This window comes from Bacillus glycinifermentans (assembly GCF_001042475.2).
Taxonomy (GTDB): Bacteria; Bacillota; Bacilli; order Bacillales; family Bacillaceae; genus Bacillus; species Bacillus glycinifermentans.
The window spans coordinates 1-50,370 of record NZ_LECW02000003.1 but is presented as its reverse complement, the minus strand read 5'-3'; the positions used below and the strand labels follow the sequence as shown (position 1 = coordinate 50,370).

General features: G+C 37.8%; 57 protein-coding genes and 4 pseudogenes. 9 read left to right on the top strand and 52 right to left on the bottom strand.

Going from position 1 to position 50,370, the window contains the following annotated elements; genetic code table 11:
- Positions 1-135: 135 nt before the first annotated feature.
- The 4 genes from AB447_RS02705 to AB447_RS26105 form a co-directional block, all read right to left on the bottom strand.
- Entirely contained in the window at positions 136-975 is an 840-nt protein-coding gene (locus AB447_RS02705; protein WP_048355586.1) for a thymidylate synthase, read from the bottom strand.
- 60 nt (positions 976-1,035) lie between these two features.
- Positions 1,036-1,794 carry a hypothetical protein gene (locus AB447_RS02700; RefSeq protein WP_057957423.1) on the bottom strand — a complete coding sequence of 253 codons (759 nt, stop codon included), beginning with the start codon at positions 1,792-1,794 and terminating at the stop codon, positions 1,036-1,038.
- Between the two features lie 81 nt (positions 1,795-1,875).
- Positions 1,876-2,709 carry a prohibitin family protein gene (locus tag AB447_RS02695; protein ID WP_048355587.1) on the bottom strand — a complete coding sequence of 278 codons (834 nt, stop codon included), beginning with the start codon at positions 2,707-2,709 and terminating at the stop codon, positions 1,876-1,878.
- Positions 2,702-2,842 carry a hypothetical protein gene (locus tag AB447_RS26105; protein ID WP_172796311.1) on the bottom strand — a complete coding sequence of 47 codons (141 nt, stop codon included), beginning with the start codon at positions 2,840-2,842 and terminating at the stop codon, positions 2,702-2,704. The genes AB447_RS02695 and AB447_RS26105 overlap by 8 nt, the downstream gene beginning before the upstream one ends.
- A gap of 175 nt (positions 2,843-3,017) precedes the next feature.
- Between AB447_RS26105 and AB447_RS02690 the strand changes: the two genes are divergently transcribed.
- The gene (locus AB447_RS02690) at positions 3,018-3,557 is read left to right on the top strand and encodes an AAA family ATPase (protein WP_096891826.1); all 540 of its coding nucleotides are present in this window, start codon (positions 3,018-3,020) and stop codon (positions 3,555-3,557) included.
- Between the two features lie 57 nt (positions 3,558-3,614).
- Here AB447_RS02690 and AB447_RS02685 read toward each other — a convergent pair whose 3' ends face one another.
- From AB447_RS02685 to resA, 5 genes are all read right to left on the bottom strand, one after another.
- A complete protein-coding gene (locus tag AB447_RS02685; protein WP_048355588.1) occupies positions 3,615-4,220 on the bottom strand; it encodes a TetR/AcrR family transcriptional regulator in 606 nt (201 codons plus the stop codon).
- Positions 4,221-4,545: 325 nt separating this feature from the next.
- Positions 4,546-4,845, bottom strand: a complete 300-nt coding sequence (locus AB447_RS02680) for a hypothetical protein (protein ID WP_048355589.1) — start codon at positions 4,843-4,845, stop codon at positions 4,546-4,548.
- A 112-nt stretch (positions 4,846-4,957) separates the two neighbouring features.
- Positions 4,958-5,866: a hypothetical protein gene (locus AB447_RS02675; protein ID WP_048355590.1), complete on the bottom strand. Its 909-nt coding sequence runs from the start codon at positions 5,864-5,866 to the stop codon at positions 4,958-4,960.
- 132 nt (positions 5,867-5,998) lie between these two features.
- Positions 5,999-6,799 carry a DUF2935 domain-containing protein gene (locus tag AB447_RS02670; protein ID WP_048355591.1) on the bottom strand — a complete coding sequence of 267 codons (801 nt, stop codon included), beginning with the start codon at positions 6,797-6,799 and terminating at the stop codon, positions 5,999-6,001.
- 117 nt (positions 6,800-6,916) lie between these two features.
- Positions 6,917-7,456, bottom strand: coding sequence for a thiol-disulfide oxidoreductase ResA (gene resA / locus AB447_RS02665; RefSeq protein ID WP_048355592.1), 540 nt, complete (start codon positions 7,454-7,456; stop codon positions 6,917-6,919).
- Between the two features lie 152 nt (positions 7,457-7,608).
- Between resA and AB447_RS02660 the strand changes: the two genes are divergently transcribed.
- Together AB447_RS02660 and AB447_RS02655 are read left to right on the top strand one after the other, a co-directional pair.
- Positions 7,609-7,806: a DUF4177 domain-containing protein gene (locus AB447_RS02660; RefSeq protein WP_048355593.1), complete on the top strand. Its 198-nt coding sequence runs from the start codon at positions 7,609-7,611 to the stop codon at positions 7,804-7,806.
- 91 nt (positions 7,807-7,897) lie between these two features.
- Positions 7,898-8,788, top strand: a complete 891-nt coding sequence (locus tag AB447_RS02655; protein WP_053075425.1) for an FUSC family protein — start codon at positions 7,898-7,900, stop codon at positions 8,786-8,788.
- Positions 8,789-8,926: 138 nt separating this feature from the next.
- Here the strand turns inward: AB447_RS02655 and speG are convergent, their stop codons facing one another.
- From speG to AB447_RS02625, 7 genes are all read right to left on the bottom strand, one after another.
- Positions 8,927-9,454 (bottom strand): spermidine N1-acetyltransferase, encoded by a 528-nt coding sequence (speG, locus tag AB447_RS02650; RefSeq protein ID WP_048355594.1) that lies wholly within the window; start codon positions 9,452-9,454, stop codon positions 8,927-8,929.
- Between the two features lie 33 nt (positions 9,455-9,487).
- A complete protein-coding gene (locus tag AB447_RS02645) occupies positions 9,488-9,802 on the bottom strand; it encodes a DMT family transporter (RefSeq protein WP_048355595.1) in 315 nt (104 codons plus the stop codon).
- Complete coding sequence (locus AB447_RS02640) at positions 9,802-10,137, bottom strand: DMT family transporter (protein ID WP_048355596.1); 336 nt, start codon at positions 10,135-10,137, stop codon at positions 9,802-9,804. Before AB447_RS02640 ends, AB447_RS02645 begins: the two co-directional genes overlap by 1 nt.
- Before the next feature lie 73 nt (positions 10,138-10,210).
- The gene (locus tag AB447_RS02635; RefSeq protein WP_048355597.1) at positions 10,211-10,801 is read right to left on the bottom strand and encodes a TetR/AcrR family transcriptional regulator; all 591 of its coding nucleotides are present in this window, start codon (positions 10,799-10,801) and stop codon (positions 10,211-10,213) included.
- A gap of 639 nt (positions 10,802-11,440) precedes the next feature.
- Positions 11,441-12,856: a flavin monoamine oxidase family protein gene (locus tag AB447_RS02630; protein WP_048355609.1), complete on the bottom strand. Its 1,416-nt coding sequence runs from the start codon at positions 12,854-12,856 to the stop codon at positions 11,441-11,443.
- A gap of 436 nt (positions 12,857-13,292) precedes the next feature.
- On the bottom strand, positions 13,293-13,592 hold the full coding sequence (locus tag AB447_RS26640; RefSeq protein ID WP_231592088.1) for an MFS transporter: 300 nt from the start codon (positions 13,590-13,592) through the stop codon (positions 13,293-13,295).
- 16 nt (positions 13,593-13,608) lie between these two features.
- Positions 13,609-14,451 carry an MFS transporter gene (locus tag AB447_RS02625; protein ID WP_231592087.1) on the bottom strand — a complete coding sequence of 281 codons (843 nt, stop codon included), beginning with the start codon at positions 14,449-14,451 and terminating at the stop codon, positions 13,609-13,611.
- A 433-nt stretch (positions 14,452-14,884) separates the two neighbouring features.
- On the opposite strand from AB447_RS02625, the gene AB447_RS24920 reads away from it, so the two are divergent.
- A complete protein-coding gene (locus tag AB447_RS24920) occupies positions 14,885-14,983 on the top strand; it encodes a YjcZ family sporulation protein (RefSeq protein WP_082142405.1) in 99 nt (32 codons plus the stop codon).
- 376 nt (positions 14,984-15,359) lie between these two features.
- Here AB447_RS24920 and AB447_RS26635 read toward each other — a convergent pair whose 3' ends face one another.
- The 14 genes and pseudogenes from AB447_RS26635 to AB447_RS02560 form a co-directional block, all read right to left on the bottom strand.
- Entirely contained in the window at positions 15,360-15,527 is a 168-nt protein-coding gene (locus tag AB447_RS26635) for a hypothetical protein (protein WP_231592086.1), read from the bottom strand.
- A gap of 175 nt (positions 15,528-15,702) precedes the next feature.
- A complete protein-coding gene (locus AB447_RS02620; protein WP_231592090.1) occupies positions 15,703-16,056 on the bottom strand; it encodes a DUF3221 domain-containing protein in 354 nt (117 codons plus the stop codon).
- A gap of 55 nt (positions 16,057-16,111) precedes the next feature.
- The gene (locus AB447_RS02615; RefSeq protein ID WP_048355610.1) at positions 16,112-16,630 is read right to left on the bottom strand and encodes an AAA family ATPase; all 519 of its coding nucleotides are present in this window, start codon (positions 16,628-16,630) and stop codon (positions 16,112-16,114) included.
- Positions 16,631-16,803: 173 nt separating this feature from the next.
- Positions 16,804-17,386 (bottom strand): annotated as a pseudogene (locus AB447_RS02610) (class I SAM-dependent methyltransferase).
- A gap of 54 nt (positions 17,387-17,440) precedes the next feature.
- Positions 17,441-17,875: a dUTP diphosphatase gene (locus AB447_RS02605; protein WP_048355599.1), complete on the bottom strand. Its 435-nt coding sequence runs from the start codon at positions 17,873-17,875 to the stop codon at positions 17,441-17,443.
- Positions 17,876-18,665: 790 nt separating this feature from the next.
- Positions 18,666-19,049 (bottom strand): UPF0715 family protein, encoded by a 384-nt coding sequence (locus AB447_RS02595; RefSeq protein ID WP_048355601.1) that lies wholly within the window; start codon positions 19,047-19,049, stop codon positions 18,666-18,668.
- 134 nt (positions 19,050-19,183) lie between these two features.
- Positions 19,184-19,462, bottom strand: coding sequence for a DNA-binding protein (locus tag AB447_RS02590; RefSeq protein ID WP_411801401.1), 279 nt, complete (start codon positions 19,460-19,462; stop codon positions 19,184-19,186).
- A 321-nt stretch (positions 19,463-19,783) separates the two neighbouring features.
- The gene (locus AB447_RS02585) at positions 19,784-20,308 is read right to left on the bottom strand and encodes a Rok-like winged helix domain-containing protein (protein ID WP_048355603.1); all 525 of its coding nucleotides are present in this window, start codon (positions 20,306-20,308) and stop codon (positions 19,784-19,786) included.
- Positions 20,309-20,563: 255 nt separating this feature from the next.
- Positions 20,564-21,787, bottom strand: coding sequence for a cation:proton antiporter (locus AB447_RS02580; protein ID WP_048355604.1), 1,224 nt, complete (start codon positions 21,785-21,787; stop codon positions 20,564-20,566).
- Positions 21,788-21,803: 16 nt separating this feature from the next.
- Positions 21,804-22,292: a cation:proton antiporter regulatory subunit gene (locus AB447_RS02575; protein WP_048355605.1), complete on the bottom strand. Its 489-nt coding sequence runs from the start codon at positions 22,290-22,292 to the stop codon at positions 21,804-21,806.
- Between the two features lie 715 nt (positions 22,293-23,007).
- Entirely contained in the window at positions 23,008-23,661 is a 654-nt protein-coding gene (locus tag AB447_RS26630) for a tetratricopeptide repeat protein (protein WP_232517679.1), read from the bottom strand.
- Between the two features lie 12 nt (positions 23,662-23,673).
- The gene (locus tag AB447_RS26625) at positions 23,674-24,138 is read right to left on the bottom strand and encodes a response regulator aspartate phosphatase (RefSeq protein WP_232517678.1); all 465 of its coding nucleotides are present in this window, start codon (positions 24,136-24,138) and stop codon (positions 23,674-23,676) included.
- A 173-nt stretch (positions 24,139-24,311) separates the two neighbouring features.
- Complete coding sequence (locus AB447_RS02565) at positions 24,312-25,571, bottom strand: MFS transporter (RefSeq protein ID WP_048355606.1); 1,260 nt, start codon at positions 25,569-25,571, stop codon at positions 24,312-24,314.
- A 487-nt stretch (positions 25,572-26,058) separates the two neighbouring features.
- A pseudogene (locus tag AB447_RS02560) lies at positions 26,059-26,735 on the bottom strand (hypothetical protein).
- Positions 26,736-27,581: 846 nt separating this feature from the next.
- On the opposite strand from AB447_RS02560, the gene AB447_RS02555 reads away from it, so the two are divergent.
- Positions 27,582-28,097: a hypothetical protein gene (locus AB447_RS02555; RefSeq protein ID WP_057957422.1), complete on the top strand. Its 516-nt coding sequence runs from the start codon at positions 27,582-27,584 to the stop codon at positions 28,095-28,097.
- Positions 28,098-29,690: 1,593 nt separating this feature from the next.
- Here AB447_RS02555 and AB447_RS27180 read toward each other — a convergent pair.
- The 3 genes from AB447_RS27180 to AB447_RS02540 all read right to left on the bottom strand — a co-directional run bounded on the left by AB447_RS27180 (position 29,691) and on the right by AB447_RS02540 (position 32,303).
- Complete coding sequence (locus AB447_RS27180) at positions 29,691-29,813, bottom strand: hypothetical protein (protein WP_270574645.1); 123 nt, start codon at positions 29,811-29,813, stop codon at positions 29,691-29,693.
- Positions 29,803-30,933, bottom strand: coding sequence for a response regulator aspartate phosphatase (locus AB447_RS02545; protein WP_172692044.1), 1,131 nt, complete (start codon positions 30,931-30,933; stop codon positions 29,803-29,805). The genes AB447_RS27180 and AB447_RS02545 overlap by 11 nt, the downstream gene beginning before the upstream one ends.
- Before the next feature lie 110 nt (positions 30,934-31,043).
- Positions 31,044-32,303, bottom strand: a complete 1,260-nt coding sequence (locus AB447_RS02540; RefSeq protein WP_048355779.1) for an MFS transporter — start codon at positions 32,301-32,303, stop codon at positions 31,044-31,046.
- Positions 32,304-32,429: 126 nt separating this feature from the next.
- Here AB447_RS02540 and AB447_RS02535 point away from each other — a divergent pair, with 126 nt between their 5' ends.
- Positions 32,430-32,876 (top strand): hypothetical protein, encoded by a 447-nt coding sequence (locus AB447_RS02535; RefSeq protein WP_241494758.1) that lies wholly within the window; start codon positions 32,430-32,432, stop codon positions 32,874-32,876.
- 496 nt (positions 32,877-33,372) lie between these two features.
- Here the strand turns inward: AB447_RS02535 and AB447_RS02530 are convergent, their stop codons facing one another.
- The 16 genes and pseudogenes from AB447_RS02530 to AB447_RS02470 form a co-directional block, all read right to left on the bottom strand.
- Positions 33,373-33,798: an HIT domain-containing protein gene (locus AB447_RS02530; protein ID WP_053075432.1), complete on the bottom strand. Its 426-nt coding sequence runs from the start codon at positions 33,796-33,798 to the stop codon at positions 33,373-33,375.
- 338 nt (positions 33,799-34,136) lie between these two features.
- The gene (locus AB447_RS02525; protein ID WP_053075433.1) at positions 34,137-34,805 is read right to left on the bottom strand and encodes a 7-cyano-7-deazaguanine synthase; all 669 of its coding nucleotides are present in this window, start codon (positions 34,803-34,805) and stop codon (positions 34,137-34,139) included.
- Between the two features lie 769 nt (positions 34,806-35,574).
- The gene (locus AB447_RS02520) at positions 35,575-36,012 is read right to left on the bottom strand and encodes a hypothetical protein (RefSeq protein ID WP_048355781.1); all 438 of its coding nucleotides are present in this window, start codon (positions 36,010-36,012) and stop codon (positions 35,575-35,577) included.
- Positions 36,013-36,226: 214 nt separating this feature from the next.
- Complete coding sequence (locus AB447_RS27175) at positions 36,227-36,355, bottom strand: hypothetical protein (protein WP_270574655.1); 129 nt, start codon at positions 36,353-36,355, stop codon at positions 36,227-36,229.
- Entirely contained in the window at positions 36,352-37,458 is a 1,107-nt protein-coding gene (locus AB447_RS02515) for a response regulator aspartate phosphatase (RefSeq protein WP_082634610.1), read from the bottom strand. The genes AB447_RS27175 and AB447_RS02515 overlap by 4 nt, the downstream gene beginning before the upstream one ends.
- 107 nt (positions 37,459-37,565) lie before the next feature.
- Entirely contained in the window at positions 37,566-38,828 is a 1,263-nt protein-coding gene (locus tag AB447_RS02510; RefSeq protein WP_048355782.1) for an MFS transporter, read from the bottom strand.
- Between the two features lie 508 nt (positions 38,829-39,336).
- A complete protein-coding gene (locus AB447_RS27430) occupies positions 39,337-39,585 on the bottom strand; it encodes a Rok-like winged helix domain-containing protein (RefSeq protein ID WP_420912132.1) in 249 nt (82 codons plus the stop codon).
- Complete coding sequence (locus AB447_RS27425) at positions 39,566-39,820, bottom strand: hypothetical protein (protein ID WP_048355044.1); 255 nt, start codon at positions 39,818-39,820, stop codon at positions 39,566-39,568. The genes AB447_RS27430 and AB447_RS27425 overlap by 20 nt, the downstream gene beginning before the upstream one ends.
- A gap of 132 nt (positions 39,821-39,952) precedes the next feature.
- Positions 39,953-40,390 (bottom strand): SMI1/KNR4 family protein, encoded by a 438-nt coding sequence (locus AB447_RS02500; RefSeq protein ID WP_048355045.1) that lies wholly within the window; start codon positions 40,388-40,390, stop codon positions 39,953-39,955.
- 56 nt (positions 40,391-40,446) lie between these two features.
- Complete coding sequence (locus AB447_RS02495; protein WP_048355046.1) at positions 40,447-40,881, bottom strand: SMI1/KNR4 family protein; 435 nt, start codon at positions 40,879-40,881, stop codon at positions 40,447-40,449.
- A gap of 5 nt (positions 40,882-40,886) precedes the next feature.
- A pseudogene (locus AB447_RS26615) lies at positions 40,887-41,070 on the bottom strand (LXG family T7SS effector ribonuclease toxin YxiD); the annotation flags it as partial.
- 30 nt (positions 41,071-41,100) lie between these two features.
- A pseudogene (locus tag AB447_RS27380) lies at positions 41,101-41,570 on the bottom strand (DUF4274 domain-containing protein).
- 210 nt (positions 41,571-41,780) lie between these two features.
- A complete protein-coding gene (locus AB447_RS02485; protein WP_048355047.1) occupies positions 41,781-42,308 on the bottom strand; it encodes a hypothetical protein in 528 nt (175 codons plus the stop codon).
- 9 nt (positions 42,309-42,317) lie between these two features.
- Positions 42,318-44,171 (bottom strand): T7SS effector LXG polymorphic toxin, encoded by a 1,854-nt coding sequence (locus tag AB447_RS26600; protein ID WP_082634609.1) that lies wholly within the window; start codon positions 44,169-44,171, stop codon positions 42,318-42,320.
- 528 nt (positions 44,172-44,699) lie between these two features.
- The gene (locus AB447_RS02475; RefSeq protein WP_048354294.1) at positions 44,700-44,921 is read right to left on the bottom strand and encodes a helix-turn-helix domain-containing protein; all 222 of its coding nucleotides are present in this window, start codon (positions 44,919-44,921) and stop codon (positions 44,700-44,702) included.
- 10 nt (positions 44,922-44,931) lie between these two features.
- The gene (locus tag AB447_RS02470; protein ID WP_048354293.1) at positions 44,932-45,408 is read right to left on the bottom strand and encodes a DUF2975 domain-containing protein; all 477 of its coding nucleotides are present in this window, start codon (positions 45,406-45,408) and stop codon (positions 44,932-44,934) included.
- A 292-nt stretch (positions 45,409-45,700) separates the two neighbouring features.
- On the opposite strand from AB447_RS02470, the gene AB447_RS02465 reads away from it, so the two are divergent.
- On the top strand, positions 45,701-45,970 hold the full coding sequence (locus tag AB447_RS02465; protein WP_048354292.1) for a hypothetical protein: 270 nt from the start codon (positions 45,701-45,703) through the stop codon (positions 45,968-45,970).
- Between the two features lie 807 nt (positions 45,971-46,777).
- Here AB447_RS02465 and AB447_RS25655 read toward each other — a convergent pair.
- A complete protein-coding gene (locus AB447_RS25655) occupies positions 46,778-47,245 on the bottom strand; it encodes a hypothetical protein (protein WP_156183667.1) in 468 nt (155 codons plus the stop codon).
- Entirely contained in the window at positions 47,164-48,063 is a 900-nt protein-coding gene (locus tag AB447_RS02450) for a DUF6602 domain-containing protein (RefSeq protein ID WP_048354290.1), read from the bottom strand. Before AB447_RS02450 ends, AB447_RS25655 begins: the two co-directional genes overlap by 82 nt.
- Before the next feature lie 337 nt (positions 48,064-48,400).
- Here AB447_RS02450 and AB447_RS24885 point away from each other — a divergent pair, with 337 nt between their 5' ends.
- A complete protein-coding gene (locus AB447_RS24885; RefSeq protein ID WP_082634608.1) occupies positions 48,401-50,005 on the top strand; it encodes a T7SS effector LXG polymorphic toxin in 1,605 nt (534 codons plus the stop codon).
- A gap of 18 nt (positions 50,006-50,023) precedes the next feature.
- Complete coding sequence (locus tag AB447_RS02440) at positions 50,024-50,245, top strand: hypothetical protein (RefSeq protein ID WP_048407340.1); 222 nt, start codon at positions 50,024-50,026, stop codon at positions 50,243-50,245.
- A 41-nt stretch (positions 50,246-50,286) separates the two neighbouring features.
- Here AB447_RS02440 and AB447_RS02435 read toward each other — a convergent pair.
- The coding region (locus AB447_RS02435) for a peptidoglycan-binding domain-containing protein (protein ID WP_172796312.1) at positions 50,287-50,370 on the bottom strand (84 nt) is incomplete at its 5' end.

The window sequence follows — 50,370 nt, the reverse complement described above, 5'->3', positions numbered from 1 at the left end:
GATCGATATCGTATGCCGGGAATACGTCTTTCACATAAGCAATGTTTGAATGATGGGCATAAAGTCAGGCGAGTTTTTTCTTCACGTTGAATCCTCCCGAAAGTAAAAAAAAAAGAGGCGGTTTCCCGCCTCTTTTTATACTGCAACTTCAAACGTCAGCTTGTCGCCGTGCTTATAATCGATCAATTTAAAATCGTTAATCGTAAAGTCGTAAAAATTTTGAACGTCCGGATTGATCCACAGCTTTGGAGCCTCGTACTGCTCGCGTTTGAGCTGAATATGTAAATTGTCGATATGACGGGTATAGATGTGGCAGTCCCCGATATTGAAAATATATTCGCCGAGTTCATATCCCAGCACTTGAGCTATCATCCGCTGCAATACATTATACTGGAACACGTTAAACGGATTTCCCAATGCCATATCATTGCTTCTCGCCCTTACTTCCAAGGATAGTTTTCCTTCCTTTACATACCATTGCGTTTCGTATACGCACGGCGTCAGCGCCATATCATCCAAATCGTCCGGGTTCCACAGCATCGTGATATGTCTTCGCGATGACGGGTTATGCTTTAATTGATGAAGCAAATAATCGACCTGATCTACTTTTTCGCCGTTTATCGTTCTGTTTTTCTTGCCTAATTGATGCCCGTAAGCCGCACCGATCGTGCCGTCTTCAAGCCTCCACTGATCCCAGATGTGCACGCCCATATCCTGAAGCGTCCGGACATCGTTTGATTTAAGCTGCCAGATCCACAGCAATTCTTTAATCGCCGTCTTCCAAGCCACTTTTTTCGTCGTCAAAATCGGAACTTCTGAATTGTCAAAACGCATCTTCTGACTAATGATGCTCAATGTATGGGCCGGAGTGCCGTCTGAATCCCACCTTGTCCGCACGTCATATTCTTCATCAGAAATGCCGGTTTCAATGATTTTTTGGATGATTGCGTTGTATTGTTGATCATAGTGGCTCATGTTATCCTCTCCTCACCAAAAATGATATGAATAAAATTCGTTTTTTTCAATAGAAAAATCTTACGTTCGTAAGCTGTAAATCTCCAAGGCTTCGCTCAGGACATGTTTGTTATACCCGGTCATGTGATGAATTTTTTCGACCCACCCTTCAACATCGCCGTATGCGGGCTCTGTGACCAACCCCCTGCTTGTGCTCAACCAGCTGTTCCAGCCGGAAAACTCCCAATGCGCCGTTTCACCTTGATACGGCACCCGGCATTCCAATAGCGGCTCACCGCTTAATACGGTTTGAGAATATTCAGCGGCTTCTAAAAAAAGCTTCTTGTCGACAGGCTCCGGGTGATAGATTTGGGTTGACGTTTTTCCGTTAGGCCTGTGGTAGACGATTTCTATTCGCTCTGAGAGGGGCCTCACTTGAACCTGGGCAGCCGGAAAAAAACCGCTCAATTTTTCAACGGTATAGTCTTCGGAGTCAACGTCCACTAAAATCGGCTGCAGCCATTGGTCACCCAAATCGCATAAAAAACGCCGACCTTTTTCATCAAGGGCGATCACCGCGGCATGCGCGCCGTCTGTTTTGAAATGATGCCCTATCGGATAAGCTTCTATCCCGTTTTTTTGAAATTCGTCAAGCAGCCAAATCGCCAGGTCAAAGCAATTGCCTGAAATCCCGTATTGGCGGTAATGCTCTTTCATTAAAGACACATCACGCTGCTTCTTTTCGCCGGCCCGCTGATCATACCACGCTTTCGTCAGCGTTTCCATCGGAAAACGGTCAAATTTTCTCCATGTCAAAAGGATGTCGTTCGAAGCAATCATTTTCCACTCTCCTTCCTTTTTCAATCAAATACGCGAAAAAACCCTTAGACAGGTAAGGGATTTTTCACGGATGTGTTTGAACTATTTATCGTTTTCATCTTGCGGAAGCTGGATGAAAGCATTCGAACCCGTAGCCTTCGGCATTTTTCCGTCCCACTTTTGTATCCATTGGTATTGAATCATTTCGTCTGACATTGATTTTTTGATAATTTCATTATACTCTGCGATCCCTTCCGCTTCGATCTTTTTCTTCTTCGCTTCAGCTTCGGCAATTTTGAGCTCAGTCTGCGTTCTTTCCAGTTCCTGCGATGATTTGACACGCGCATCGATCGCTTCTTGCGTCGCTTTATCAGGCTTTGGAACCCCGAGGGTTAAATCGTCGATGACAAAACCGAGCCTTTTCATATCATCTGCAAACGTTTTTTGAATTTCCGCTGCAGCTTCAGAAGACTTTTGGCCGTACGTATCGATGACTGAATATTTCGATATCGACTTTCTTGCAGCGTCCCACAGCCTTGTTTTTAGATAGCTGTCTTCAATCGATGATATATCCACGGCTCCAAATTTGTTGAACAGCTCTACCACTTTATCAGGCTGGACGACATAGTTATAGGCGATATCCATTGAAATGTTTTTTCCGTCGGAGGTTGCTACTTGAATGTCCTGGTTGTTTACGGTCTGCATCCGGACCGGATACTCCGTCACCTTGTCAAACAGTCCGACGAAATGCCAGCCTTGATCAAGCGTTTCCGATTTTACGCCCCCGTTTGGAGAGTACACGACTCCAACGTAGCCATTCGGAATCTTTTCGATAAACAGCGATGCCAAAAATCCCCCTGCAATTAAGGCGACCGCTGTGATGATTCCGCCAAGCCATGCTTTGCCTTTATTCTTTTTTGTTTGAATGTCATTCATCCCCGTCATCCTCCAGCGTTTTCTTGATCTTGCTCGCTCCGCTCCCGATTTTTTTAAAAAGCGGGCTTAGCATCAGCCATACTCCAAACCCTATGATCATCAGCAAAATGATAGAACCGATCATGACTTTCATTCTTTCCCCTCCTCGCCGGCCGTACAGTATGACTTTTCCTCTTGTCTATATTTACGTTCATATGAACTTAAAGTTTCATTTTTTAATAAGAAAGCCTCCTTTTGATTTAAAATAAAAAAGATAGAACATGAATATGCATATACAAACCCTTTCTAAATGATTTGGAGGAATTAAGTTGACCCTAAAAAAAGGGATTTATATTATTACCGGAATCATGGCTTCAGGAAAATCAACGATTTCCCAGATGTTGGCCGGACAATTCGATCAGGGTGTTCACGTTAAGGGCGATATATTCCGGAAGATGATTGTCCATGGTCGCATCGATATGTCGCCTGATGGCAGGGAAGGCGCGGAAGAACAGTTAAGACTTCGCTACAGGATGGCGGCAAAGGTTGCGGAAATGTACTATCAAGCGGGATTTTCAGTTGTTTTGCAGGATATTTATTTAGGAAAAGAAGTGAATACTTTTCTTCAAGAATTTGAAGTACACCCCCTTTACTTCATCACGCTGCATCCAAATATTGAAGCCATTATCGACAGAGAAAAAAAGCGCAATAAAACAGGCTACCGCATCTGGGAGGTTGAAGCCCTTTACAGCATTTTGGCAAAAGAAAATCCGAAAATAGGGCTTTGGATTGATTCATCTGATTTGACGCAGGAAGAAACGCTGAATGAAATTATAAAGCGGGCAGAACCTGAAGCGCGTCTTGTATAAAGGAAGACTGCAGACGTTGTCTGCAGTCTCTTTCGCCGGATGTAATAAAGGCATTTGTTATGTATTGAATATTTTATCCCGTAATTGAGAATGGATATTGGGATTGAGCAAAAAAATGATCGATTGAAGCTGTTCCTTTTTGTTGATCGAGGGATCTGCGTGATGCTGATGGTTATAGCCGCTAAAAATCGCGATCATGGTCGAAGCCAAAACCCTCGGGGGAATTTGGGTCTGAACGATTCCTTCCTCCTGCAGCTGCTCGATCAGCAAAACAAAAAATTCTCTCCACCGTTCATACAATAATGCGATTTTCTTCTCAATTTCCGGATATCTGTGGCTGTTGGCCATAAATTCCAAAAATAAAGCCGTCGTATGCTCTTTATTTGTTTTTTGAATCAAGTATTCGATTCCTGTCAACAAACCCCTCAAAGTCTTTTTCTGAAAACATTTCATGCTGATCAGAAAACGCTCTTCCATCTGTTCATTCATAATATGAAGAAATAATGACTCTTTGGATTTAAAGTATAGATAAAACGTAGCTTTTGAATAACCTGCTTCCTTCATGATTTCATCTACCGAGGTTGCCGAATAGCCATTTTGGGCAAACAGCCGGCAGCCGGCATCTATGATTTTTTGAACCGTATTCAGTGTGTTCTTTTTCATTAGCTGTCCTCTCTTCTTTGATTGAAAGTGAATGGGTATGTATGCAGAATATGTAGAAGCGTTAAGCACCGGATGGTATTTGTAAAAGCGCTCCATTCTTTCGCTCAAAATGGAGTCAACAGCCTAGGACGGACGCTCTGATATCAAGCATAGCAGTGTCAGGCGGGGACCGCCAAGTGACATAAGGCCGTAATCTCCAATGAATCGAATAAGGTCAAACGGTATGTAAATTTGTACCCAGAGGTACTTTCCTGATACAAATTTTCATAAAATTCCCAGCATCCATTCTAACATTTACTGCTAAAAACATCACATATATTCTAATTTATTTAATCGAACTTTTCAGTTTTTTATAGGAATGAATAAAATGCCCGGGATCTCCGTTTACCTCAAATGCGAAGACCCCCTGGTTTGTATGGAGATAAAGCAGGCCGGCGTCAGTGAAGGGCCTGTATGATATATCATGGATATGTTCCAAACGAAATTGACGGCTTGCGCTTTGGATTTTATCTTTGTATAAATGCAGACGGTGCTGTATTTTTAAATATTTTTGCTGATTGAATTCGATGATCTTTTCTGTTTTATGATAAGAAATCGCGGAAATGACGTGCTGCTCTTCCCTCACATTTATTACCTCCGTATTTTAGGACAGACGAAATCGATATCCCGGCCTTTGTCTACATGTTATCTTTTTTCATACGCAAAGGTAAAGCAGCGTGTTTTCCGGAATTCCGGTCTCACGGCTTCATCAACCGGAAATATTCATACGAATGGATGGCTAATCCCCTGTAAACGGAAAGGTTTGCATAGCGCGAGTCGACGATATCGAGCTCTTGGTTCATGTCGGTTTCCGTTTTTCCAAAAAAAGTTGTATAGGCCTCTGGAAGATCCTTCGTTTCTACAGCGACGGAAAAGGGTTTTCCTGTTTTGGCCGCATAATCGGCTTCCCCTTCTGAGATCGAAATGATTCCTGCTGCGGTATTTCGGTAGGCCATCATCGTCACGCCCCCGTCCATCATATCGATCACATGATAAGCCAATTTTTTTGCGGTTCCTTGATAAACATAATCGTATTCCGCTCCGTCCCACCAAAACGGGATTGCCGCGGACATCGGAATCTGCCCCGGCTCAGATGCAGCCTTAGTCTTAAGCTTAGCCAGAAGATCCAAATAGTCTTTGATCAGCGTTTTCCGGGCCTCTTTATCCTTCCATTCGCAGTTTAAATACGGTTCAATATCAAATTGAATACCGGAAAACCTTTTCTCGGCTGAGACCTTTTGATTGAAATCATAAATCTGTTGCATCTGGTTTAACGCTTCATTTTGACGCTGCCCCCACGATTTATCGCCGTTTAATGCGTAAACCTTGATTCCGTTTTGAGCAGCTGCAGCATTCAGCATTTCATATTTATACGGATCAGTTTTCAGGTAATCTCCTGTCATGACATACATCAAATTGATCCCTTTTTGCAAAGCAAAGCTGATCAGCTTGTTCCGGTTGTCCAGCGTATTCATTTCCTGCCGAACATTCCATACATACATGGCTTTGTCTTTCCCGGAAGGCGTTTCGGCTAAAGCTGAATCAGCACCCGCCAGAGCGATAAAGACAATCAGAAAAAGCGCCAGCCATTTTTGTTTTCTCAGCAAGGTAGGTATTCTCCTTTCCTCCTCATAATATTTTCCTTTTCTTATCGCAAATTGCTGTCCTATTTTGTTCATCGGAAACAAAATGGATTTCTTTAACAAAATGCGGTCATAAAAAACATACTGACGTACGCTTTAATTTTCCTGCAGACGCGGCTTTGCGGGATCACATGCAGGCTTTTGCGTATTTGTCGATTCGGCGATCTTCATTAAGTAGTAGCATTCTTCCCTCATCATATGGTCTGCCATAAGCGCTGAAAACGTACCGAGTACCTGATCGGATAACTCCAATTCCTCTATCTCGTGGAGAAAAGTGCGGAATAAATCGATTTCAAGCTTAATGTCCTCATTCATTTTTCTAAGAGCCGGAAACGATTCAACATTGGCTCTTAAATAACCGGTAAGCTCCACAGACTTCAAATAAAACTGTTCAAAATGCTTCTCAAATCCCCGGCTCTTTTTTTTCAAGCGTTTTTCCACTCCGTCGAGATCATCGCTGATCGCTCCCGCGTGTCCGGCAGCATCCATCAGCCACAGCATATGATGGTGCAGTTCGTGAAAAATAGGAGGGACTTCATTTCTTTTCAAATATTTCATGACAAGCAAATATTCTTCCAGCTCATTTACCATATGATTAATAAACGTTGGAGAAAGATGAATTTTAATATCGCCGGTTAAATGCCTTTTAATAATAGAAAGCTTGAACTTTCTAAAACTCAGCGCATACTCCTCCGCTTCCATCGTCAGCGAATACAAATCAGAGGAAGCGCTGACTTTCTTCAACAACACATCAAACGCTTGCTTAAACCGCTTTGCCTGCTCAATATCCCCCTTCTCTCTCTCAGCCAACGAATCAAGAATAAAACGGGCGTGATCCCCCAAAACCTGAAGCCAGAATTTGTGCTCAAAGACCGCTGTTTCCTGATATGTTTTCAACATCGCGCCTCCCTCTCATAACCATTCTTCATTATGGCTATTCGGCGAATGCTTGAATTATGATCAAGGCACAGGCCCCTGCTGCTGTGTATGACCGTAACACGCCCGCTGCAATCCTTAACCCCTTTTCAGCAATTCGTCTATCCACTGATCGAGCTTGCGGGATGACATTTCTCCTTCATAAGCGCGCATGATATCGCCTTCTGAATCAATGAAAAACGTTGTCGGCAGGTTAAAAATCTCCCAGGAACGGTAAACTTCAGCCCTTTTATCAAGAGCGACGGGAAAAGTTAAGCCGTAGCGGTCTACAAAACGTTTTACGACAGCGTCTGATTCTTGAACATTCACGGCAACGATTTCAAGATCTTCCCCTTTATAACGGGAATAGGCTTTTTGAATGACCGGCATTTCCCTTTTGCACGGCCCGCACCAGGAACCCCAAAAGTTCACGACAACCGCCTTGCCTTTCAGCTCTTTCAGGTCTATTTTTCCGCCGTTCACCTCAGCTAATGTAAAGTTCGGAGCCGGCTGGTGAAGCTCCGCGCTTCCCCTCCTGTCACCGCTAACAGCAAACTGCTGGTAAAGAGCGAACCACGCTGCTGAAATAAAAAGGACGAGAATCATGGTCTTAAACAAAAGCCGCTTCTTTGTTTTCATTGTATTTTCTCCTTTGACTCATACATCATCTCCCATAATAATTTGATGCAACAGGTGTCAATCCCTTCATTTTCTGCAAAAAGCTGTTTTGTCCGTTTGATGAAACTTTTCACGCCTGTAGTACGTATGTAACTGGCAAGGAGGTTTCAAAAATGAAAGAATACGAATTTGTAAGAGTCGAGCTGAGCTCGTTCAACAGAAAACCAAAGGTAGATTATCAGCAAATCATTCACGATTACGCCGGTAAAGGATGGCGTTTTGTTCAAATTTTCGCCCCAGGCACGTCCGGATACGGATCAGCAGCTTATTTTGAATTAATCTTTGAAAGGGATGCCCAGTCCAGTGACTAGGCGTTGACAATTCCAAAAAGAAACCCACATAAAAAGCGAAAAAAAGAACAAAAATATACCTATATTTCACAAAAAGGGAACACAGAACAACATGGATAGAAAAAAGAAGTGGGATTCTGAATTTAAAACAATGCTCATTTGGAAGATGGCGGCAGCCTCGGCATTATCATGGGAAATCGCAAAAGCGTTTGGATCGAATCATCCTTACTTGGCCCCGCTCTCCGTCATTTTATGTCTCCATGGAACAGTAGGCAAAACCGTCAAATTTTCACTCAAACGAATCGCCGGTACAGTCATCGGAGTCCTTTTGACCGCTTATATTGTCTCGTTCGTCCCGCACAACGGCTGGGTTTTGGGCGCTTTATTGGTGTTGGGGTTATGGATCTCGAAATGGCTGAAATTAGATCAAGTCGGGCTGCACCAAACGGCGATCACCATTTTATTCGTTTTTTCATTGGGGCAACAATCAAATCATTATGCATTCGACCGGATCATCGATACCGTTATCGGAGTGGCCGTAGCCATATTGATTCATATGATTTACCCGCCTAATTTGACAAAGTATGCCTCAGAATCAATGCGCCAATTTTCAATTAAAATCAATACCGCTTTTACGGACGTATCTTCCTGGATCAAAGAAGGATGTCAAAAAGTAAAAGGAGAAAAACTTCAAAAAGAAACCGATGCATTATTAAAAGAGTTCCACCAAACCAAAAAAGCTCTGCACCATGCATCAGACAGCTTAAAATTTAATCTTGCCGGCGAAAAAAACAGGCAAAACCTCAATACTTACAAACGGGAAATGAATGATCTTACGGAAGGATATACATATTTGTCAAACACAATCAAAACGTTTTTAGAATGGGGCGCCTCCGGCCTTATGTCTTCAGACGACCGGGCGGCGTGGGCAGAAGAGATCGATATCATCGGCCAGGCATTCAAAAACAGCAAAAGAAGATATTTCCGGCAGCTCAAGATTTGAACCCTGAACGCCTGGCAGGAATATCCCCTCAGCTTGCTCCGAACATCTATCCGATTGCTTTATATCAAGAAACGAAGAACTTTTTAGATGCTTTCAATCACAATTAAACTACAAGCCGGTCCAGCCGGACACTAGCTGTCACGATTTACGTTGTTTTATCGCTAAAAATTCCTTTTGGAAAATGCACATTCTGATCGCATTATGATAAAAGCCGTCTACGAAAAATTCATCCTGAAGCTCGCTTTCGATTGAGAAACCGCATTTTTTATAAAGATGAATGGCCTTTTTGTTTTCTTCATCGACGATTAAATAAAGTTTGTGCAAATTTAAAACGGAAAACGCGTAATTCATTGCCAAAAAGGTTGCATCAGCTGAATAGCCTTTGCCTTGATGTTCAGGATCAATAATGATTTGAAACTCTGCTCTCCTGTGAATATAATCAATCTCGACCAGTTCCACCAAACCGATCATTTCTGTATCTTTCTCCACGATAAAACGGCGTTCGCTTTGGTCATGAATATGCTTATCAAATAAATCCTGCAATTCGACAAACGTTTCATAAGGTTCTTCAAACCAGTAAGACATGATCTTCGCATCATTATTGAGGCGGTGCACAAACGGCAAGTCTTCTCTTTCCAACGCACGCAATTTTAACTGATTATCCATGTAAACATCCTCCAAAGGTTTTAAAATATATAATTAAGAAGTGAGCCGGAGGCCGATGACCCCGACGATGATCAGACAAAGAGAAATCAATTGTGATAAGCGAAACCGTTCCTTAAACCAAACAAAGCTGACCGCCGTCACGCCGATGCTGCCAATCCCGGTCCAGACTGCATACGCGACGCCTGAAGGAAGAACCTGCATCGCTTTTGAAAGGCAATAAAATGACAGAGCAAAGCCCAGCGTCATCACGATGATCGGCCATTTCTTTCTTGTACCATCAATATATTTCATTGCTACAGCCGCAATCACTTCCTCAACGCCGGCAATGCAAAGCAACAACCATGCCATCAATGTTCACCTCCTGACCCAGCGTTTTTTTCTTTCGTGAAAATCTTCATTCCGACAATGCCCGCAAGCAGCAAGGCTAAAAAGAATATTTGGCCTCCGGAAAAAGATTCTCCTAAAAAAATTCCCGTTAAATACGTGCCGGCCGTTCCAATTCCTACAAATACGGTGTAAGCGGAAGCCATCGGAATTTTTCTATAGGAACAAATCAAGAGTAGAAAACTGACCGCAATCAACAATAGAATGATCAGCCAATCTGAAAAACTATCAGCATGTTTAAGTGCAGAAGCCCAGACCACCTCAAGAAAACCTGCAATTATAACGATCAGCCAACTCATTTGTAACACCCCCTGTTTTGTGAATGAACGTCAGTCATTTTTAGGGCGAGAAAAAATGATCGGCAAAAAACCATCATTTTTTATGTTCATCTAAGCTTCTTTTTAAAAATGTAAAGATCTCATTCTTGAAAACTTCGATATCTTCATCTTTTTCAGCCCCGATGTAATACCGTTCCGCCGTATTCTCAACAAAGTTAATAATCGTTCTCGCCGTCCACCTTACGTTGATATCACATATAATCTCGCCTTTTTCGGCCGCTTTCCCGATAATTCCCTCTAGCCACTTATAGTACGGCTGATAAATCGCTTCCCATTTTTCCATTGAATGGTCGATGGCAAGACCTGAATAGCAAAGAACGATAATATCCTTATGAGCATTTGTAATATTGAATGTCTCATCAATCAGAATCTCCAAAACCGTCCAGAAATGCTCGGTGCCGTTAATTTTGCTTTTAATCTTATCCAGCGTATGCGTCAGAAGGTACTCTGCAATAGCCGGAATCAAGGCGTTTTTCGATGAGAAATATAAATAAAAGGTCCCCTGTGCGGTCCCCGCCCTTTTCACAATATCCGAAATGGAGGCCTTATCAAGCCCTTTTTCAGAAATGACTTCAATGGCCGCGTACAAAATTTTATCGTATTTCCCCGACGTTTGTTTTGGCAAGTTGAAGACCCCCCTAATAAATGAATGACTCTCAGTCATTTTAGTTGATTGGTTTTTTGGTGTCAACTGTGCAGCTCAATTTTTGTCCTTGAATACAACAGTCAAACGGATGGTTAATCTCAGATTTAACAGAAAACAATATGACGGAAAACCTTGATCCTCTTCACTCCCCTATCCCGCATTGAGTCGCGGCCTTGCCCACCACGTTCACGAAAATTCGAGCGTTTTTAAAAAAAGATTTGCAAGTGCAAGTGATTGATCGTTTCTGCCTGATCACTTTCTGTTTTTGCTTTCCCTTCGCCGGCTGCCCAAAGACGGGCAAATGCTGAACAAAACTGACGGAGATATGCTAACGAATTCCACATTCCCCTTTTAAATAAAAGGCTGCACGCGCCGTGAGGATCGTCTCTGGAAGCCCCCTCATCAGAACAATTCCGGCGGAGTAGTGTAACGCTTGGAACCGCGATCGTATACACCTCAACTATGTGATATTTAAGATTACGATTGAGCCCCGATAACATGATTCTTATCACAATAACCCGAATTTTAAAAAAGCCAGCCGCTGATTCAATACTGTTGCGGCTCTTCTCAATAAACGTCTTAATTTTCTGGAATCCATATTCCCAACGCGAGAAGACATTATTTAGTTAAATGATTTACTTCATTCGCCACTCGAATTCCGGATTCGATCGCTCCCTGCATCCATCCGTGAGCGAGTGAGGTGTGTTCCCCGGCGAAATGGATTCTCCCTTCTGGAACAGGAATATAAGGATACAGCTCTAATTCCTGTCCTGGTTCGAAAGCTGTGAATCCCCCGACGGAAAATGGGTTCAGACTCCAGCTGAATGAAGCGCCGGACACAAACTCAGACCACACAATATCTCCATAGATTTCCGATAAATTCATTAAAGTATACCAGAGGCGCGCTCCTTCTGACATACTGTCCCATGTCAGCGCTTCATCCGCCCATGTATAGCTCGCTAATACGACTGCATGTCCATTCGATCCGATGCCAAAGCTTGGGTAATACGAAAATCTAATCGGAAGATCAGTTATGGATTTGCCGCCGCGCTGCCCTGCTTTCTCCCAAAATCGACTCTTAAACTCAATCCCGGTTTTTGTTGCGGCTATATAGTTGAGTTCGCGAATGGCCCTCCGTTTAAAATAGGAAAAGGAATCGAATGGTTCAACTTTTACAAACCGCAAGGCTGAAAAAGGAATGGTGATGATCGCAAGGTCGCCTGAAAGCGCTGTATGTTCTCTCGACTGCTGATGAATGCAATGGATCGTTACTCTGTTTTGATCTTGAGAAATTTTCACCATTTTTTGATGGAAAAGAATATTTTCTTTTAACTGAGGAAGAAATGCCTGCGGCAGCAGGTCCATGCCGCCTGTTATCTCATAGAAGCGAGTCGGCGATGTGAAAAATATCGATTCCCGCAATACTTCAACAAGGGATATCCCCATGTACGCTTCCATATCCAAAAGTACGCCGATCATATCGATTGCACCGCTTGAGAAATAAGTATTCAGGAAAGAGCCTAACGAATGGTTCCTGTATTGTTTTTCGACAATACGCCAATTTCTCGCAGGATCTTGATTAATAAAATCGAGGATGGGCTGCAATACGGAAAGCATCAGCTCTTCAGCCGTTTTTCCCTGTTCATTTGGTGCAACCGGATATCTCAAAATGCCCGGATTTTCTTCAAATATGTGGAGACGCGTTTTGACGCCGTTGGCATAAATGCTGTCCATTGGAGTCCTGTTCAAAAATACATTTGTTGACAGCCTGAATTTTTTAATATATTCCAAAGTTAAAGAATGGATATCCGGAATGCGCATCGGCCCGACATTGAAATACAATCCGGCACTAAAGGGGGACCGCGAAGTGTAGACACGTCCTCCGATTCTATCATTCGCTTCCAGAATCGTCACGTTGTGTCCGGCATTCTTTAGCAAAGACGCTGCCACAAGCCCGGCCAACCCGGCACCAACGACAATAATGCGCTTCGGACGATGTGATGCCGGAAGACCGTTTCTAATAATCGCGATCATGTCTTTGTTCTTTAATCGAGCATTCACTTTGCGAGGCACCCTCTTTTTTGATTTATTGCATTATATTCACCAAAAAGGGTGCCTATCACGATCTAATGAATTTTTTTGCTGTTGAATTAACTTCCGAATCCCTTCAGGTTTTTCACTCCTGACAATCGTTTTCCAAACGGAAATTTTCTTTCAATATTATAGAGCTAATTTATAATTGGCAAGAGGTTCATAGAGCCATCTTTCAGCCAAACTAACTGGCCATGCCTTTTTTCATTTCCATTAAAACAAATGTGTCCTCAATTCTTCGAGTGAGACCATTTTTAGTGAAAAAATTACAAGCCTTACCGCTTTCACAAGTAACTGGCTCTTCTGGTCGCCTATAATGGAGTTGCTTTTTCGGATCCGTGGATCTTTTTAACTTTCCCTTCCCAAATTTGAACTGATCTTAAAATGAAACCAAAGGTGTTGGAAGAGCTATTATCAGGAATAGAACATTTTTATCTACAACTTCTGATACCACCCCTGCTAAAGCATATCCCAATGGCATTAAAGAGCTGTTCACAGCAAAAAATGCTCCCAGTGACCTAGCTCTGTCACTTCCTTCGGTCACTCTTTGCAGATAGCCCTCAAGATAAATATTCACGACTCCGCTAATAGCGCCAGTTAAAATAAGTAAAATTAAACCTATGTAGACATTTGTAACCCATCCTAAAGGAGAAAGTAACAGACCAAAAATTAACATCAACGTAGGAGCTACAACCTTAAGGTGTTCTTGCTTTGCCAAAAAAGAAAGAGTAATTGCTGCTACTAGTGTACCTATTCCCCAAATTGATTGAAAAACCGCCAATCCATTCATTATCTTTAATTAATATAGAAGTCCATATAGCAATATAAATCGGGAACCCACTAAACAAAAGCTGCTGTATACTTGTACCATACAATAGATTTCTCAAAGGTTTATTATTTATTAGGTTGGTGAATCCGGTGAATATTTGCCTTCTGCTAAATGCGACCTCGCTTTGACTGCCTCTTCTATCTTTAATCAAAAACTCCAAAAAAATTGATATAAAAGTCAGGCAACCGCATAAAATCCATACATATCCGAAAGGAAAAAAAGTGAATAACACACCGGTGATAATAGGAACTGTAACCTGAGCAGTTTGATTCAATATTTCTTGAAATGCTATCCCTTTTTCAATCACATCCCTTTCAAGAGTATCAGAAATAAGAGATCGTGAAGTTGGTTCGATAGCCGTCAAACAGATAGAAATTAATGCTCTAGCAATGATTAATAGTAATGTGGATGTGAAATTAAAAATGGCTAAAATACCAATAACGAAAAATAAAAGAGAAATGATGATATCAGAGAGGGCAATTATTCTTCCCCTATGGAACCTGTCTGCCAGCCAGCCGGTAAACGGTGAAAGTATTATTGATATTCCCAGCCCCAATCCGATTACTAAACTTCCACTTAAGACGCTATCTGTTTCATTTAGAGACCACCATATTAAAGAATAATAAAAAAGTGTAGAGCTTAATAACGACAAAAAAGTGCCAGACCACAGTTTAAAAAAATCGCCTTTGAATATCCATGAATGCTTCAAACTATTCCCTCGCTTTAAGAATAGAGACTATCTACAAGATAACCTCTAAAAGAAGCCGGCAGAGCTATTTCCGATCACTTTGGATTGGGAATCTTCCGGTATCATTGCAGGAAATAAAAGACAACCTCCAAACTGTCTAACATAAAAAGAAAGCCGATTTCCAGATCTGCGAAAAAAAATCGACTTTCTTTTTTGTTCTTAAAAATCTGTATGGATGTTAGCTGAAATCGAAGCCCTTCCCCTCACGCAGCAATCCTTCTGTTTCCATTGCGCGAGCAACACCAAGATGAAAGTGCGCGTACCGGGCTGTGCAGCCGGTCATCTCCTTCCCTCTATTGATGAACTCGACCATTTTTCAAAACCCTTATAAATGATCTATACAATTGCTCGCTGCGGGCATAGGATAAACTAGTACTTCAAGGAGGTGAACTACATGAGCGGAGGTTTCGGAGCAGGTTTTGCATTAATTGTTGTTCTGTTCATTCTCTTGATCATCGTCGGTGCTAGCTGGGTCGGCGGAGGATTTTATTAATCAAATGGGCACTTAACTTTATTTAACTTGAGAAGTGCAGAAATAACACCCTCCGGCTAACAGTTCTATGGGTGTTACCCTCCTCTGCACTCCTCCCAAAACGAACTGTCAGATCAATCCGTTGGAATTCATTTACCCTCCTCATGTTATTGTTTTAAAATAGAAGGGGCCCTTTGATAAAGGGCCTTTTTTGCCGGGTTCGATTATCTGCGGAATAGGGTGGATGCATCACAAGGCCATAACCTTCAAATCATATGGTCAGCGCCCTTCAGCAAATCATCATGCTCGCCGAATTTCTTCTTCCATATCTCCTGTGCATTCTAATAGCCTCTGTCCAAGCAAATTTTTCGATGCCCCTGCTCAGGAAGCATCCCGTTTAAAAGCACCCCCCTGTCCCGCGTTTCGGATGGACAGCTCCCATCTCATACCATTCTTTTAATGCTCCATCTGTGCGCTGATAAATCAATTCACTGGCAGAAGCGTATTTAATCGTTCCGGTCGCTTTATTGCAGATTTTATCTAAGCGATCAAAAAATTTCGGCAATCCCCGCTTGTATCAAAATCACATTGCAAGTGCCGCTTCTGATTTTCGATTTCACTTTCGATATCTTAAAATGAGCTTTGGCAATGTATCCGTAACCACCGTTCTAAAAAATGGGGGTTCCGCTCTTTTTTGTCCTTGATATGCAGCCTTCTTATTTCAATGTGATGCGCGGAGGTCACTCCTTGATTTTTTCAAATCTATGAATCGTTGCTTGAGGAGGGTTTGACTCTTTAAGCATGTGAAGCCATACTTTTACTTTCTGTCTCTGTTTAAGCTCTTCTTTGTTATTGATGTCACTGAGCCCTAACACAGTCACTTTGTTCCGGTATTTTTGGATGATCTCTCTTTCGGTGAGCCTGTAATTCTCTTTTTTTGGCCTGTGCTGACTCTCAACAAGGATTGCTCTATCCCCTTCCTTTAACATGACATAGCCGACAATGCTCTGCCCTTTTTCAGGAGCTTCAATTTCTTTATTCGTTTGACATCCGGACCCAGCTAGAATAGCAAAAACCGAAATAAGCACGAACACCCTTTGCAATATACCGTCTCCTTTCTAAGATTGAAAAGAGCGTAACACACGCGTTTTAATATTTGAATCCAGGATTTTCTTTTATATTCAGAAGGATAGCGGGGATATCTAAGTTTGTTGTATCGTATAGAAAACGCTCATCTATTCCCTTACTTTCGAATTCATCAGCTAATTCCAAACATCTTGTTCCCATCCGATGTTCTTTTATCCTTAAGGCGTCTCTTCGTAACAATTCACCTTTTTCAACCCGTAATACAACATAAAAAATTAAAGCATCCTTCACCTCGGCATAAACCTTTTGAGAAAAGGCTTCCACTTCTTCCGGAAAAGCGACATAATCAATCACGACCGTCTTATTTGCCTGAATAAAATTAATGCTTACATCAGCGATGTTTTCCCAAGTCAAGGCCAATGATTCTTCGCATTCCCAGGGCGGGCGGTAGCCACCGATAACCATATCGCTGATGACGTCTCCTTCAATATAAGCGCTATGATCAAACTGTTCGGAAAGCCTCTTTGCAATCGTCGATTTACCTGCCCCTGCCGGCCCGGATATGATATAAATTTTTTTCATCGTTCCACCTGCTTTTGATATGTATGTTTTCATTTCGGCAGAAGTGATCATGATCCTGTTTGATCAAAAAAACATTTGACGTGTTTGCCGCCGGCATGCAAAGGTAGCTGGACAAAAAATGGCCGATTTACCATGAGACTAACCGGTATTTGATGATCAAGCAGCCTTCTCTCTCATCTTTTTTGTCCTATAAATTGAATAACATGAGACAAGCCATTATGCAAATCCCCTTCATGACGGACCTCTTCCCCCATGAAAAAGTGAACAATGCGCCAATCTGCGTAAATTTGCAAAAACTCTTCTGGAGAATATAAAAGTTCCAAGGCTTGCGGCCCTCCGCTTTTATACGGAATTTGGTGAATGGAATAAACCTCCGCAACAAAAAATCCCCCCGGCTTCATCGCTTCTTTCACTCCCAGAAGCGTTTTTTGGCGCAACTCTTTTGGAAAGTGTTTCGTCCCACCGGTCTTTTGTCCATGACGCTTCATTTAAATCAACAAGCTCAGTTTTAACTGTTACATCCCGCGATGCGGCAAGCTTTTCAGTTTTTCGCAAACCGGATTCGGCATAATCCCATGCAGTGACATTCATTCCCTGCTCGGCCAAAAAAACGGCATTCCGCCCTTCACCTTCCGCAATGGCTAATGCGTCACCTGATAACTGAAGCTTTTTCTGAGATTCTGATAAAAATGCATTCGGTTCGGTTCCATAAATATAGTTCTCATCTTGAAAACGGGTATTCCAGAAGGAAGTCATGATCCGATTCTCCTTTCCCACATGAGATATCACCTGGCATCAAGCTTCGGCTATTTATTTTGTTCCGGTGGATCCATGTCCTCCGCGGTTTTCGTTGCCTAAATGATCGACCTCGACCAATTCAACTGCAGGCATCTTCTTCATAATTCTGAATTGGCAAATCCGATCTCCTTTTTTAATTTCAGTATCTCGGAGCGCATAAGCCGGGAAGAACCAGAAATCATTGTCCCCTTTGTATGACTCATCAATCACGCCCATTGAATTAGTCTGAATGATACCGAAATTTTTATATGTACTTGAACGGGGAACGACATGGGCTTCATACCCTTCAGGCAATTCCATCGCCACTCCGAGAGGAATCAGTTTAAACTCATCCTTTGGAATAGATACATCTTTCGCAGCTCGCAGATCAATCCAATCACCCTGTTCGATTTTTGAAATGCGCGTTTGTGTTTCGTCTGCATATTTGATTTTGATTTGCAATGGCATATGTGTTAACTCCTTTTTTATTTCAACTTTGATTATAAGTATAGCAGTTAAGGCTTCTCGTTTAAAACCAATGCTGCGCTTCATATTGAGCGGGATATGACGGGTGTGGCCGCCTCGCTCTTCAGTCTATTTTTAATCCTTTTACTGCCTGTTCCAAATACCAGATCTTTGATAAATCGAATAGAGAGTAAGATATGAAACACATTCACATTATCTTGTTCTCCATTATCGGACAGCATTGGGTAATCTTACAAATTCCCGAACGAATTAAGATTTGTGGAACTTTATTAAGGAGTTCATTAAAGCGTTAGACAAGAAAGTGTCAGTATATGATCTAGCCTTTCAACATGTTGATGCTAAGCGGTCCTCTCTTTCAACATAGAGTCTGATTGTCTGCAATGGTTAGATAAGACTCCTCTTCATATTGCCAATCAGTTTTATATTTACTTTTTCTTACTTTTTTGTTCGAAAATGAACAAAGGTCAATAACAAGCCCAATATAATGAATAATATAGGGTAAAACAATACAGATGATTGAAAATAGGCTGAAGCTTCACCATTGCCTTCCCCATCAATCACATTGTTAGGAAAAGCAATCGAAAACAACTGTAAGGAGAATAACATGAATAAGCCAAGCAAAAATGAAATAAATCCTGATATAAAGTACATCATAACCTCCAAAAATAAATATTGCGCGCTGTTGCTATCCTAATGTTTTATGTAATGTGCCGCCAACCTGGTTCATTATGATTGAAAAGCTTGCAGGATAGTGTTTCTTATGGAATCCCCATTACACTTTCTCTTTATTACTCTTGATCTGCAGGAAAACTGAATCCCAAAACCAAAAGATCGCAGCAAAAGTAATACTGTAAAAATAAATCGTAGCATTTCCAAAAACGCTGAATACATCGTCCGCGTTATTTGTGATAGCAAAGATGTACCAGACTAAAAAGGATACAAAGCTGTATATAAATAAATATTTGAAATTAAATTTCTTCGGATTACGATTTAAGAAAACTTGAACCGGTATAGCAAATATTGCATAGCAGACTATAAGAATGATAGTGACAGCAACCAATGGGATATAATGAAAGTATCCTAAATCAATCATATAAACACATGTTGCTGCCAGAGATGAAAGAATCAGCGTGTATAGATACCTTCTAACCCGCACGATTTTACCCCCTTTCACTCTTACTTCTTCTATTTGTGTTTTAGTGATTAAATAACGCACTGACTGATAGACAGTGCGTTTTAAAGTTATAGTCTTACGTCTAGGGTTTATAAAAGCGAATAAACGTTTTCACCTTAATTTTTATAAATATCGTTTGATGACATCCATTCTAAAAATTGCTTATACGGATAATATGTTGTTCCCTTTAATTCAACTTTAGGTGCATTAGGAAACTTGCTTAATAATTCCTTAGTCTCTTCCTTATTTAGTCCTAAATAAAAGTGCAGATCCTTTTCTTTTATTAATGATGTGTACCCAGGAGAGTTTGTTTTTGGACTTTTAAAGTTTTTTAATCCATCCCCTATGAAATAGCCCATTAAAGCTAAGCCGATGCCTAACCATAAAAGATCCATAAGTATGATCCATCCTTCGCCTATTTATCGTTATTTTTCTTCATTAATAAATTCTCACAAGTTGATTTACATCATTAACGGGGATTATAAACTATATTCAAGTAAAAAAAGGCCCTCCCCTTGAGATAGCAGAAAAGTCAAAGGGATGACTTTCCTACAATCCTCATTCATGCTATTTCGAAAAATGTGTATCAACAGACCGTCTTTTCAGCAACTTGAACATGTTCACCTTGTTGGATTGCAATTAGGTTCATCTGCTCCCCGACATTCGGCACATTGCTTCCCCTTTTGTTTTTGGAACAATCCTAACAAAAGCTTTATTTAAGAAGGGCTTTCGTCAACGGCATTTCCTTTTTCTTTTCTGAGAACATATTGACCCCGGTATGTCTTTTCGACTTCAGGGTGAAATTTTATTAATCCCTGCATAAATGTCGTCATATTAGGAATTGACATCCCCGTTTCTTTTTCAATTTCTTTTTGAAGCTCACGGCTTTTTATTTCACCTTTGTGGTGCTTTAAAATCTTTAAAGCTGCCTCACGATGTTTGTAAGCTTTCGTTCCAGGTTTGGGTTTTCTTCTGGGGATTGTAGATGAAGCAATTGGTGCTGATTTCTCCGGTTTATTTTTTTCAAAAGGTTGTGCATTTGCATTTGCATTTGCATTTGCATTTGCATTGGCTAACTCTAAAAGCGGTTTTTTGTGGATCATGTTAGGCTCGTTATTGTCTAGTTCACGCAGCTTAGAATAAATTTCATTCCGTTCCTCCCGGAGTTCGCGCATGACACTGATCTCAGCATCGTTGAGCTGCTCAAGTCTTAAACGGAGCGCCTCTCTTTCATTGAACACGTTCGCCATCTCCTAAAAACCATTATTTACTTATAGTGTATAGGACTTTTTTATGTTTAACAATCGTTTTTCATAATTATTCACAATTTCACAACTGTTGGATTTATTATTGATTGTACATCCCATTCAAGAATGTATAAGGCAAACCAGAAAGGAAAAACGGGCATATCTGCCGCACTTATGAGAAGTCATCCGCAATGAAGAAGAAATATAAGTGAAAATGCTGTAGACAATTAGCGAAGATCGGTATATAGATTAATCGGGTACTTTCATTTTTCTCTTTTCCGTTGGTTTGCTCCACTTAAAAATTTTGTTTAAAAGCTTATAAAAGTTCTTGCTTTCTTTTGCCATAAGTGGACCTGCAACTGCCAAAATGAGAACATAGAGCGCGGTAAAAGGCGTTAAAATAGGATTTAATCCTGCTGTAACCCCTAAGTTAGCTACGATGATAGAAAATTCTCCCCGGGCCATGATGGTTAATCCGATATTGGTAGAGGCTTTATGGGATAGCCCTGCTTTCCTTCCAGAGATCATTCCGGCTGCAAAGTTGCTTATAATCGTAAGTACAGCTGCACCTAATGCCAGCCAAATGGCATCAGCTAATGTTGATGGATCAATACTTAATCCAAAGCTGAAAAAGAAAATTGCCCCCAAAAAATCCCTAAACGGAACGACAAGATGTTCAATACGATCTCGATGCTCAGTCTCAGAAAAAACCAAGCCTAACAATAAGGCACCAATCGCTTCTGCTACGTGAAGTGTTTCTGAAAATCCCGCAACAAAAAATAAGATCGCAAATATCACAATGATAAAAACTTCATCTGATTTTATGTTTAACCATTTATTTAATAACGAAGCACCTTTTCGTGCGATAATAAAGAACAGTAACATATAACCAACGGAAATAAGAACAGAGGTGAGAATACCGAGGAAAGATGTAGAACCTGCAAGCAAGACGCCCGACACTGTTGTTAAAAATAAAGCGAGAAAGATATCGTCAAATAAAATAATCCCCAGGATAAGCTCTGTTTCGGGATTAGCTGTTCTTTTTAAATCGACAAGAACTTTGGCTACAATCGCACTGGAAGATACACTAAGCAGTCCGGCGATAATGAGCGTTTCCATCCAAGGCATACCTGTGATAAATCCATACAGCAGACCTAAGATAAAGTTAATGGCCACATAGATACTGCCGCCTACTACGATGTTTTGTCCTGATTTGACCAGCTTGCCGACAGAGAATTCGAGCCCTAAATAGAAAAGTAAAAAAAGTACACCTATTCGGCCTAGAAATTGAATAATTTCATTGCTTTCGATAAACGTTAAATCAATAATCCCAATCGTTGGAGCATGTGGGCCTACAATCATCCCAAGAACAATTAGAAAGGGGATGATCGAAAACTTTAGTCTGTTTGCAACAACAGCGCCAATCGCAACTATGACAAGTGCCGTACCAACTTCAAATACTAAGTGATCCATCTATAATCTCCACTCCTTAGGTTGATAACAGCTTTTTGATTAATTCTTTTATCTGCTGTCTTTCTCCTGAAACAACTAATGTGTCACCAGCTTCAATAACTGTATCCGATCCCGGATTGTGCGACTTTTTGATGTTCTTTTTCTTAATCGCAATGACAGTAACTCCAAAGTTATTTCTGATATCAATTTCACCAATGGTTTTATTTACAGCGGGTGCATTGGGTTCTACTTGATACCATTCAATGATTGTATCGTCAAAAGCAAAATCTACGGTTTCCAAAGCTTGGGGTTTATACGCCATACCGCCTAATATACTTGCAATTTTTCTGGCTTCAGAATCATTAAACGTAGCACTGACCAGAACCTCTTCATGATCGTCAGCATCAAAATGATAAATTTCTCTCCGGCCGTCATCATGGATTACAATGACCAACTTATCCTGATTTTTTGTAATGATCTCAAACTTATATCCGATTCCCGGAAGTTCGCTTTCTCGAATATTCATTTCATATTCCTCCTCTGAAACAATATTTGGCCGGCTCAGAAGGGTCAAATTTTGAAAGAATCGGTTACCCGTTCCCGATTGCCCCTTCTTATCCCAAAACATCTTTAATTTTAATATTTAACAAATTTCTAAATTTCCCAGCGAATATTTATGAGAAGATAAAAAAGATGAAATCGTTACGAATACCTTTTTAAATTTAAAAATTCCATATGTTGTTTAATAAACCTTCTTAATCCATGTAACTCAATACCATTATAGTATTGTTTTATAACATTTCAAATGCCAAATATTATGTAATTAGCCGACACTTGTTTAAATATCTTTTGACTCCCTCCGTTTAATCTGATTTTCTCACGAATGCGCGCTTATTCGCAGGATTTCATAAAATTATTTTGAATTAACGGGTAATTGTGGAGGGATTCAGGAACAGGTACTTGATAAAATTACAGAAGTTACATGCAAAAAGAACCTGATTGTAAATTCAATTTCCAGTAAAAAAAGACCACCCCTTGTGCAAGTTAAAGGGTTGGTCTTTCGTTTGTTACTTTAATTATATGCTCATTGAAAAATTATAAGCTTTATTGTAATAACAAGGATGTTTAAACATCAAGTTTCGACTCTAATCGCAACATTAAAACTGTCATTTTCCGTGTGAATATACGAAGAAGCAGCTACTCCTGTGAAACCCAATAATAAAACTGCACAAACCAATAATTTAGATTTCATTTAGAAAATCTCCCCTTCGAATTTTTTTTCGTGCTGTAATAGCTTTACGATAAAATTCATTTGCACCCAAAATTTCGCCTTGTTCAGTTAAAACATCACCTATACAGATTCCATACCACTCCATATCAGGATACAGCTTTTTCTCTTCGAAATACTTAAACGCTTCTCTTACAAGGTCTAGATCGTGATTGAAATAAATCCCTTTAACAATCTTCAATGTCTCCAAAGTTTCTACAATATTGTTTTTTCGAGCTAACTTTAATGATTTTTCATAGAACTTTTTCGATGACTTCAGATCATTTTGCCTTGCTTTTGTGTAAGCTAAAAGGTATAAAGCTCTGGCTGCAAATTCATCATTTCTCGGTTCGAGAATATCTAGGGATTTTAAATAAAATTCGGATGCTTTATCAGATTCTTCAAGGTTAGTATAACATACCCCAATGTTAAAAAGTGCCTTTCTAATCAAATAATTTTCGCCAAATTTCTCGGCATCCTTTAATGCTTGCTTTGCATGTTTCAAAGCTTCTTCTATATGCATATTGTCCAGCCAATTACCTGCTATAACGAATTGACAATGCACACGCCTGTTGCCGTATGTTGGCTCTTTTTTATATATGGCGTAAGCTCGCTTAGCATAGTTCATTGAAAAATAGGTTTACTTCATGTGATAGTATACTTCAGCCATTTTAAAATAAAACTCAGCCTTTTCTGTACTATCTCCTTCTATAGCTTCTATTTCCAGTTCAGCCTTTCTGTAACAATTCAATGAAAAAACAAGCTCTTTTTGTCTGAAGTAATACATCCCCATAAAGAAATAATAATAATATTCAAGCATCCCGTTTAGATCTCGAGTTCCCCTTGTTTCCTTTAACTTTTTATATTGCTTTTCAATCTTTGCACCAGTATTTGGGTACAGTTCTTCCAGCATAAGTTGGTGACGAAACTCTAACAGCGAAAAATAAACAAGAACATCCTGGTTTTCTTCCATCATTTTTATTTCTTGCTCGACTTCAGCTTTTGCTTCTTCAGCTGCAGTGTTCCTATTATTTTTTATACAGTTATACCAATAGTTCATCTTTGTTGCTACTAGATCATAAGGAATCACGCTTTCTGCAGACATTCCTTAACCCCCTCTTCTCTCATTAGACAAGAAAGTCGAAATACAATTTCTTTCCCAAATCAATCCCTTTAGATAAACTAAATCGACATGATTTTCCTACTAATGACACTATATATTAAAATTGACTGAAAATTAAGAATCCAAAACGTATATAGTTAATATCCCCAAAGCTTTTATAATTTTAAACTGTCTTCTTTAGCCTGCGACAAGTCTGATCGTTGAGTTTTGCAAAGTTTTGTGAAAATCAATATGCCGATCCCGGCTATGATTTCAACCAATCCTCCAAAAGCGATTACTTTTCCTGCGCCAAAAACAGTTGCGGCATACCCGGCTAATAAAGCACCTAGAGGAATCATCACATATGAAATCATACTTATAACAGCATATACCTGAGGTTGATCCTCATTGTCTACTGATATTTGAATAATCGTATGTTCAGGGACATTTATTGCACTAATCGTCGCTCCCAACACAAAAGCAGCAACAAACACTAATAACAAAAGAGAATTCATACCTGTTATGAAAAACGCCGTTCCCTCTACGATACCTGCCGTAACAAAAAGCAGCCCATAACGATTCACTCTGACCCTAGTTAAGATAAATCCCATCACAAACGCACCGCTGGTAGTCAAAACTCTCACTATAGAGTGAATAATTGCCCCTTGGTTTAAATCTTCCGCTATGTAGACTGCTGCCAGTGCTTCCCACGGTGCAGATCCTAAATTCAAAAATACGCAAAAAATGGCCAAAGGAAATAAAATATGATGACGCCGTAAAAGCATAAAGCCTCTCTTTAACTTGTTTATATATGGCTCATGTGATTTTGCTGCCTGGGCATTCACTCGATTCTTACTAACGGTATATTTAATGAACAGCACCAACATAGCTGATATTATATAGAGCGGCAATATAATAAGCATCGTATGAGCTGCACCAATCAATACAATCAATACACCGCAAAGTGTAACCGCTCCCAGCTTAACTGCCTGCCCCGCAGATTGTATTATCGCATTTGCCTTTTGAATGAGATCCTCTTTCACAATTTTCGGAATTAAAGAAACAGAAGCAGGATCATATGAAGCTCCTGTGGCAGAATGAACCAGCATAAGCAATATGATAAACCATAAAGGAGAAAAACCATTGAAGTAGCATATTGGAATAATGAACATCAATGACGCTCTGGTTAAGTCTGCAAAGAACATCCAGAACTTCAATGTGTTTGTTTTCATTAAAGGAGTAATGAGCGGCCCTAAAATTGCCTGGGGAAGAAAACTTACAGCTATTAAAAACGCGGTCCCTATAGCCCCTTTTCCATCCAAGATTAAAAACCATAGAATCGTATTGAACGCTAAACTGTCTGCGGTTATTTTCACCATTTTAGAACAAAAAAGAAAGGTGAAGTTTTTTTGCCATACGGTATTGCCACCATCCATTTTGCGTAAATCCCCCTTACAAAAATCCCTCTTTTTTACATCTGTTATTTTTTAAGCATATCCTATTTTTGGTTTTCGAGCAATGAAGGACAGGAATAGTTTAAGAAAAATTTATAAAAGCTGACTTTGTCATTTAGTCATGAATCGGGAGCTAAGTCGATGGAGAAAGGAATCTGCATCTGGTGCAGGAAAGGAGCAGGTTATATTCAATTAACAAGGCGTCATAAACTATAGACGATTTTCCAATCCAATTGGCGATTCAGTTAAGGTGTTGATAATGTTGCTGCTAATTATTCCATAGATTAGTGCTGGATTTTGGTGGCATTCAAATTGAAGCAGTAACACGAAGGGGTAATGGTGATTACAATGAAGATCGTAGAATGTACTACCACAGATGTATTAAAGTATTGCACTAACAGTTTAGGCGGTTCAATATTTTTTTGAACCGCCCCTTTTTTTGGGGAAAGCTTGGCGTTTTATGAAAAAATTAATGAATATTCATTATATCAATGAGCTTTACGATTTCTTTATTATTGCCCGGGTCAACATCAACTACCTTTGTATTTTTTATAATACCTTCTGTGTATTCTTTCATAAAGTTTTTATCTACGTCAGCAGAACTCTCCCAACGCAAAGGAACGTTATATACATGAATCGTGCCATCTCCATTACTACTATAAGTTACCGATCCATCCACTAATCGAGAACCTGCCAACTGGACAACATCTTCCGGATAGCTGGCACTGGTGTCATCATTAGGGTTGATTGGTTCTCCAGCCGAAATATGCCGGACATTCAATTCATCTATCTCTTGATTTGGTCCAAGCTGCAACCACACTCTAGCGTATTCAATTTTCTCAGAAGAATATCCAGACAATGCATGATCAGACGGATTAGCTGACTCCTTGTTGCTTGAAGACGTATCACTTGAATCGTCTTTTGCAGATTCTTCTGATCCCTTTGTGGACACGGATTCATCTTCTTCCACGTTTGTTTGTTTTTTTTTTGAGTCTTGTCAGCTGCTTCTTGAGATTCTAAAGCTGAGTCATTCTCTGAAGAGGCTGTTTTTGATGATTCGTTTGTCCCGCCTTTACACCCTGTGAGCGATAGAACGAGCAATAGTAGAGCAACATTACAATAAAAAATCTTCGTTCGTTTTTTCATTCAATCATTCCTTTCAATCTACCATAACATACTGGCATATAATGTCAAGAAAGCCACATGTGCATTTTTCAATATCCCCTCTACTAAGCGGGTACCGATCCCTCGAGCCTGGGCGTACTCTACAGCTCAGCATAGGTCCTGTGAATTAAGTTCCCATTATTCAATTACCTCTGTATAATATAAATAAATTCTGCCTCTGTAGCTCTAGAAAGGAAGAGCGCCGTAAAACAATTGTAGTAGCGGGTCGCAAGGCAAGGGTTTCAGAAGCACCGAAAAGCAAATGAGCTGAGACAGGTGAAATTCCGTAGGGAAGCGTGTTCTCCCCTAGCCTATGCTTACGAAAGGAGTGCGGGTTCGAATCCCGTCAGAGGCATTAAGTACGTTTTGATGATAAAACAGTTGTGTCTGGGTGTCCGTGGTACAAAGTTGACTTCATAAATTATAAAGATAGCGAACGTGTGGTTTCTCAAATTTGGCCTATGCACGATGTTTGTTTTCGCTGCCATGAATCTAAAAAAAGCTGGCGGGTTTTACTTGAAAGGTCCCAACCGCCAGCTTTCTCATCGAGAAAATAGAATAAAATCGACAAAAACAGGTTCATCAGTTATAAATTTAACATCTCAAATTCATTCTTTGACTTTTCAACAACATTTATATTTTTGCAGTATATCGAAACATAACTACTAAAATTTATTGCGGTGTACAACTTAGGTTTGTACTTAAGGGGATTGGATACGTCTTGTCCCCTTCTAAAAAATAATCCATCAGAATAATGTGTAATAGTTGGCAATTTATCAAAATTATATTAAAATCAAGTCTATAATCCTATAAAGGAGTCGATAGTAAATGTCAAAAATCGCACTATTCGAGGCTCTTCCGTTAAAAAAAACTATTTCTAAACGTATTCAAGAACTCTTGCAAGAACGTGACAGTGTTGCATATGTTGAGTATGATAAAGGCGAAGAATACATAAAACCTGCAAAAACTGTAGATCAAATCACATCTGAGTTGGAAGAGGCTAGAAAAGATTATCGAAATCTGGTAGTATTAATGTCCGAAGCCAACCTTAATGCTAAAGTTGTATGGGATGAAAAAGAATTGTCTATTACTGAAGCTCTTGAGCTAGCTCAGCAACTTAGAGGTGAAGCTAATAGACTTAAAAGCTACGGCCGTTCTAAAGAAACTGAACGTCTATCATCTTATTCTGATGTTATTAGCTATCGTAAAGCAATGTTTGATCCTGAGAAAATGCAATCTAAGGGATTAAAACTTGAAAGAATGGCGAATCGCTTATCAAATGCAATTGAAAAAGCAAATCATAACTATGAAATTGAGTTTGAGGCTGCAGACAAGTATCTATAAATGCTGGGCTTTTGCCTTAGCTATGAGGGTGAAACTGATTTCACCTTGATAGCTGATGTAAAATCATTAGCACGGAGCATCAGAGAAGTAGAGAGCCGCCTTGGTTTAGAGCGTATCTGAACTGTAATACCGATAAAATTACAACATTTATTTGTAGGATGGGAAACGGATAACGTTTAACAGCTTACGATTTACGTGATTTACAATTTCACGGACGTTAGACATTTACTTGATCATAATGAAAATATTTCACTCTGTTCTCTTGTTGCTTCACTTTTAGCTCATCTGCCACGTGTAGAAGGAGCTCCTCAAGACGTCTTATAAAGGCGTCTTTTGTTATTTCTATATAAGGTTATGGTTGAATTCGCAATCAGCCGGAATCAAAGAGACCTCTTAATTTTAATTCCCCATCCCCTGTCGCAACTGAAAAACATGGACTTGCTCTTTTTAGTGACTGGCATTTTGGAATGGAGATTGATAAACGAATCAACAAATTTTACAAAGAAATTTTCAATGAAGGAATGGAACATTAAACAAGTAAGGTCATTGAGTATGAAAAGTTGTATCACATTTCTACACTCCATATTGCAAACCTCGGCGATTCGTGCAAGTATTTTTTTTTAAATAATCCCGATCAGAATGATACAGCCTACAAGGATTATCATTGATATTACGCTTGTTCGGAAATCAGTATTCCAGTTTGTCCAAATTGAATACACTTGAAAAATAATAAGAAAAAAGACTGCTAACTTAAATGGTAATGTTAAAGATTTAATGATTATCACCTTTTCTTTATGTACATTGGTTTATGACGTTAGAGTCTAGGAAAACATTTAAAGTATTTTTTTGGAAGCTCTTTAGCTATTTTGTTTACGCTTCTTTCCACGCACCTACTGTAATTTTCGAAAGTAGAAAACCATAGTTCCAATCATTAACCCAATAGTAGTCATGTACACCAAATTTTTGTAGCTCTAGTTTAGATTCATCATGGCTGTTTTCAAGGAAGGACTGGCCGCTGTTAATCATGGCGAAGAAGCTGACCTTTTCATTCTCTCGTAGGAATGAACCTGCTGCAGCCGTTAAAACTGACTTAGATTCACTTCAAGATCAAGTACAAGCGGAAATGAAAGACTTTTTTTCACACCTGACAGAAAGAACTTGACTTTGAACCGAATCACGTAAATTTGTCGATGATCATCTTTTATCTTAAAATATTAAAAACTCTCACAAAAACAAACACCCCCTGTCACCTGATGACAAGGGGTCAATAACTTAATACTGAGACATATACTGCTCGCGCTCCCAAGGGTGAACTTGTGTGCGGAACATATACTTTGTGTATTCAAGATTATTGATTTATTGATATTTTTATGATTTTTTGTTTTCAAATTTCGTTGAATTCACGTTTTTTCAAACCGAAGTGGTCAAAAAAATATGTCGATTATTAAATGACAATAACGAAAACCCCCCCTGTTTTCGAGAGGCTAAAGAATAACAGAGCTTCATCAGAAACCTTTCCATCATTAATCCCATTAACAAAACAAGACAACCGCATCACAGTTGTCTTGTTGAAATTTATTAAGTTATAATCGTTTAAATTGCCATTCTGTCAGCCACATGATAAGTTGCTGTGCTATCTAATTGGGCAAAAGAAGCACCTGTCACACCAACAGCACCCAATAACAGAATAGTGCATAAAATAAATTTAATCTTCATTTATCATGTCCCTCCTTTGAATTTGCCTTCTCGCATCCACTACTCTACGGTAAAACTCAATTGAGTCATGCAGCATGTCTTTCCTTTCTAAAAATTCTGCGACAGTCACTCCATACTCTTCTATGTCTGCATACATACTTTTCTTCTCGAAGAACTCGAATGATTCTTTAACTGAGTCTAAATCAAATGATAAATATACTCCGTTAATCATTTTCAGTTTTGTGAGGAATTCATAATCCCCAAATTTTTCAGCCATTTCCTTGCCCTCAAAGTATAGATCTTCTGCGTCAATCCATTTTTCCTGTTTTGCTTTGACATGAGAAAGATTAAAAAGGGCTTTAGGTAAATAACTGTGCTTTTCATTTTTGTAAAGTTTTACTGCTTTTCGGAAATGATCATCTGCTTTGTCAAGTTCTTCAAGTTGATTATAACATATTCCAGTGTTCAAGTGCGAAGAACCGATTAAATACTCAATTTTCAGTTTTTTGGCATCTTCAAGAGCCTTTCCAGTATGATATAGAGCTTTTTCAGGATACATTTTATCTAGCCAGTTACCTGAAATCAAAAATTGACATTGGACTCGTCTCTGACCGTATGTAGGGTATTTTAAATAAAGTTTGTATGCACGATTAGCATAATACATTGAAAAGTATGTCTGTTTCATATAGTAATAAATTTCTGACAATTTAAAGAAAAATTCAGCCTTTTCCACCTCATCACAGTCAAAAGAGTTCAGTTGGGTTTCAGCATCCTTGTAGTACTTCATCGCAAGAATCAATTCTTTTTCTCTGAAATGATACATTCCTGCAAAAAAATTATAATAATACTCTAACATTCCTGTTAACTTTTCGTTTTCTCTAACTACCTTCAAATCCTCGTATTGTTTGTCAATGTCTCTCATGCCATCTGGACAAAGATAGTCAAGCATAAGCCCATGACGAAATTTTAATAGCTGGTAATAAACCACCGCATCTTGATTCTCTTCCATCACCTCAATTTCTTTTTCGACTTGCTCTTTCATTTCCTCGGCCTTTTTTATCCAGTTATTTTTCAACGCGATATACCAATGGTTCATTTTCGTTGCTACCCAATCATAAGGAATCACACTTTCATTCGACAAGTTTCAAACCCCTTCCCTTTTTATGAAAATCGTATTAACCCGTTTAATTATAGCATATTTTTGGAATATTTGGAATGAGAGATACATATGAGCATATGGTTATGTTTAATTCATATTTTTAAGCTCTCTTCTTTCACCTTTATCAGGTCTGCTCGTTTTGTTTTACTAAGTTTAGTGAGAGTTAGAATGGAAACTCCTGCGAGAATTTCAACTAATCCACCAAAAGCGATTACTTTTCCTGCACCAAAAACAGTTGCCGCATATCCACTAACTAATGCTCCTAATGGAATCATTACATGAGAGGTCATTCTTATTACGGCAAATACTTGCGGTTGATCTTCTTCTGCAACTGAAGTTTGAATAATCGTATGTTCAGGGACATTGATAGCACTGATTGTTGAACCTAAAACAAAAGCTGCAGTAAGAACCAATAGCAAGTATGAATTCATACCTGTGATGAAAAAAGCTGTTCCCTCTACTATTCCAGCTGTTACAAACAATAATCCATATCGATTTATTCTTACTTTGGTTAGAATAAATCCCATTAAAAAAGCACCTATTGCAGTTGTCACTCTTAAAAAAGAATGGATGACTGACCCGCCATTTAAATCTTCTGAAATATATACCGCTGAAAGTGCCTCCCAAGGAGCAGCACCCAAATTTAAAAAGATACAATAAATAGCCAATGGAAACAAAATTTGATGATTTCTTACAAGGACAAAACCTCTTTTTAGTTTTCTCATATATGTACCTTTTTGATTGGATTCTTTATCTTTGGTTTTATTGTCTTTTAATTTATATTTAATTAAAAAAACTAAGCTGGCTGAGATAATATATAGCGGGAAAGTAAGTAGCATTGTATTTGCTGCCCCGATAACAGCGATCAATATTCCGCAAAACATGACGGCTGCCAGCTTTACAACTTGTACTGACGATTCTATAGTGGCATTTGCTTTTTGGATAAGATCTCTTGTTACAATTTGTGGAATTAAAGAAACAGATGCGGGATCATAAGAAGCTCCTGTTGCCGAATGTATTAACATTAAAGAAATAATAAACCATAATGGTGAAAATCCATTGAAATAGAAAAATGGAATTAATAACATCAGTATGGATCTCGTTATATCTGCTGAGAACATCCAGAATTTCAATGTGTTTGTCTTCATTAAAGGAGAAATCAGCGGTGCAATTAAAACTTGAGGAAGAATAGTGACTGCTATTAATAGAGCTGTACCAATGGCCCCTTGTCCATCTAAAATAAGAAACCATAGAATAGAATTAAATGCAAAGCTATCTGCAATTACCTTCACCAATTTGGAACAATAAAGAAAGGTGAAATTTTTTTGCCATAAGGTTTGACCACTATCCATTTTTCTTAAATCCCCCTTACAAAAATCCCTCTTTTTTACAGTGGTGATTTTTTAATCGTATCCTATTTTTGGTTTTAGAGTCAATAAAGAACAGGAATAATTTAAGGAAAGTTCATTTAAAAAGGAGTGGAAAATGGTTTTCTCAGTTCTTTTAATTGCAATTTCGATGCACTTTGCAGCCCATTTAGTGTTAAAATTTTAGACAAAGACGGTAGTGTATTAACGCTTGATAGTGGAAGCAATAATAAAATGGAAGTGGCGAAAAAAGGTTGTGGTCGATCTGGCCATAAGGTTTATTGGTGGGGGTATAATTTGTATTTTAACTGCAATGAAACAAGAACATTATATCAATCCTTTAAAGCAGGTGGTGGAGCAACAACCGGTCTTGCAGCAATTTCAAGGTTTATACCAGTGCCTCCTACACAATTAGCAAGCGCAATAGCCGGAGTAATTGGAGGAGGACTAGTTGGTTTTGATCAAATGATTCAAGACGAATATGAAGGACATGGTGTTAGAATTCGTTTTACTGGACTTGGATATGCAGCCGTCCCAACTGGGGTTTTTCCACAATAAAACTGAAAGTAAACTATGACTTTCTTTGTTCTAATGGTAGGGTTATTTCTATTAATTTATATGAAAAAACCATTCAGTAAAAAAGTGTACGGCTATGTTTACTTGGCTTTTTATTTATTGGTTTTAGCCTTATATATAATAAACACAACCCGAATAACAATATATGATACCTACTTATCAAGAAATCTAAGATTTTTAAGCGCAGCCCTTCCATGTGAAGGGCTTTTGTTACTCCTATACAAAACCCGTTCATTTTTGGTTCTGCTTATTTTTTTTGATAGCTCATCCCCTCTCTCTAAATCATTCCTAGTCCTACTCATCTCATTCATAGTCCTTTCTCCCCCAAACGTTTTACGATTAACTCTTCCCTTCTCTAATTAAAAAACTCATAAATCCCTTGTCGCTACAGTCTTTTATTTACTTCTATCACCTCATAACGATAGCTACATTTTTCCGTTTCAATACAATACGATAAACAAGAGATAATCGTTTCTGATCATCTCCCTACAATATTTTTCCACAATGAAAGTAAGTTGTTCTTCTTAGCGGCCGTATAGTCAGTATCTAATTTTAATTCAAACTTTTCATTCATGTATCTCGGTATTATATGAAAATGCAGATGTTTAATATCTTGTTGAGCAAAATGCCCGTTATCCGATAGTATAGTATAATCTTCACAAACACCTGAGTTAATTAATATTTGAGGAACATTTATAAGAGAATTCATTAAAGCCTTTGAAAGTGAAGGGTCGTTTATGTGATCTAATCTTTCAATATGATTATTAGGGATAATTATTGTATGACCGTATGAAATAGGATTTATATCAAGAAATGCTGTTACAAAGTCATTCTTGTATATCTCAAAACAAGAAATTTTTTGTCTAACTATATCACAAAATATACATTTATCCATTTCACTCATACTTTGTTAAGTGTTCCCCTCTTTCTGACATTGTTTTCGCACAAAATAAAAAATAAAATTCCATTTTTATAGTATTTCCGACTACACTTCTTTTCAAAAGTGAGGGTATAGAATATAAAGGTACAATATCGGAGAAAAAGTCTGTGTTAAAAGGTAATGACATTACAGTTAACAACAAACTTGCTAATTCACCTGGATTAACATTAAAAGAAACATTATCAATAACACGTGACTTTTGCATAAGAAATAGCCAACATTTATCTATCCCACCTCTAAACAGTTAAAAACAAGCCTACGTTTTCTTTTTGTAAGAAAACCTAGGCTTTTTATGTGTTCAACTACACATTTACACTTGAATTTTTACTATTTACATTTTCATATAGCGTATTATCAGTAATTCCATTGTCTTTGAAAGCCTTTTGCCTATTTTTGCATGGATCACACCAACCACAATGAATAGTGCTATTAGAAGCGCAACTCCAAGTTTCTTCAAGTGGTACACCAAGATCGAATCCAATTTTTAAAACCTCTGCTTTTGTCTTATCAAGAAATGGTGTGTGAATTTTAAATTCTCGACCCAATTCAATTGAAATAGCTTTTGAAAGTAAATTGAAAAATTCATAATTGTTTTCTCTAAAAATCGTATCATCCTTGTGAACCGCGTAAAATAAATGATGAATGTCATTCTCTGCTGCATAAGAAGCAGCTAAAGAAATAGCGATTCCTGCTCCAAATGCTTTAATAGGAGATGGCAGATGGGCTATACGAAGAATATGAATTGGATCGTCTTCCATATAGAATTCTCGTAAAACGCTTTCAAAACTAATGAATTTATGAGACTTACTAATATCTTTCGCGATGAAATTAGCGGTTCTCTTTTCTGCCTCCCCCTCTTCTTCCCCAAAATTGAACGTTAATGTGTGCAGTTCATATCCCTGATCTTTAATCCAGTAAGCCAAGGTTGAAGAATCTGGTCCTCCTGATAACATTAGCAACGCTTTTTCCATTAAAAATCACCTATTCCATATTTTTATTATATTGTATCCACAACCCTTATTTGGATCAATATATTTTTTGAAATTATTGAAAATACAATTAATACTGCCCACTTTTGGTCGTGTTATGTTCAAATCTGAATGGTTATGGTATTAAAAAAACATAAGTCACAAACAAATTAAAAATATTGATAAGAGATGATTTCAGGGATGATATTTGTTTTTCTTCAGAAGAGAAAGTGAAACATGTTAAATCGATCATCAAATTTTTAGGATCAATAAGAGACATTAGAAATCATCGATTATGCTTACCTTGAGACTCTTAACAAAGAGCACTTGCAAAAACAAGAGCATACTCAAGAAATCTCTAAAAGATTAAAAGAAATTCAATCAGAAATCAATTTTCGTACCAGAATACATAACGGTCAAAATGGATCACAACAGCCATTATAGAGACTTACATAAAAATGGATTGATCTTAAATAACAAACGGTTTGTCCGCTTCTCTTCCTCTGCAGGTCAAGCAAGAGTGTCCACTGCTGTCTGGAGAAAGAAGTTCAGCATCTAAACTATCTTCAGGTGAGACTGCTTTGTTTTCTCCGTCCTTTGCAAAGGACGGAGAAAACAAAAGCGAAGGCTAATATAAACGCTAACAAAAGAGGACTATGGCTGGTGTTTTTTAAATCTTGAAAGAAGAGAAAAATTGTATAGGCAGCGTTTTATTGAGAATGTAAAGTAGCTCTCTACCCTTTCAAGCACTCTTAGAGCATGATTATCCAGTTCAATACCAATCTGGCTCCTTGTGTTCAAAACCATAAAATCCTTTGATTTTTACATCTCCGCAGCCTGACACTTTAGTGATATTCAAATAATGGTTCCTTGACGGGTGTCCCTCTACTTTGTCCGTTGCGCTAAAGTCAAAATGATTCCCGGTAAACTCTTTTTCACTAAATGTTAAAAGGTCTCCACCTAACGTAATCCTCTGTAACTTAATGTTTAGAGTGCATCCTTCCGCATTAAAGATTGTAAATCTATAGAACAGCCAAGTTGGGTAGTTATTTCGATTATTGTCGTCTCCCATGAGAAATCCCTTATTATCCTCAGTCATTGTAAAGCTCACTTTTGTCTGCTCTTTTGTAATCTTTGCCATTGAGTCCTGCACATTGAAATTCAAAGCCAATAATAGTGTTAACACGGTACATGCAAATAATTTTTTCATAAACATCCCTCCCTTGTTTTCCCACATTATAATTCAGCTTCAATAAAAAGGAAAATAAAAATTTGATTCGTTTTTTTTGTGGTTTGTGGATGGAAGTGTTAATGAAACAGGTGAAAAAGAATAACGATTATATTTCATAAAAAAGAGACCATCCCTTGTTTTTGAAAAAATTAAAGGGTGGCCTATACTCGCAAGCATCTTTGAAAAACGTGTATCAGAAGACAGCCTTTTCAGCAACTTGAACATGTTCACCTTGTTGGATTGAAATCTTTCCAGTTGATACTCCGAAAGCAACCAGACCAGCTAAGATGACCGTAGAAGCAATAGCAATTGTCTTTTTCATTTTAATTCCTCCGTCATTTTTAGAATTTGATCCCTTGCGTGAATACATTTTTCAAGAAACTTAGCTGTATTTTTAATATCATCGGATTTTTTGAAGTAGCATCCCACCTCTAGTGTTAATACTGCTACATCATTCCATAACCCCATCTGCTCTAAAGTGTCAAGGGAATCCGCTAATACACTTTCATTGTACTCATCGTACAAAGTGTTAACAAGAGTAAATTTCGCCAAATATTCCTTATCTCCTTCTTTTTCTGCACGATTTACTCCTTTCTTAAACCATTCCCTTGCTTCTTCAATATGTCCAGATTTGTACAAAACGTGGGTTAGATTGTAAATGGCTTTTAGTCCATTATAAGTATTAGCATATTCATCAATTAGCAAAGCGTTTCTAAAACAGTCTTCTGCTTCAGAAAGCATATTTCTTCTTTTATAAAGGATTCCTAAATTATGATATGCCTTTCCCTCTGAGTTGGATATACCCTTTGTTTTGGAAATGTGTAATGCATGTTCGTAATGTTTGTAGGCTGCTTCATAACGGAATAAATCAAGTTTGTTTGCTCCCAGTATCATTTCGCTGCTCACTGTTCGATGGGCATAATCGTCATATTCACGAAAAACAGTTAAAGCTTTTTCTGCATATGCCAACAAGAAAAAGTGCTGATCGATATGATAATATGATATGGCTAAATGATAATAGAACTCTGCTTTTTCAATTTCATCCTCAATTTTAACAAGCTTATCTTCAGCTAGCTTATAATAATTAATTGCTTCAATATATTTCTTTTTGGACAACATATATTGACCAGAGAAAAACAAAAAGTAATATTGCAACATATCATCAGTTTTCTGCATTTCGGGACTTTTCTGAATTTTATAAAGAATTTTACCCGATGATTTGAACATATCAAATAATAACTTATGACGAGAATCTAGAAGATTATAATAAAGAAGCAGATTTTGATTTTCCTCCATATCGTCTAACATGCCATTGATTTCTTCTTTTATTTTCACTGCATTTTCGATTTCACGCTTCTTAATCATCGTATACCATTGATTAATCTTATTAGCTACTTCTTGATATGCAATTTTTGTTTTGGTCAATCCCTTTCATCCTTTCTTTTATAGTTCACGGATCTTATAATCGTCTGTATTATCGCAAAATTAGGAAGAGTTCGAAAGAGTTTTCATGTCGTTTTTCTTCATTTTCTTTATACCTTTAAACTCTCTTCCTTTTCTTTGATTAAATCAGTGCGTCGAGCTTTCCCAAGCTTAGTAAACAACAGGATGCCAATTCCGGCAAGGATCTCAATTAACCCTCCAAAAGCAATTACTTTTCCTGCGCCAAAAATCGTTGCGGCGTATCCCCCAATTAAAGCCCCTAAAGGAATCATGACATATGAAATCATGCTAATAACAGAATAAACCTGCGGTTGATCTTCATCATCGACAGACATTTGAATAATAGTGTGTTCAGGAACATTAATTGCGCTAATAGTGGCTCCTAATGCCAAGGCAGCAAGAAATAGTAAAGGTAAAAGCGAATTCATGCCCGTTATGAAAAATGCTGCACCTTCAACAATTCCAGCCGTGACAAACAACAGGCCATATCGATTTACTTTAACCTTTGCCAAAACGTAACCTAATAAAAATGCTCCACCAGCAGTTGTAACTTTTATTAAAGAATGAATGATCGGATCACCATTGAGTTCTTCAGCTATGTAGACTGCCGAAAGTGCCTCCCAAGGTGCAGAGGCTAAATTGGAGAAAACACAATAAATAGCTAATGGAAACAAAATATGGTGACTTCGGACAAGAGTAAAACCTCTTCTGAGTTTTTTCAAATATGTACCCTTTTTCTTTGATTCTTCAGCTCTCTGTTTAACGTTTTCTTTTATGGTGTATTTGATGAAAAGAATTAAACTGGCTGAAATTATATAGAGTGGGAATGTAATCAATGTTGCCTGCACTGCCCCGATTGCGACAATAACCACACCGCAAAGAGTAACCGCAGCAAGCCTAACAACATGTTCTGACGATTGCATGATTGCATTTGCTTTTTGAATGAGATCTGCTTTCACAATTTTCGGAATCAATGAAACAGATGCAGGATTGTAGGATGCCCCTGTTGCGGAATGAACAAGCATAAGCAATATGATAAACCATAGAGGTGAAAAGCCGTTAAAGTAGCATATTGGAATGACAAGCATAAGTGTTGCTCTTGTTAAATCAGCGAAGAACATCCAGAATTTTAATGAATTTGTTTTCATTAGAGGAGTTATAATTGGCCCCAACAGGGCTTGAGGAAGAAATGAAACCGCCAAAAGTAAAGCTGTGCCAATCGCTCCCTTCCCTTCATAAATCAAGAACCACAGAATTGTATTGACAGCAAAGCAATCTGCGGTTATCTTCACCAATTTAGAGCAAAAAAGAAAGGTGAAGTTTTTTTGCCATACGGTATTACCACCATCCATTTTTCAAAAATCCCCCTTACAAAAATCCCTCTTTTTTACAATGTTTATTTTATAAGCATATCCTATTTTTGGCTAATGGGTCAACGTGAAGCAGGAATTGTTTAAGAAAAATTCAAGTTAAATGGACAATGATGTTTATAATTCTTTCAAACTCTTTCAATATATTCTTCATGTGCAATTTCAACGCAGCCTTCCAATATTTTGCCGCTTCCTTCTTTATCCCCCTTCTTTAGTTCTTATATTATAAAGAGCTTCTTTGTCTCTTATCCTCATAATATTCAACAAGTTCTATGTCTTTATTTGATGCAGCTTACTTTATCTTTCTATTGCATGAATACACAGATCAATAATGACTTTTCATGAATGGCATTTTCAAGTTCCTTCGAAATAATAGGTTTCATACTTCCAACACCTTAAAAGCGAATGTAAGTTCCTTATTCATTATACATTTTTAACCAATTCCTAAACAAAAAAGCCCTCATTATGAAGGACTTTTTGCTAATTGCGTTTATTTATCTTTTCTGAGAACATAACGTCCACGGTATGTCTTTTCCACTTCAGGATGATACTTCAATAATCCTTGCATAAATGTCGTCATATTACGAATCGACATCCCTGTTTCCTTTTCAATTTCTTTTTGAATCTCAGATCCCCGTATTTCACCTTTGCGATCCCTTAAAATCTTTAAAGCTACCTCACGATGTTTGTGAGATTTTGTCCCGAGCCTTGGTTTTCTTCTAGGGTTTAAGGATGACACAATTAGCGGATTTGTTTTTCTCAAATGACTTTACCGTTTCATTGGCTAATTCTAATAAGGATTTTTTATGGATCATGTTTGCATCGGTTGCTTCGTCTGGATTGTTTTGATTATCTAATTCGCGCAGCTTAGAATAAATTTCATTGCGTTCTTCCCGAAGTTGACGTAGCAAATTAATCTCAGCATCATTGAGTTGCTCACACCTTAAACGTAATGCTTCCCTTTCGGTAAACATAATCCCATCTCCTAAAAACCATTATTTAATTTAAGGGACTTTTATAATTTTAACAATTGATTTTTAATTTTTTCCAAATAAAAAATCCCTTAAAGAAAAACCTCACCCTTAATAAGGATGAGGCTGTTTTGATCACTCTTCATCTTCTTCCCAAATTTCTTTTTTCTCTTTAGGTTTATCATAAAAATATTCAATGAAACTGCTGGCTACAACATTTTCATATCCATATTCTCGATCCCATATAAATACTGGACATTCCCCATTCTCCATCTTGTTTGTATCTAAACAATAAGCAAAGAAGTCAATATCTTCAATAACTACTAGCCCATCTGTAAGGTTATAATGTTCTCTATATTCATTTGTGAATTCAACTACAGATGCTCCACCAAAATCATAACCAAGTATATCTACTCCATATACTCCATCTGATCCAAAGTTCTTCAAGAACCTTTCGGGTAGCTTTACATTTAGACTTTCTTGAATTTCATTCATTTTTTCGATACTAATTCCACCTGTAAAGTTGTCGGAATTCGCATTTTTTATGAATTTTTTCACCTTTAAATAATTCATTTTTACGTATCCTCTGCTAGGGAAAATTTCATCTCTGGTGTCACTCCCATTTTTCGTTAGGCTAAATCAATATAATATTTGTCGTCATCCATAATTCTAATTAGAAACTCTTCCAATGAATCTGCTATCTTTATATCATCATAATAAATTGGATTATTTTGCTCTTCACTTAATTCAATTAATAATAACGCACTTTCATTCGCCTCAAAAAATATTAATTTATCTTCTTCAAGATCCTCGTAAACTTCGATGTCAGGATAATATTCAAAATCATTAGTTTTCAATCTAGCGTCTCGTATTGAAGATGGCCCCATAATCCGATTGATGTTATATTCTGATCTTTTTAGAAAACCATATCCTACTTCCAATAGAAACTTCCGTAATTCAAAAGGCATCTTTAACCCCAATGTTTCTTCTACCTCTTGTATTTCATCCTCACTTACCGGATAAAATTGATTTTCTTGATAATCTTTAATAAAATCGTATTTCATTTTATTTACTTACCCCCTTTAAATAATTTATTCGCAGGTGATCCTGTACCATGGATACCAGATTGATGTTCATTTGGAAAATTAGCAGGGTGTATATTCCACCACTCATGTGCTATTTTCACTTATATGATGTGCATCATACTTATCACCTTTTCTTCTAACTGACTCTCCTGTCTTCTCCGAAATAAGGATTGTGTATTTGAATAATAAAAACCTTGATTAGCAACTGCCTTTCAAGGTTTTTGGAACATCAACCACATGTCCTGGTGACTTATCAAGTAAAATATCCGGAATATTTGGGTTGCTTTTTTTCAACTTAAACTTTTGAATCTTTGTTAATTCAGGGTCAAATGAAATGTTCTGAGATTTAAACTGCAAATTTATAAGCTTATTATAAGTTTGGACTAAAAAATCCTTCCATTCTTCTAAAGTAGATTTTGAAACATCATCTGGATTTTCCAGCATACGATAACCATCTGCATAATGGAACATTAATAATCCCGTTCCAAAATCACAATTCTCATTTTCAAGAATTGCTTTTGGACATCAAAGCCGCTATTCCAATTATAATTAGCTGCAAAAACATGGAGCAACAAAGGGTCATCAATGTTTCTTACCTGACTTATTGTGCTGTCTTTTTCTGTATTATAAAGCAATTCTTCGAGGAAATTAATATTTTTCTTATCCATTACATTATTACCTCCTAACACACATAGTATATAACTTTGTTGGACATGGTTTAGATCTGATCAATCTCATCCACAGCCCAAAAGAAAAAGCTCTCTTTCCAGAGAGCCTTTGTACCCCATTAAAATTTCTTTCAGAATAATATATAGTTTATGACCAACATCTTTCGGACAAACCACCGAAACACTTATCTAATTTATGGGAGGTGTATTTTAAATATCAGCAAGGAATTTTTTTCTCAAAGACTCAATCATATCAATTTCACCATTATAATCTACGTTATTAACATAGGATTCATTCATTTTTTCAAAAAAATAGTCCGCCCCTTCAATTAAAGCAAGAAGGAAGTCTCTTTTAGGTACGGCAGCTTTAACTTGAGTAGGAGCATCTAATTCAAAAAGTAATAAATCATTAGCTAATGATCGCATACTTAAACGTAACGGCTGATCTGGAAAGTAAGTTTCACCATATCCTGTGTTCAAAACATTCTCGATTACATTTAATAAATATGCCCACAAATCATCAACTAAATCCCATGTGGTTACATCCATCAAAATTTGATCATTAAATTTTATTATTATTGCGCCTTCAAGATAGTCAAAATCCAATATATGTTCAATACTTTTTAAATCATTCATGTTATTAATATCTACAAAATAATCATTTTGCTTTGATTTCAATATCGATAAATCAGTAATTGTTTTATCTGGTCTACGAATTAATGTATTAATATAAAACAAAATTTTCACCTACTCTACTGGATAGAATTGACCTATTCGTCCTTTTTTAAAACCAACTACATATTTTACTCCGTTATACGTTCCTGTTATTTGCTGCTTACCTGTTGTTCCCCTAAAGTCTTTTTCAGTCAAAACCCCTCGGTTTTGTTTTAAAATAGATTCTATCGCATTAGCTATGTCTTCTATAGACAAATCCTTCTTGAAAAAAGACTGTGTCGTTTTAACTGATCCGTCCCAATATTCAGGATGATGTCTTTCCAAAATATGCTTCATCCCTTTTTTATCTAGTAAGAACCGTTGATTTCCAAATGTCATTTTTCTGCTTTTGAAATTAGACAAGGCATTAACGACTTTTTCGGAAGTAGCTTTATTTATTCTGATATCGCCTTTCTCAACATCAGCAAGTTCCTTTATACGCCGAATAAGGGTGTCTTTAAAGTTTTCACCATCAATAGCATTATAAGGTACTTTCCCCCCACCAGCCAACTGAACTTGTGGCTCAAAAGGATTGTGTATATGAATCCCTTTTACTTTGGAAGCGACCCTTTGCATCGTTTTTTGGAAAGACGCTACGCTTTTTTCCACAGCTTCTTTCGAAACCTTAATCGTTTTGCTCACTGCTTTTTTAGAAGCTGCCTTTACTTTAGATCCAGCTTTCCCGATTTTCCCGGCTTTCGATACTTTGCTTAATTTGTCTGTTCCTTTTGTGCCTACTATCGATGTTCCCACCGTTGTAAGGGCATATCCGAACCAATGGCTTCTACTGTAGGAATCACCATTGATCACATCTCGTTCAAAGGATTCTTCAATATCCTTTTTTATAATGTTAAAGGTATCTACGGGGTGAATGATCGCATTGCCGATGCCCTCAAGTGTTTCCATAGGATGGGTTACAGCATCCCATAAACCAACGCCCGTATCGACGAGATTATCTTTTACTCCGTCAACAAATCCAATCGGATCGGACTCTACGTACTTCTTTTTCTCCAGCAGCCATAAATATAGCTTCTGATCTGAATCTAGATTTTCATACCCAATCTCTTTAGCAATCTTAATGTATTCCTCTGAATTGGATGCGTTTTCGAGCTTTTTCTTTAACTTGTACATTTTAACATCATGTTCGCTAACTTCACTAATCTCTTTTTCAAGCTTTGATCTCTTATCAAGCTTATCCAACATGACTCCCATCGCTGCCTCTTGATTCCCGCTCAAAGCATCCAACTCATCCGGTTTTAAAATCGATCCTTTTTGATAGGTGGCAATTTCAATTTTAGGCCCCGTATACATTTTTTCAAGTCTTTTTATGTATTGTTGCATCGTCTCAAGATCGTTTTCAGCCGTTTTGAGGGCGTTTGTCTGCTCCCTGTCAAACGTATGCAGCTTTTCAATCGTCTGATTGATGTTAGTCAATGCTTTTCTATTTTGTTCGTGAAAGTCGTTGTCGTTCAAATCTGGAAGATCGACAATATGTCTGACTTTTGCAATCGCGGCGTTGGCTTTGGAAACCAAATGTTTTGTTGTTCGATCAGCCGCGTTTAAACCTTGTTCCAGATCGTGTTCGAGAAAGGTCTGCGATATATATCCGTTGTGATTCGGTTCAAGGGAATTCAGTGCATTTTTAATTTTTTTCAGTGCTGATTCATATTCGTCAATGAAAGTTTCATAGAACTGAAGAAACGGAGTGTGGCATTCTTCGTAGAAAGCACGAATCGCGTCTCCGCCTTTTCCTTTTAAGGCATCGTCAAGGGATGTGATGGCTTCAACGCTTTTTTTGACTTTAGCCATTTCATCCGATTGCTTTTTTAACTGTTCCAGCGTATGGTCAATTGCTTTGTGCAACGCCTGAACGTCCAAAGTTTTCATGACATTCTCCTCTAATACTAAAGTTACAATCAGTATAGAGTTTACCACTTTATAGAAGATAATTGGCGAATAAACCCTGGACATCCACAAAAATGAATCTAATGGATCAGGCCTAAAAATCCAAATTCTTTTAGAGTTAAAAAGAAAGGCAGTCAATTTCTGACTGTCTTCTTGCCAATACAGATAGGATCGTTCCATGAGTCTTTCAGCAAAAATTCAACATGACTATCCAGCAATAAACACCTGATATTTTTCAGTTGTCTAAAACACCTCTTATTGATATTGCTGGATATAAACTTTCCCGAACCGGCGGGCCCCGTTTTCCTTTTTATAAAAGCCGATACAATAAAAAATCGGAAAGTTTGTCAGCTCAATTGATTCCCCCTCAGATATCCCCTAACATATCTGAAATGCCGCGCCCATTCGTATCAGGCACTGCTAAACCTACAATTAGAAACCGAATTGACCAGGTGAAAACATAATTTGCATAGAAAAACGCTCGGATCTAAAAAATCTGAGCGTTCTTTATTATCTTTTCGTGTCTTCATCACTTCGGTATTCTAAAATATCTCCGGGTTGACACTCTAAAGCCTTACAAATCGCCTCTAAAGTTGATAATCGAATTGCCTTAGCCTTTCCATTTTTCAATATGGAAAGGTTCGCCATCGTTATTCCGACCCTCTCCGAAAGTTCTGTGACGCTCATTTTCCTTTTGGCCAGCATTACATCAATATTGATTATAATTGCCATAATATTCACCTCAGACCGTTAAATCATTTTCTGATTTTATATCTATAGCATCTTTTAAAAGCACTTGAAGGACGGCAGCAAAGACCGCAATCACCATTGATGCAAAAATCATGACCATTCCGATTAGTATGATACCGGGGGCATCGTCCAGCTCTGCCAAGAGATAAACAAATGGCATAATTACCACATACAAACCACTGAATGTCATTGCACAGAATTTGATATTCTTTAGAGCTTTAACAGACAATTCAGAGAAAGCTTGGTTCCTGTCAATATAGCTTAAGAGTTTAAAAGCCTGATACAACGCAACGAAAAACGGGATCACTGAAACATACATACCGATTAAAATAGGATAAAGGATATGAGTATAATCTGGATTTACTGGATGTTTAACTAGCCAAGGCAACCCAAGGATACACAAAGCAAGAACTGGAGTTCCAATTAGAAAAACAGCTAATTTTAAAAACAACGTCGTTCCCTTTTTCATAAAAAGCACCTCACTTGATGATTGTTATTTTGATTTTAATGCACATTTTATCGTTTTGCAATAAATTTTTATCTTTTTCTATTATTTTTTTATTGTTAGGTAAAAAATCTTTTGATTTTAGAAAAAGCATCTCTCAATATAAAGAAATGCATCTGGTGTAAATTGCATTCAAGGAAGCTTTTGACGATCAAAAATAAACGTTCACAAATCCTTAACATAAAATTCCTTGGACAAATTTAACAATGCATGTAATAATACAGTTGTATTAAAAAAATAAAAGGAGTGTTTTAAAATGAAAAAAGTTTTAACTGTTTCTGCCTTGTCGCTTGCTTTACTTGTTTCAGCAGCTCCTGCTTTCGCTGCCAGTCCTAATAATTCAACTATTCCCCCAACACAAACAGAAGTTTCTACACAAGCAATAAAAGATTCTTTCACACAAGATTTTCTTCACAGATGGGATATCCCAAACACAACCGTTAAGGGCGGTGTTACTTATTACCTTAAATCAGTAAAGATTGTCGAAGGATTCTATCGTGCGACTTATGAAGGATGGATTAATTAAAAGAAGAGGGCTCCCCTTCTTCTTTATTTTCAAAACCTTAATTCCCCATCAGTCCTTCCTATTCGAGCGAATAACTCGATGTTTCATTACCAGTTATTACTTCTAAGCCTATTCCAACGCATACAACATGGCTTTAAACTTGCTGTTATCATAAGGACCATTATTTTATTTTTCATAACCAAAACAAACTCACGTTCGGTTTTAATGTATGCAAAATCCCCTAATCTAAAGTTTCTGACTACCCCCATTTATTTCACCCTCGATAAACGCTGTGGTCCGAAATGGCCATTGGTGGTCAGTTTCTCTGACAGCTTCGGCGAATGTTTCGATTCCGGTATCCCATAAACCATGGCGCTCTATAATCTCTGAAAATTCCTTAACGTCATGCTCACGGCAGCTGGCTGGATCAGTAACAGCACCGTACAAAGTCACCCATTTACTTTGATCTTTCGGGTCCGGTCATGTCTCCATTAAAACCGATACTTTTTTCCAAAAGTAATTTTTCTACTATGCATGACTATTATTTCATCTTGAAATATTGAAAATGCCCACAAATCAAAAACCCCCTGACACCACTGGTGCCAAGGGGTTTTAAAATTAATACTGAGACATATACTGCTCGCGCTCCCAAGGATGGACTTGTGTGCGGAACATAATTTCGAATTGAAATAGACTATGTATAGCACTGAAAATCCTTATAAACAAAGGCTTTTTCAGTGCTTTGTTATTTTAAATCTGAAATAAATTCTGTATGATTCTCAATATTTTTTGGTCAAATTTTGGTCGTGATTTTGGTAAAAAAAATTATTATTTCAACAACCATCTTTCCATTCTTCCGTCTCTATTTTCTCCGGCGTATAATTTACCTTCCTTAATCCCAACTACACATTCATCAGTAAGTAATCTTAATTTATTTTCTCGATCTTTATAAACTAATTTTTTTGCTTTTAAACCAGCTAAAAATTTAAACTCATCTAAATTATATCGTTGGAGTAAGTCATGAAATATCTCACTATTAGTATTCATTGATTTTCCATTGCATAGCCAAACCATAAGTAAATGTTCTGCTTCACTTAGTTCTTCAGGTTCCCAATCTTTAAACACAGTCCCATCTGCCTCAAAGTCATCCGGTAATTCTTCTATATATTCAAACTCCCATCCAATTTTTCCATCTCGTGATTTCGGTCTACCTCTTAAAAATCTAACATGACCTTCAATTTTAAGATCTTCCCCAAATATATCAGAAGAGATACCATGTAGCTTAATTTTGTCCATAATATCTCTAATAAATGGAATAATGGATTGAAATTAGAACTAGTATAGAAATCCCAAAATCCATTCTTATCTACATGAGGTTGATAAGGAATACCATTAATCTTAATCAAAGAACTGTTCCGAGTAAAAATTAAATTAGGGACGTTTCCGGGTCCAAATCCTTTAATTGGATGATTAATATCTGAGCTTATATTTTCTTTAAGGTATCTTACAAAACCTTTTCTTAGGCTTTTCATATCTTTGTATCCATAAAACCCAAAAACTATTCTTAAAGGACTCATAGCTTCCAATAAAAGATTATGATACATCATTTCTGTAACAAGGTCATAATTAGATATTTCACTATGATCTGGAATATCGATTCCTACTGCACTACGAAATGCATCTCTAAATAATTTAAACTCACCTCGATTCATATCTCTAGGATCCAACATACTCTCTATTTTCACCATTTTCTTATAAGCGTCAGTTAAATCTCCCTTATTTAAATTTTTCTTTACTTCAATAACAGCAATTACTTGTGATATATCATAAATCCATTTATCCGTACTAGGTATCTGCTTACCTTCACCCTCTACAATCATACAATCTATTTGCGGGCTTATTTCTTTATTTTTATTTATAATTTGTCCAGATACTACTCTCAAATCAAATTCTTCAAAAATGGACTTATTCAGTAATTTTTGTGCGATTCCTTCATACATATCCCCAACAATCGTAGGATGTTTTAAATCCACTACCTCTTTTTCAAATTTCTTAATTGCTTCTTCTTCTTTTCTTTTTATTTCTAACAACATCTCTGCAACGGTATTAATCATTATTGTTCCCCCTTCTTAATACAGAGTTGCACTATTAATAAAATTAAAAACTTCACATCACTAAGGATTGTGTTTACTTTTGTCTGTGCAATTAGGATTGTATCTTATTGAAAAATGGAATGGAAGTTTTTTCGCAATTTAAAAGTCTGGATATATTTGATCAAATAATTACTTTATGTTTTTAATCCATTAATTCCGCCGCTTATAAAAAATGAGAAATAATAACCCGAGCCAAAAGACTTATTTTCAAGGTTTCACAGGATTTATTCCCCAATTGGTTTCCGTAAAGTGGTAAACTCTATACTGATTGTAACCAAAAGAATTAGAGGAGAATGCCATGAAGACTCTGGATGTTCAGGCGTTGCACCATGCAATTGATCAAACGCTGGAACAATTAAAACACCAATCAGACGAGTTCGCCAAAGTCAAAAAAGCCATTGAGGGCATCACATCACTTGATGATGCTTTAAAAGGAAAAGGCGGCGACGCGATCCGCGCCTTTTACGAGGAATGTCACACCCCTTTTCTACAGTTCTATGATACCTTTATAGAGGAATACCGTTCCACGCTGAAGAAAATGAAAAGCGCGTTGAATTCCCTGGAACCAAACCATAACGGATTTATTTCACAGTCCTTTCTCGAACACGAGTTGGAGAATGGCTTAAATGCTGCTGATCGAACAACAAAACATTTAGTTTCTAAGACCAACGCCACGATCGCAAAAGTCAGCCATATCGTCGACTTACCGGATTTGAATGACAGCGGTTTTCATGAACAAAATCAGAAAGCGTTAAAGGAAATCAGCACGACTCTTGAAAAGCTGCATGCGTTTGACCGCGAGCAAACCAACGCCCTCAAAACGGCTGAAAACGATCTTGAGACGATGCAAAAATACATCGCCAGACTTGAAAAAATGTATACGGGGCCTAAAATTGAGATTACCACCTATCAAAAAGGATCGATTTTAAAGTCAGATGAAGAACTGATGTTTAATAAGCAGGTTACCGGAATGAATGGCGATATAGATAACGTTGAACCTTCACCAATGGAAATCATGCTGAAAAAACTGGCTGAGCAAGAAGAGACTGAAGTTGATACGGTCGCTAAAGCAGACCATTCAAAAAAAATAGACACAGGTATTCGCGTCATCAATGGTAAATTGTATAATATTAAAGGATATAAAAAGATCGGCTCTGTGGACGTCACCGATGAAATCGGAACCGGTAAAAACTTCACAGGCGGAAAATACACTCTTTATTCTAACGGCCAAGTTGTACGTGAATACATATCCGGCGGAGAAGTAAGGTACGAGGTTGTCCGTTGGATTTCGAAAAATAAAGAGAAAAACATCATGGATACCATAAGGGACAACACCAGAGAGATGGTAAGCTCGACTGGTGTAATTGGAGAACTTTTCATTGTCAAAGATGCTTATAGAGCCATTTTTGGTATCGACCCCGATACAGGAAAAGATATTTCCACTGGGGATCGAGTCATTGACGGTGTCAGTGTGATACCCGCCGGGAAATTAGCCAAAGTCGGAAAATATGTTTTTAAAATGATTAAAGGGGAGAAGGCAGCTAAGAAAGTTTCAAAGGTTGAGAAAGCTTCTAAGGCAGAAAAAAGCGTGAAAAAAGCCGGGAATGTTAAAAAACAAACTGTAACATCAAATAAAGGAAAAAACATTGATATTACACCTTCTCCAAATCATACAACAACTACCTCTATACCACATCCAGGTAAAGGGGTTCCTAACTCATCTGTTGATGTTGTAGATAAAAAAACAGGTGAAGTAAAAACTAGGAGGTACTATGATTCTGAAGGGCGAGCTGTTCGAGATGTTGATTTTACGAATCATGGGAATCCGAAACAACATCCAGAATGGCCACACGAGCACGTATTTGAATGGAATGATGATGGTAAATTTAAACGTATACCATAAAAAAGGAGAGTTTAAATAATGAATATTGAAGAGTTTAAAGAAAGAATTGAAATGGGTGAAGAATTTCAGTTCTACTATTTGGATGAGAGCTATTGGATAAGTCAAAACGAAGAAGGTCTGTACTTAACAAGAGAAAGGGATAGCAATTCACAATCTTTCAAAACAACAGATGAGCTTTTTGAAAAAGGAACAATAGATAATAAGAAAATTAAAGAGATTTGGGATGAAATTGATATTTAATAAGGATGATTTAAAATGAGCAGGCATAGCGCCTGCCCTTTTTATTTTAATAAAGATTCTAGTTTAGCTTTCGTTTTCGGCCCATAAATGCCGTCAGCAGACAGTCCGTGCATCAGCTGGAACCG

What these genes read in the sequence shown, in the direction of transcription:
- AB447_RS02695 (WP_048355587.1), bottom strand. Translation starts at nt 2,709, where the DNA reads ATGAATGACATTCAAACAAAAAAGAATAAAGGCAAAGCATGGCTTGGC.
- AB447_RS02630 (WP_048355609.1), bottom strand. Translation starts at nt 12,856, where the DNA reads ATGATCGCGATTATTAGAAACGGTCTTCCGGCATCACATCGTCCGAAG.
- AB447_RS02660 (WP_048355593.1), top strand. Translation starts at nt 7,609, where the DNA reads ATGAAAGAATACGAATTTGTAAGAGTCGAGCTGAGCTCGTTCAACAGA.
- AB447_RS02500 (WP_048355045.1), bottom strand. Translation starts at nt 40,390, where the DNA reads ATGAATTATTTAAAGGTGAAAAAATTCATAAAAAATGCGAATTCCGAC.
- AB447_RS27425 (WP_048355044.1), bottom strand. Translation starts at nt 39,820, where the DNA reads ATGTTTACCGAAAGGGAAGCATTACGTTTAAGGTGTGAGCAACTCAAT.
- AB447_RS02465 (WP_048354292.1), top strand. Translation starts at nt 45,701, where the DNA reads ATGAAAAAAGTTTTAACTGTTTCTGCCTTGTCGCTTGCTTTACTTGTT.
- AB447_RS02555 (WP_057957422.1), top strand. Translation starts at nt 27,582, where the DNA reads ATGTCAAAAATCGCACTATTCGAGGCTCTTCCGTTAAAAAAAACTATT.
- resA (WP_048355592.1), bottom strand. Translation starts at nt 7,456, where the DNA reads ATGAAAACAAAGAAGCGGCTTTTGTTTAAGACCATGATTCTCGTCCTT.
- AB447_RS26630 (WP_232517679.1), bottom strand. Translation starts at nt 23,661, where the DNA reads ATGAACTATGCTAAGCGAGCTTACGCCATATATAAAAAAGAGCCAACA.
- AB447_RS02580 (WP_048355604.1), bottom strand. Translation starts at nt 21,787, where the DNA reads ATGGATCACTTAGTATTTGAAGTTGGTACGGCACTTGTCATAGTTGCG.
- AB447_RS02590 (WP_411801401.1), bottom strand. Translation starts at nt 19,462, where the DNA reads ATGGATCTTTTATGGTTAGGCATCGGCTTAGCTTTAATGGGCTATTTC.
- AB447_RS02565 (WP_048355606.1), bottom strand. Translation starts at nt 25,571, where the DNA reads ATGGATGGTGGCAATACCGTATGGCAAAAAAACTTCACCTTTCTTTTT.
- AB447_RS02540 (WP_048355779.1), bottom strand. Translation starts at nt 32,303, where the DNA reads ATGGATAGTGGTCAAACCTTATGGCAAAAAAATTTCACCTTTCTTTAT.
- AB447_RS02685 (WP_048355588.1), bottom strand. Translation starts at nt 4,220, where the DNA reads ATGAAAAAGAACACACTGAATACGGTTCAAAAAATCATAGATGCCGGC.
- AB447_RS02700 (WP_057957423.1), bottom strand. Translation starts at nt 1,794, where the DNA reads ATGATTGCTTCGAACGACATCCTTTTGACATGGAGAAAATTTGACCGT.
- AB447_RS27175 (WP_270574655.1), bottom strand. Translation starts at nt 36,355, where the DNA reads ATGAAAAAGACAATTGCTATTGCTTCTACGGTCATCTTAGCTGGTCTG.
- AB447_RS27180 (WP_270574645.1), bottom strand. Translation starts at nt 29,813, where the DNA reads ATGAAGATTAAATTTATTTTATGCACTATTCTGTTATTGGGTGCTGTT.
- AB447_RS02495 (WP_048355046.1), bottom strand. Translation starts at nt 40,881, where the DNA reads ATGAAATACGATTTTATTAAAGATTATCAAGAAAATCAATTTTATCCG.
- AB447_RS02450 (WP_048354290.1), bottom strand. Translation starts at nt 48,063, where the DNA reads ATGATTAATACCGTTGCAGAGATGTTGTTAGAAATAAAAAGAAAAGAA.
- AB447_RS02615 (WP_048355610.1), bottom strand. Translation starts at nt 16,630, where the DNA reads ATGAAAAAAATTTATATCATATCCGGGCCGGCAGGGGCAGGTAAATCG.
- AB447_RS26625 (WP_232517678.1), bottom strand. Translation starts at nt 24,138, where the DNA reads ATGTCTGCAGAAAGCGTGATTCCTTATGATCTAGTAGCAACAAAGATG.
- AB447_RS02510 (WP_048355782.1), bottom strand. Translation starts at nt 38,828, where the DNA reads ATGGATGGTGGTAATACCGTATGGCAAAAAAACTTCACCTTTCTTTTT.
- AB447_RS02655 (WP_053075425.1), top strand. Translation starts at nt 7,898, where the DNA reads ATGGATAGAAAAAAGAAGTGGGATTCTGAATTTAAAACAATGCTCATT.
- AB447_RS02645 (WP_048355595.1), bottom strand. Translation starts at nt 9,802, where the DNA reads ATGGCATGGTTGTTGCTTTGCATTGCCGGCGTTGAGGAAGTGATTGCG.
- AB447_RS02575 (WP_048355605.1), bottom strand. Translation starts at nt 22,292, where the DNA reads ATGAATATTCGAGAAAGCGAACTTCCGGGAATCGGATATAAGTTTGAG.
- AB447_RS02525 (WP_053075433.1), bottom strand. Translation starts at nt 34,805, where the DNA reads ATGGAAAAAGCGTTGCTAATGTTATCAGGAGGACCAGATTCTTCAACC.
- AB447_RS24920 (WP_082142405.1), top strand. Translation starts at nt 14,885, where the DNA reads ATGAGCGGAGGTTTCGGAGCAGGTTTTGCATTAATTGTTGTTCTGTTC.
- AB447_RS02605 (WP_048355599.1), bottom strand. Translation starts at nt 17,875, where the DNA reads ATGCCATTGCAAATCAAAATCAAATATGCAGACGAAACACAAACGCGC.
- AB447_RS24885 (WP_082634608.1), top strand. Translation starts at nt 48,401, where the DNA reads ATGAAGACTCTGGATGTTCAGGCGTTGCACCATGCAATTGATCAAACG.
- AB447_RS02640 (WP_048355596.1), bottom strand. Translation starts at nt 10,137, where the DNA reads ATGAGTTGGCTGATCGTTATAATTGCAGGTTTTCTTGAGGTGGTCTGG.
- speG (WP_048355594.1), bottom strand. Translation starts at nt 9,454, where the DNA reads ATGGATAATCAGTTAAAATTGCGTGCGTTGGAAAGAGAAGACTTGCCG.
- AB447_RS02520 (WP_048355781.1), bottom strand. Translation starts at nt 36,012, where the DNA reads ATGAAAAAATTATTTGCATGTACCGTGTTAACACTATTATTGGCTTTG.
- AB447_RS02440 (WP_048407340.1), top strand. Translation starts at nt 50,024, where the DNA reads ATGAATATTGAAGAGTTTAAAGAAAGAATTGAAATGGGTGAAGAATTT.
- AB447_RS02705 (WP_048355586.1), bottom strand. Translation starts at nt 975, where the DNA reads ATGAGCCACTATGATCAACAATACAACGCAATCATCCAAAAAATCATT.
- AB447_RS02530 (WP_053075432.1), bottom strand. Translation starts at nt 33,798, where the DNA reads ATGAGTGAAATGGATAAATGTATATTTTGTGATATAGTTAGACAAAAA.
- AB447_RS26600 (WP_082634609.1), bottom strand. Translation starts at nt 44,171, where the DNA reads ATGAAAACTTTGGACGTTCAGGCGTTGCACAAAGCAATTGACCATACG.
- AB447_RS02475 (WP_048354294.1), bottom strand. Translation starts at nt 44,921, where the DNA reads ATGGCAATTATAATCAATATTGATGTAATGCTGGCCAAAAGGAAAATG.
- AB447_RS25655 (WP_156183667.1), bottom strand. Translation starts at nt 47,245, where the DNA reads ATGGACAAAATTAAGCTACATGGTATCTCTTCTGATATATTTGGGGAA.
- AB447_RS02470 (WP_048354293.1), bottom strand. Translation starts at nt 45,408, where the DNA reads ATGAAAAAGGGAACGACGTTGTTTTTAAAATTAGCTGTTTTTCTAATT.
- AB447_RS26105 (WP_172796311.1), bottom strand. Translation starts at nt 2,842, where the DNA reads ATGAAAGTCATGATCGGTTCTATCATTTTGCTGATGATCATAGGGTTT.